We start from the raw sequence: 51,860 nt of genomic DNA on the forward strand, positions 1-51,860 counted from the left end.
CAACGTGCTCCACCAGTAGCTGCTCCAAAAGCTCTGGATGCGCGGTGCGGAACTCCGACAGGCTATGGTAGTTCACGCTGACCCCACCGCACAGCCAGCGATACGCATCATGGCTTTCGCACAGCCGTGCCAGCGCCCGGGCACTGCCGACACCCTGGCTCGTGGCAAACAACCACAACGCCAGTTGCAGGCGTGGGCTGACCGGCGCTTGACCCGGACCATGGGCACGCGCCCGAACGGTCCCTTCAAGCGCGCTCAGATCGAGCCTCTCGACATAGGCCCAGATCACGCGTGCCGGATGCTCAGCCGGCAGCAACGCCTCAAGATCGACCGCCCGCAGCTCAACTTGATCGCGGACAGGCTCGCGAAGCCGGGCGCTTCCCGGCCAGTCCCGCGCAACCGCCTCTGCTTCAGGTAGATCACCAAACAGTGTTTCGCGTGACATCCGTGCCTCCATCGACCTTGAAAGCAGGGAATCATCCGACTCACGCTTACGCAAACAGAAACCCGCCAAATCACATAGATTCACAGCCTCTGAGGTGCGAGCCTCTTCGGCGAGCCTCGAAGGATGCACGGCCCCGCTGGTGGCCGTCGATCCTTCGAGGCTCGCAAGAGCTCGCACCTCAGGATGACGGTTCTAACAGCGAGGTGGCGAGGACAATTCTTGAATCGTCCCGGCCTGCGCCGGGACGATAGTTTGATGAAGTGCGGATTAGCGCATCACGCCTTCTGCTTGGCGGCGGCCTTCTGCAGGTCCGGGGCGTTGACGGCGGGGATGGCGACGCGGCCGGGGCCGGTTTGTTGGAGCGCGGCGGCGGCCTTGTCGTTTTCCATGATCTTGGCCATCACCGCCTGGCCGGCGCGCTCGAATACCGCGCGGTTGTCGATCAGGAACTGGCGCGAGGTGCGCAGGCCGTCGATAAAGCCGTTGATCTCCGGGATCACGTAGCGCGCCACCAGGTCCCAGCTGCGGCGGGTGTTTTCCGGATTGGCCCAGTCATGCGCGAAGCCGACGATGGTGCCGACGCCGCCGGACACCTGCACCAGATTCTTGATCATCTTCACGAGATCGTCCGGCGTGCCGATGGTCGAGGCGGCGCCGTCGACGAACGCGGTCTTGTCGACCGCCTCGTCCGGCGAAGCAAACGCGGTGAGGCCCGGCCGCATCAGGGTGCCGACATTATATTCGTTGTGCCAGCGCATCAGGCCGGCGCCGGCCTCGCGCCGCGCCTGCTCGCGGGTCTCGGCGATGTGCCACGACAGCAGCACGCGCCAGTTCGAACGGCTCACCGTGGTGCCGGCCTTTTTGGCGGCGTCCTCGGCGAACTGCCACTGCTGCGGCAGCGCCATCAGGCCTTGGGTCGACATCGAGCCCAGCGAGATGATGCCGATGCCGTATTTGCCGGCGAGCGTCATGCCCGAGGGCGAGATCTGCGAGGCCACCACGAACGGCATCTCCTCCTGTAGCGGCAGGATCTGCAGCGCGGCGTCGTGCATCTGGAACCAGTCGCTCTTCGCGGTGACGCGCTCGCCGTTGAACAGGCGGCGGATCACCGCGATCGCCTCGTCCTGGCGGTCGCGCTGGGTCATCGGGTCGATGCCGAGTGTATGCGCGTCGGAGGCCAGCGCGCCCGGGCCGGAACCGAAGATGGCACGGCCGCCGGTCATGTGGTCGAGCTGCACCATACGCTGCGCGACGTTGAACGGATGGTGATAGGGCAGCGAGATCACGCCGGTGCCGAGCTTGATCCGCTTGGTGCGCTCGCCGGCGGCGGCCAAAAACATTTCCGGCGAGGCGATGGTCTCCCAGCCCGAGGAGTGATGCTCGCCGCACCAGAACTCGTCGTAACCGAGCGCGTCGAGCTGCTCGACGAAATCGAGGTCGCGGCGGAATTGTAGCATCGGATGCTCGCCAATCGGGTGATGCGGGGCGAGGAAGGCTCCGAACTTGAGGCGCGCCATAGGTCGTTCTCTCCGGATCATCGTTATTGGGGGCTTTGCGCCAACCTACGGGGTGGGCCGGGGCAAGGCAATGCTTCGAGCCTGCGGCGCCCGCATGGTTGTTGCGCAAATCGGCGGCGATTGCCGCCGTCCGGAATGTTTCCCAGCGGCTCAACGCAAGTCGCGGCACATGCCGGCCGCGGTGCTGGATGACGCAACCGTGAGCGCGCGCTTACGTCCGAGGTAATCGAGACGATGACGGGAATCTGCTGATGATGACGGCGACGGATGTTCAGGCAGGATCGCAGCGCATGCACCAGATGGTTTCGACGCGAGCGGAGACCTCCCGCCACTGGTGGGTGCTTGCGATCGTCGTCGCCGCGCAATTCATGTTCGGCGTCGATGCCTTCATCGTCAATGTCGCGATCCCGACCATCGCCGTGGAGCTTCATGCAAGCGCCGCGCAGATCGAGGCGGTGATCGCGATCTATCTGATCGCCTATGCCACGCTGGTGGTGACCGGCGGCCGGCTCGGCGACATCCATGGCACCAAGACCGTGTTCATCGCCGGCGTCGCGGGCTTTTCGCTGACCTCGCTGTGGTGCGGCCTGGCGCAATCCGGCCTCGAACTGATCCTCGCGCGGCTGGCGCAGGGCGCGACCGCGGCACTGATGGTGCCGCAGGTCCTGGCGACGCTGCATTTGTTGTTCGCCGATGGCGCGCGGGCACGCGCCTTCGGCATCTACGGCATCGTGCTGGGATTGGCGGGCGCCGCCGGCTTCCTGCTCGGCGGCGTGCTGGTAACGCTCGATCTCGCCGGCCTCGGCTGGCGCGCGGTGTTCTTCGTCAACGTTCCCTGCGGCATCGTCATCATCGCGGCTGCGCTGAAAATCATGCCGACGGCGCCGCGCCGGCCCGGCTCACGGCTGGATATTCCCGGTGCGGTCGTGCTGTTCGCGGGGCTGCTGTGCCTGATCGGCCCGCTGTTGTTCGGCCACGATCTCGGCTGGGCGGCGCCGGTGTGGCTTGCGATGGCGGCAGGCGTTGCCGTGATCGCAGCCTTCGTGCGGCTGGAGCACGTTGTGGCGCGCCGCGGCAGCATGCCGCTGATCGATCTGTCGCTGTTGTCGGATCCGGCGTTCATGCGCGGGTTGGTCGCGGTGTTTTTCTTCTTCTTTGCCAACCTGTCGTTCTATCTGATCATGACGATCTTCATGCAGAAGGGCCTGGGGATTCCGCCGCTGCAGGCCGGACTGGTGTTCGTGCCGCTGGCGCTGACCTTCGTGGTGGCGTCGCGCCACAGCGGTGTGCGCGCGAAGCACCGCGGCACCTTGGTGCTGATCGAAGGCTGCGTCTTGCAGATCGCAGGTCTCGCCGTGCTCGTTGCGACGGTCGAGACGGTGGCAGCGCCGTCGGCGTTGTTGCTCGCGCTGGTGCTGATGATCTTCGGCTACGGCCAGGGACTGGTGATGGCGCCGCTGTCGAGCGCAGTGCTCTCGAGCGTAAAGCCGGCGAGCGCCGGCGCCGGCTCCGGCATGTACGGCACTACGACGCAGATAGGCAACGCCGCCGGCGTTGCCGCGATCGGCGCGGTATTCTTTGCTGTCGAAACGTTCATGTCCGCGCGCGTGGCGCTATCGGCGGCATGCGCATTGTTTGTGCTGTCGATCACGATTTCAGCCGCATTTCTGTCATGGATGCGCCGTGCGTGAGCATGATCCGAGAAGCTGGTGACAAGCTTTTTGAAAGAATCGTTGCGCAAGCAAGAACATGCTCACGAATTAACGCCGATTCTCACATTTCAGGGGAATGACCGCATACGGTCTTTTTATTTTGCACTGCAGCAACTATCTGTTGAGGTGAATTCCCAGAAGCGCAATCACCTCAGGAGTTGCTGTTGTCACTGGTCAACAACATCGATTTTCTGCGCCGTCTTCCCAAGCTGAATGGCTTCAGCGGATTGGGAGCGTATGCGCAGGGCGCAACCGCCGCCGTTCCGACGCCGCTGGTCGAGACCAGCGAGTTCGGCTCGAACCCGGGCGCGCTGAAGATGTTTTCGTTCGTGCCGGCGCAGCTGGCGCGGTCGCCCGCGCTCGTCGTCGTGCTGCATGGCTGCGGTCAGACCGCGGCGTCCTATGATCTCGGCGCCGGCTGGTCGACGCTTGCCGAGCATTACGGCTTCGCGCTGCTGATGCCGGAGCAGCAGTCGACCAACAACGGCAACACCTGCTTCAATTGGTTCAATCCGGACGACATCGCGCGCGGCAGCGGCGAGGCCAGCTCGATCAGGCAGATGATCGGGCACATGGCGGTGACGCACAAGATCGATCTGCGGCGCATCCATGTGACCGGGCTGTCCGCCGGCGGCGCGATGGCCTCCGTCATGCTCGCGACCTATCCGGATGTGTTTGCGAGCGGCGCCATCATCGCCGGTCTGCCGTTCGGCGTTGCCAATGATCTGCGCGAGGCGCTGCAGGCGATGATGCAGGGCAGTGCGCTGTCGGCGCCCGAGCTCGGCGATCGCGTGCGCAAGGCGTCGAACTACAACGGCGACTGGCCGAAGATCTCGGTGTGGCACGGCAGCGCCGACCGCACCGTCGTTCCCGCCAATGCCGATGCGATCGTCCGGCAGTGGCTCGATCTGCACGGCCTGCCGCCGACGGCGATGTCGAAGGCGATGGTCGATGGTTATCCGCGCGAGGTCTGGTGGAATGCCGATGGTCAGACGCTGGTCGAGTCCTACACCATCACCGACATGGCGCACGGCACGCCGCTCGGGCTTGCCGGCAATGACCAGCGCTATGGCGTCGAGGGCGCGTTCCTGATCGAGGCGGGGATCTCCTCGTCCTATCACATCGCAAGCTTCTTCGGCCTGACCGATCAGGTGCGCCAGCCGCACATCGCTCCGACCGGAGTCCCGCGCGAGCGCGCCGACACCATCTCGATGACGATACCGGTGCCGGCGGCGGAGCCCGAACCCGTTGCCGGCCGGCGCAGCAGCAGGCCGCGGGCGCCGCGCAGCAACCGCGTCAATGTCAGCCGCGTCATCACGCGGGCGCTGACCGCCGCGGGGCTGATGAAGTAGCGAGCGAGCATGATCCGGAAAAGTGTGCAGCGGTTTTCCCTCGCGACAAACGCGAAGCGTTTGCGCGGAGATCATGCTCAAACAGCAAGCGGAAGCGCGATGATCATTCATCGCGCTTCAGCGCGCGGCGCGCTTACATCTCGCCGGTCAGGAACGGGTTCGTCAGCCGCTCCTGGCCGATGCTGGAGCCCGCGCCATGACCGCAGATGAAGCCGACGTCGTCGCCAAGCGGCAGCAGCTTCTGCGTGATCGACTGGATCAGCGTCTGGTGGCTGCCGCCCGGCAGGTCGGTGCGTCCGACCGAGCCGGCGAACAGCACGTCGCCGACATGGGCGAACTTCAGCTCCTTGCTGAAGAACACCACACTGCCCGGCGAATGGCCGGGGCAGTGCAGGATGTCGAAGGTGAGGTCGCCGATCGAAACCTGGTCGCCCTCGTCGAGCCAGCGGTCGGGACCGAAATTGCGCACCCCGGTCATGCCGAAACGTTCGCCGCTGGAGACGACGTTCTCGAGCAGATATTTGTCGGCGATATGCGGACCCTCGATCTTGACCTGCAGCGCGTCGCGCAACTCGGCGGCGCCGCCGACATGGTCGATATGGCCGTGGGTCAGCCAGATCTTCTCCACCGTCACGCCGGTCTGCTTGATCGCGGCCTGGATCTTCGGCACGTCGCCGCCGGGGTCGATCACGACCGCCTTCTTGGTCGGCTCGTGCCAGATGATGGTGCAGTTCTGCTCGAACAGCGTCACCGGCACGATGATCGCGCCAGCCTTCGGTTTGGTCTCGGTTTTGTCATCCATGCGGTCACCATAGGCTTTGCGGAAGTGCCGTCAACACGGGCCGGAAATGCGCTGGACCCGGCGTGTGATCCCCAAACGGGCCGTGATAAGGTCACGGCGCGCCAATTCGAGAGCATCCGGCATGCGATTGCTCTCGGCCACGACTTAAGCCCTCGCAGTCCGGAATTCCATGACCCAGGCCTCCAAATCGCCGCTCGGCGGACCCCGGACCACTGCGCGCGCCTTCTTCGTCGCGGACCGCATCAACACGTCCGGCCTGGAACGCGGCGACGTGCTGGCGACGACGCCGCTGGCGTTCCGCGTCAACGACAATGGCGTGGCGGTCCTGTTCCGCTACGGCGTCGTGGTGCTGATCGGGCTGAACGCGCTGGAGGAAGATGAATTCTTGCGCAGCCTGCAGTCGCGCATGACCGGCACCTTCACGCGGCGCGAGGAGGAGATCGCGATCATCGAGCTCGCCTCGGAAAAGGACGACCAGATACCGCCGGGCGGTCCGATCTATCTGCAGAGCCTGTCGCCGGAGCGGCTGATCCTGGTCGGCGAGGCGCTGGCGAAAAGCGTGGTGCTGGCGCGGCATGAGCGCGAGGTCGCGGCGGTGTTCGACTCCACCGAGCCGTTCGCGCGCGAGCTCGCCAAGGGCGGCCGCTTTCGCGGCGGCCGCGCCGCGATCCTGAAGCACATCGGCAACGCGCTGTCGGTGCGGCATCGCGTCTCCGGCCCGGTCGAGGTATCGGAGAAGCCCGACATTCTGTGGGACAAGCCGCATCTCGAGCGGCTCTACGCCCGGCTCGAGGACGAGTACGAGCTGAAGGAGCGCGCCGAGTCGCTGAACCGCAAGCTCGCCGTCGTCGCCGAGACCGCGCAGGTCTTGACCGACATCATCGACACCAGCCGCTCGCTGCGGCTCGAGCTGATCATCGTTTTTCTGATCCTGTTCGAGGTGCTGATCACGATCTACCAGCTCGCGACAAGGCACTGAGCCGCGGAGCCGTAGCCCGGATGCAGCCAACGGGTCGCGCGAAGGCGCGCCCGATGGCAGGCTCCGCGAAATCCGGGGCAACTGGACCCGATGGCAGGAATCCCGGATTGCGCTTGGCTTCATCTGGGCTACGCGTCATTTTCTGTCCCGAATTGCAGGTCATCCCTGAACCAACCGGCGAGATAGAGCGTTACCTCGCCCGGGCATGAGATGGGGGGACGGAATGGATCAGGGCGACAGCGACTGGTGGCGGCACGGCATCTTCTATCAGGTCTATCCGCGCTCGTTTCAGGACACCGACGGCGACGGCGTCGGCGATCTCAGGGGCATCATCGAGCGGCTGCCTTATCTGACGCGGCTCGGCGTCGACGCGATCTGGCTGTCGCCGATCTTTCCGTCGCCGATGGTCGATTTCGGCTACGACATTTCCGACTACACCGGCATCGATCCGCTGTTCGGGACGATGGAGGATTTCGACGAGCTGGTCGCGGCCGTGCACGATGCCGGCCTCAAGCTGATCCTCGATCTGGTGCCGAACCACACCTCGGATCAGCATCCCTGGTTCATCGAGGCAAAGAGCGCGCGCGATAATCCGAGGCGCGACTGGTACATCTGGCGCGATCCGGGGCCGGACGGCGGGCCGCCCAATAACTGGCTGTCGGAGTTCGGCGGCAGCGCCTGGACTTACGACGAGACGTCCGGCCAGTACTACTATCACGCCTTCCTCGCCCAGCAGCCCGATCTCAACTGGCGCAATCCCGCGGTGAGGGAAGCGATCTATGAGGTGATGCGCGTCTGGCTGCGCAAGGGCGTCGACGGCTTTCGCGTCGACGTGATCTGGCACCTGATCAAGGACGCCGATTTTCGCGACAACCCGCCGAACCCGCATTACCTCGAGGGCCGGCCGCCGCACGAAAAAATCCTCACGCAATATTCGACCGACCAGGCGGAGGTGCACGAGGTCATCACCGAGATGCGCCGCGTCACGGACGAATTCGACGACCGCGTGCTGATCGGCGAGGTCTATCTGCCGCTGCACCGGCTGGTCGCCTATTACGGCAACGATCTGCGCGGCGCGCAGATGCCGTTCAATTTCGCGCTGCTGTCGACGCTGTGGAGCGCACGCTCGGTGGAGAAGATCATCGCCGACTACGAGAAGGCGCTGCCGCCGGGCGCCTGGCCGAACTGGGTGCTCGGCAATCACGACCGGCCGCGGGTGGCGAGCCGGGTCGGCCCGGCGCAAGTGGGCGTCGCGGCGATGCTGCTGTTGACGCTGCGCGGCACGCCGACGCTGTATTACGGCGACGAACTCGGCATGCGCCAGCAGCCGATCGCGCCGGATCAGGTGCGCGACCCCTTCGAGAAAAATGTGCCCGGCCTCGGCGTCGGCCGCGACGGCTGCCGCACCCCGATGCAGTGGAGCGCCGAGCGCTACGCCGGCTTTTCGACCGCGCAGCCATGGCTGCCGCTGGCGCATGATTTTGCCAGCGACAATGTCGCGAGCCTGGAGGCGGACCCGGCGTCGATCCTGAGCTTCTACAAGGCGCTGATCGCACTGCGCCGCCAACTGCCGCAGCTGGTTCGCGGCAGCTACGAGCCGGTGGGCGCGCATGGCGACGTGCTGCTGTACCGGCGGCGCAGCGTCGACGGCGTCGCGGTGATCGCGCTGAATTTCGGCACCGCGCCTGCGACCATCACCTCCAGCGCAATCGGCTTCAGCAACGTGATCCTGCTGTCGACCTTCATGGACCGGCAAGGCGAGAAGGTCGAAGGCATGCTCGATCTGCGCGCCAATGAGGGCGTGATCCTCGGGCCGCCTCAGCATCAGGACGACGGCTAGCGTGGCAGGCGGGGCGTTTTGGTGTCGATGTCGCTGCGCTTGAGCAGATAGTCGAGCCCGCCGACGCGGTACCAGCGATAGCCGTAGCCTTCGATCAGCAGCTTGTGGCGGCCGCGATCGTCGGCGCGGCTGTGGTCCTCGGTCAAGAGGTTGACCAGAAGCTTGCCGGCCTCGCCGGGGAGGCCGACGCTGAACGCGACCTCGCGCGGCGGTTCGGCGAGATTATGGATGAACAGCACCGAGTTGTTTCGCCAGTCGTATTGGATGATCAGCATCGCCGGATCGCGGACGGTGATCACCTTGAAATCGCCCCAACCAACCTCGGGGACTTCCTTGCGCATGCGGATGATCCGCTCGGTCCAGTTCAGGAGCGAATTCGGGTCGCGCCGCTGCTTGGCGGCGTTGACGTGCTCGTAGCCATACGCGCCCTTGTCGATCACAGGCACGCAGGGCCGATCGCTTTCGGTGAAGCCGGCATGCGGCTCGGTCGACCACTGCATCGGGGTGCGTGCGCAGTTGCGTTCGGGGAGGGCGAGATCGTCGCCCATGCCGAGCTCGTCGCCGTATCGGATCACGGGCGTGCCGGGAAGCGTGCACATCAGGCTGTAGGCGAGCTCGAGGCGACGGCGGTCGCCACCAAGCATGGGCGCCAGACGCCGGCGAATGCCGCGGTCGTAGAGCTGCATGCTTTTGTCCGGACCGAACGCCTTGAACACGGTCTCGCGCTGTGCCTTGGTGAGGCGGCCGAGGTCGAGCTCATCATGGTTGCGCAGGAACAGGCCCCATTGCGCCGTCGCCGGCCGCGGCTTGGTGGCCGCCAGCGATTTCGTCAGCGGCCGCGAGTCGCCGGATGCCAGCGCGTAGAACAGATTCTGGTTGACCTGGAAGTTGAACATCATCTGCATGCGCTCGCCGTCGCGGCCGAAATAATTCATGTCGGTCTCGGGCAGCACATTGGCTTCGGCGAGGATGATCGCGTCGCCCTGCCGCCATTGCAGGAACTCGCGAAACGATCGCAGCATGTCGTATTGCTCGACCGGCTTGCGTACCTTGGCGCCCTTGGTGGAGATCACGAACGGCACCGCGTCCATGCGAAAGCCGGAGACGCCGAGCTGGATCCAGAACCCCATGATCTTGAGGATCTCGGCCTGCACGTGCGGGTTCGACGTGTTCAGGTCAGGCTGGAAATCGTAGAAGCGATGGAAGTACCAAGCGCCCGCCCGCTTGTCGCGCGTCCAGGTTGACTTCTGCACGCCGGGAAACACCATCCCCTTGTCGGCATTGGCAGGCCGCTTGTCGGACCAGACATACCAGTCGCGATGCGGCGAATCCTTCGTGCTGCGCGCCGATTGAAACCAGCCGTGCTGATCCGAGGTGTGGTTGACGACGAGGTCGATGATCACGCGCATGCCACGCTGCTTGCAGCCATGGGCGAACTCGACGAAATCACCCAGCGTGCCGTAGCGCGGATCGACGCCGTAATAGTCGGAGATATCGTAGCCATTGTCCCGGCCGGGCGAAGGCTGGAACGGCATCAGCCAGATCGTGGTGATGCCAAGTCCGTTCAGATAGTCGAGGCGCCGCAGCAGACCCCTGAAATCGCCGATGCCGTCGCCATTGGCATCCATATAGGTGCCGACGGAGAGGCAATAGATCACTCCGTTCTTGTACCAAAGGTCGTCGATCACCAGGCAACCCTCTTCGATCCGCGCCGTGCCGGCGGCCGAAGGATAAGCGGTAAGGTGGCGGCGGGTTCCTGAGGAGCGCCGACCGCAAAGCGCGGTCGACGCTTCCCGAGGAGTGGCTACCGCTTGATCTGCGCCTTCAGCGTGTCCTCGACCACGCGATCGAACGACGAGGCTTTTGGCGGCGCCTTGGCGCGGTGCTCGGCGACATATTTGTCGCGCTTGGCGACCAGGGCGGCGAGCTTCTCGTTCAGCGCCTTGCGTTGCGCGATCTGTCTGGTGATCTCGGCGGAGCGCTGCTCGGGCTGCATGGCGCGGAGGTTGTCGGGCAGCTCTTCCTCCTTGACCTTCGCCACGTCGTTACGGCCGGCGGCGACGTCGGCCACCAGGTCGCCATCGCCGGTGACGGCCTCCGACGTCGTTTTCGCGCGTTTGTTGATGAAACTCGCCATTTCCGAGGCGCGTGCCGGCGATGCGGCGGCGACGCTGGACAATTGCTGCGTCTTGGACTCGGTCCGCTTCTGCAGCGCACGCCGGCCGTAGGGGATCACCGTGCCGTTGATCTCGCGCTGCAGGATGATGATCTCCTCATCGAACGGCGTCTCGATGGTGACGATCTGGCCGCCGTCCTGCGGGATCGGGATGAACTCGCCATTGCCGTTCTGGGCAATGTCGCGCCACACCCGCTCGGTGTCCTGCGCATTGCCGGCGAGCACGGCGTTGACGATGATGTCCTGCTGCTTGGCGGTCGCCAGCGTGATCGGATATTTGGTGTCCTGCGCGTAGTCCATGTGCGGCGGCGCATCGCCGACCAGGAACACGATACGCGTGCTGTCGCGCGCGTGGGTCCATTGCATCTTGTTGACCGCGACATCGAGCGCCTCGTTGACGCTCTCCGGCCAGTCGCCGCCGCCGCGCGCCTTCAACTCGAGCAAATTGGCGTAGAGGTCCTGGATGTCGCGCGTCAGCTCGATTTTCTTCGTGACGTACTCGTCGCCGATGTCGCGATAGGCGACGAGGCCCATGCGGATGTCGGCGTCGGGATTGGAATCGACGATCGCGGACGCGATCGACCAGATCTTGCGTTTGGCGCCCTCGATCAAACCGCCCATCGAGCCGGTGGTGTCGAGCACGAAGGCGACCTCGACGACCGGCTTGGCGATCGCCTGCGACAGGCCGGCGGATAGCGGAAGGGTTGCGAGAGCGAAGGCGAGCGAGAGAAGCGTGATGCGTGACCTCATGGGTCTCCTCCAGTGGTTCCGTCCCCTCGGAACCAAAGTTCCATCGGCTTCGCGGTGGCTTGAGGCCGGAATCAAGGCGGCTTCCTCGCCAATTTGCGGCCGATTCCGGCGCTGCCGCAGATGAACGGAATCGGTTAGTCTTGGCGCATGGAATCGCCCGCCCGCCAGATCGCCCTCGTGCCTGCGCCCGACCGGCGCCAGTCGGAGACCGCGCTCGCGATCGCGCGCGGCACTGCGAGGCTTTTGAGATCGCTGGGATTTTCCTGCATCAGCGAGTTGCCGCTGCCGTCCGGCCGAAGAGCCGATCTGGTGGCGCTGAACGAGCGCGGCGAGATCTGGATCGTCGAGATCAAGTCGTCGGTGGAGGATCTGCGCACTGATCAGAAATGGCAGGACTACCGGATGCATTGCGACCGGCTGTTCTTTGCCTTCACGCAGGACCTGCCGTGCGAGATCTTCCCCGAAGACACCGGGCTGATCATCGCCGACGCCTACGGCGCGCACCTGCACTGCGAGGCGCCGGAGCACCGCCTGCCGGCCGCCACCCGCAAGGCGATGACGGTGCGCTTCGCCATGGCCGCGGCGCAGCGGATCAACCGTCTGGTCGACCCGCAAGGGCATGAGTTTTAGTCGGAAGCGCGATCGTGAGCCTCGAAGGATGCATCGGCCACCAGCCGGGCCGTTCATCCTTCGAGGCTCGCAAGAGCTCGCACCTCAGGATGACGGTGTTGGTTTGCTCAGCTTGCTCGGTGTCATCACCCGGCTTGACCGGGTGATCCAGTATTCCAGAGACGCCGGTGATAGAAGCGAGAGGCCGCGGCGTACTAGATCGCCCGGTCCATGTGCGCAATTGCGCACCGGCCGGGCGATGACAGCGGTGGGTGAGGACAAAGCTTCACACCCTCTCAGGATGACGGGAAACGAAAATGGCCGGGACGATGCCCGGCCATTCGAAATTCTGAAACGACTGCTTACCTTGGCGCGCGCTTGGCGAGGATGCGCTGCAGGGTACGGCGGTGCATGTTGAGGCGGCGCGCGGTCTCCGAGACGTTGCGGTTGCACATCTCGTAGATGCGCTGGATGTGCTCCCAGCGCACGCGGTCCGCCGACATCGGGTTGGTCGGCAGTTCGGATTTCTCGGTGCCGGTCGCGAGCAGCGCGGCGACGACGTCGTCGGCGTCCGCAGGCTTCGAGAGATAATCGACGGCGCCCATCTTCACCGCGGTGACGGCGGTGGCGATGTTGCCGTAGCCGGTCAGCACGATCGCGCGCGCATCGGGACGCTTGCGCTTCAGCGCCGAGACGACGTCGAGGCCGTTGCCGTCGCCAAGCCTGAGGTCGACGACCGCGAACGCGGGCGCGGCGCGGCCGATCTCGGCGATGCCGTCGGACACCGTGTCGCATGACTTCACCGCAAAGCCGCGCGTCTCCATTGCGCGCGACAGGCGCTCCAGGAAAGGCTTGTCGTCCTCGACGATGAGGAGCGAGCGGTCAGCAAGGTCATTCAATTCGGCGATTGCGTTCACGGTCCATTTTTTCCCAGTGGCAGATAGCCAATTATATGGTGCACCAGTGCGGCGCTGCCAAGGCAGCCGAAAGTCGCGGATGCTGCATCCGTAATGCCAGCAGTTGCGGTTAAGAATCGTTCTTAAGACGCTGCCTCGGCAGCAGGCGTTTCATCTTCGAAGCGGTCGCGCGGCCAGGCGATCTGCACAATGGCGCCGTGATCGGGGAAGATGCGATTGGTAAACGAGACCTTGGCGCCGGTGCGCTCCAGCAGTGTCCTGGCGATGAAAACACCGAGACCGAGGCCCCCGCGGGCGGATTGGGCCTCATCCGTGCCCCGGCGGCGCGACAGATACGGCTCCCCGATCCGCTTCAGCATGTCAGGCGCGATGCCCGGACCGTCGTCGGAAATCACGATCTCGACGGTTTCGGCATTCCACCATGCATTCACCTCGACGGTCTGGTGCGCGAAATCGACGGCATTTTCCAGAATGTTTCCGACGCCATAAAGGATTGCCGGGTTGCGCGCGGCGACCGGCTCGCGCGTTGCTGCGACAGCTAGCCGCACCTTGATGTTGACGCCGAAATCGCGATGCGGCGCCACCGCCTCCTCGATCAAGGTCGACAGCTTCATGGTGTCGAACGGCGCGCCGCTCGAGGACAGCTGCGCGATCTTGCTCAGGATGTCGCGGCAGCGCTGCGCCTGTTCGCGCACGGTCTTGAGGTCGGCGGCGATCGCCGGTTCATGCACCGTCTTCTCGAGCTCGCGCGAGATCAGGAAGATCGTCGACAGCGGCGTGCCGAGCTCGTGCGCCGCGGCGGCGGCAAGGCCGTCGAGCTGGGTCAGATGCTGCTCGCGCGTCAGCACCAGCTCGGTCGCGGCGAGCGCGTCGGAGAGTTGCCGCGCCTCCTCGGTGACCTGGAAGGCGTAGAGGCTGGTGACGCCGATCGCGAGCAGGATCGAAAGCCAGACACCGATCAGGTAGATCGGCGGCAGCACCAGAGGGTCGTCGGCATCCCAGGGCAACGGCAGATGGTAGAAGAACAGCGCCGAGGCGCAGGCGACCGCGAGGCAGCCGAGCCCGATCGTCAGCCGGATCGGCAGCACCGTGGCCGAGATCAATACCGGCGCCAGAAACAGGAACGAGAACGGGTTCTGCAGGCCGCCGGTGAAATACAGCAAGCCGCCGAGCTCGACGATGTTGAAGGCGAGCAGGGTCGCGGCGTAGCCCGGCTCCAGCCGCTGCATCGGGTTGAACGCGACCTGCAGCGACAGATTGAGCAGCGCCGAGAACGCCACGATGCTGACACAGGGCACGATCGGAACATCGAATTCCAGGCCCTGGGCGACGATGAAGATCGCAACGAGCTGGCCGAGCGCGGCCAGCCAGCGCAGCCGCAGGATGGTATCGAGGCGGACATAGCGGCGTGGCTGGCGGAAATCGGAGAGGACGTCGGTCATTCCAGGACTTTAGCGGTGCAGTGGGCGGCGCACAAATTCGCGACATGACGCAGCCTAACCGTGCAAGCCTTGGTCGCCTAAGCCTTGCGCTTATTGTCGCAATAGCTCAATGACGGGCCTATGCAGCAGGTCGATACAGGGCGGGAGCGGGCGGCCAACGACGCGTTCACGACCGATCAGGGTGGATCGGCCGCGATCGACGTGGCGCATCTGGTCAAGGTCTACAAGACCACCCGCGCCGTCGATGACATTTCCTTCCGCATTACGCGCGGCAGCATCACCGGCCTGCTCGGCGGCAACGGTGCCGGCAAGACCACGACGATCGCGATGATCATGGGGCTGGTGCTGCCGACGTCGGGCACCGTCCACGTGCTGGGCGCGAAAATCCCCGAGCAGCGCTATGACGTGCTCGGCCGGATGAATTTCGAAAGCCCCTATGTCGACATGCCGATGCGGCTCACGGTGCGGCAGAACCTGACCATCTTCGGGCGTCTCTACGCGGTGAAGCATTTGCGCGAGCGGATCGACCGGTTGGCCGAAGATCTCGACCTGAAGGATTTTCTCGATCGCGCCAACGGCAAGCTCTCGGCCGGGCAGAAGACCCGTGTCGCCCTGGCGAAGGCGCTGATCAACGAGCCTGACTTGTTGCTGCTGGACGAGCCGACTGCGTCGCTCGACCCTGACACTGCGGACTGGGTGCGGCAGCATCTCGAGACCTATCGCAAGACCCACAACGCGACCATCCTGCTGGCGTCCCACAACATGCTGGAGGTCGAGCGGCTCTGCGACCGCGTCATCATCATGAAGCGTGGCAAGATCGAGGACGACGACAGTCCTGAACGGATCATGGCGCGCTACAACCGCGACACTCTGGAAGAGGTGTTTCTCGACGTCGCGCGCGGCCGGGTGCGTGAGGGCGCGCCAGAGGGCACATCATGAGCGACATCGTCAGCCATCCGCATAGCGGCATCTCACTGCAGCGCATCAACGCGATGGTGCTGCGCTACTGGTATCTCCTGATGTCGTCCTGGCCGCGGCTATTGGAGCTGGTCTACTGGCCGGCGCTGCAGATCATCACCTGGGGCTTTCTGCAGAATTACATCTCGCAGGCCTCCGGCTTCTTCGCCAAGGCCGGCGGCACGCTGATCGGCGCCGTCATCCTGTGGGACATCCTGTTCCGCGGCCAGCTCGGCTTCTCGATCTCGTTTCTCGAAGAGATGTGGGCGCGCAATCTCGGCAACCTGATGATGAGCCCGCTGAAGCCGATCGAATTCCTGCTGTCGCTGATGATCATGAGCATCATCCGGCTTGCCATCGGCGTGATCCCGATGACGCTGATGGCGCTGTTCTTTTTCGGCTTCAATTTCTACGCCATCGGGCTGCCGCTGATCGCCTTCTTCTGCAATCTGATCTTCACCAGCTGGTCGGTCGGCGTGTTCGCCTCGGGCCTCGTGCTGCGCAACGGGCTGGGGGCGGAGAGCATCGTCTGGACGCTGATGTTTGCGGTGATGCCGCTCGCCTGCATCTATTACCCGGTCGAAGTGCTGCCGACCTGGCTGCAACATGTCGCCTGGACCCTGCCACCGACCTATGTGTTCGAGGGCATGCGGTCGCTGCTGATCGATCACGTCTTCCGCGCCGACCTGATGGCGTGGGCATTGGTCATCAACGCGATGCTGTTCGCTGCCTCTTTTGCGATCTTCCTTGCCCTTTTACAGAGCGCCAAGCGCAACGGCTCGCTGCTGTCAGGTGGTGAATAAATGTCACTTTCTCGTGGATTCTCGGTGTTTTAGCCCGGGTTGACCCCATATTTCGACAAGCGGCGCATTGACGCATTGTTATGCTGTCGTCAGTATGCTGCGGCGCAAAACAGGGGTCTGAAACAGCTATGCCCATCGGTGAATTTGGCGGCGTACCGCCACTGGCTAGAGAAGGCGGTCCGGCATTCACGACGCCGCTGTACTGGATGTACGAGATGGGGCATGCCTCGCTCAATCCGGCGCGCGCGGTCACCGACGCCACCAAGATCCTGTTTCAGAATCCGCTCAATCCGTGGACGCACACCCACTTCGGCAAGTCGATCGCCGCCGCCTGCGAGGTGTTCGAGCGGACCACCCGCCGCTATGGCAAGCCGGAATGGAACTTGCCGACCACCGAGGTGAACGGCATCCGCACCGCGGTCGAGGTGCGGACGATCTGGGAGAAGCCGTTCTGCCGTCTGCTGCATTTCGATCGCAAGCTGACGCGGCCGCTGCGCTCACCGCAGCCGCGGGTGCTGATCGTGGCGCCGATGTCGGGTCACTACGCGACACTGCTGCGCGGCACCGTCGAAGCCTTCCTGCCGACGCATGAGGTCTACATCACCGACTGGGCCGATGCGCGCATGGTGCCGCTCGCGGAGGGCCGTTTCGACCTCGATGACTACGTCGACTATGTGATCGAGATGCTGCATGCGCTCGGCGGCAACATGCACGTCATCGCGGTGTGCCAGCCGTCGGTGCCGGTGGTTGCGGCCGTCTCGGTGATGGAAGCCAACAACGATCCGTTCGTGCCGCTGTCGATGACGCTGATGGGCGGCCCGATCGATACGCGGCGCAATCCGACCGCGGTCAACGACCTCGCGGCCGAGCGCGGCATCGAGTGGTTCCGCAACAATGTCATCACCAAGGTGCCGTTCCCGCATCCGGGCGTGATGCGCGACGTCTATCCGGGCTTCCTGCAGCTCAACGGCTTCATCAGCATGAACCTCGATCGGCACATGGACGCGCACAAGTCGCTGTTTGCCAATCTGGTCAAGGGTGACGGCGATCTCGTCGACAAGCACCGCGAATTCTATGACGAATATCTCGCGGTGATGGACCTCACCGCGGAGTATTACCTGCAGACCGTCGATCTCGTGTTCGTCAAGCATGCGCTGCCGAAGGGCGAGATGACCCATCGCGGCAAGCCGGTCGATCCCTCAAAAATCCGCCGCGTCGCGCTGATGACGGTGGAAGGCGAGAAGGACGACATCTCCGGTCTCGGTCAGACCGAAGCGACACACGGGCTCTGCACCTCGATTCCCAACCATCGCCGCGTGCACTACGTGCAGAAGGGCGTCGGGCACTACGGTGTGTTCAACGGATCGCGGTTCCGCTCTGAAATCGTGCCGCGGATCTCCGATTTCATGGTTTCGGCGACGAATACGCGGCTTTCCCTGGTCGCGGCGGCCGAATAGGTGTCAACCCGGTCTCGATTTCGGCGGTCGCATAAGCCGTTGAGTTGACTAAAAAAATCTCGAATCCGGTGAAGCTCAAAGGGTGAATCTTTCCTCACCCTTTGGGCGTTGTTTTCAAGACCGATTCAGTCCAAAAATACCGGTTCCAACCCCAGCCAGTAGGGGTTCAGAAATCGTCAGCCCCTGTATATTGGGCAAATGATTTGTTTTTGCGCCGAGCGCTTTCCGTGGCGGCGGATATGGCAAAGTCCGGGCGAACTCCTGCTCCCCGGACTTTCAGACATGGCTACTCGCGCGCTCCTGTATCGGCGGCCTGCCGAACCCTCGACTCTTTTGGTGAGACACGGCTCCCAGTTCTTCACGATCAGGCTGCGCCGGCACCGGCGCGCGCGCCGCTACACCCTCAGAATTCATCCGACCGACCGTGAAGCGATCCTGACCATGCCGCCGCGCGGCACGATCGTGGAAGCGAAGGATTTTGCGCACCTTCATGGCGGCTGGATTGCCGCGCGCCTCGGCCGATTGCCGAAGGCTGCGCCGTTTCAGCCCGGCACAGTGGTGCCGCTGCGCGGCGTGCCGCACCGTCTGGTCCATCGTTCCGGCGAGCGCGGCACGGTGTGGACCGAGACGCGCGACAGCGGCGAGAAGATTCTCTGCGTTGCCGGCGGTGTCGAGCACATGGATCGCCGCGTGCACGACTTCCTCAAGCGCGAGGCGCGCAGGGATCTGCAGAAGGCGGCGCAGTTTTATGCCGCCGAACTCGGCGTCCGGGTGCGGCGGCTGTCGATTCGCGACCAGTCCAGCCGCTGGGGCTCCTGCACCTCGGCCGGTTCGCTGTCGTTTTCCTGGCGGTTGATCCTGGCGCCGCCTTTCGTGCTCGATTACCTCGCCGCGCATGAAGTCGCGCACCTCGTCGAGATGAACCACTCGCCGCGGTTCTGGCGGGTGGTCGACCGGATCTGCGCGTCGGTCACGCGCGCCAAGACCTGGCTCGACACCCACGGCAACGACCTGCACCGCTACGGGATTCAGGAGTAGGCGGCGCTCTTGCCTCACAACATGCTGTCATCGCCCGCGAAAGCGGGCGATCCAGTATTCCAGACGCGATTGTTTCAACACGAGAAGCCGCGGCGTACTGGATCCTCGCATTCGCGGGGATGACGGCCGAGTGCATATTAAGGGATGCGTAGCCCAGATGGAGCGCAGCGCAATCCGGGGCGGTCTCACTGACGGCGCGACTGGTTCCGGATTTCGCTCCGCTGCATCCGGGCTACAGGTTGACGGCGTGCCTACCGATTGCCCCCGAACAGCCGGTCCACCAGCCAGCCGTCCAATCCCGCCGCCGCCTCGGGCCGCGCATTCGGGTTGGCCGGATGCCCCGACGTGCGCACCGGGGGCGGCTGGCGGTAATAGCCGCCGCCGGATGGCAGCGGCGCCGGCGGTTGCGGTGCTTGCAGCTGCGGCTGCGCCTGCATCTGTGGCGGCGACGGCGGGCTGATCTGCGACGAGATCTGGATCAGGTTCGAAGGCCCCCAATTGCCCTGCGAGTTCGGGATCGCCGCCACCGGCACGCCCTGATGCGCCGATTTCATGAAGCGGCTCCACACTTCCACCGGCAGCCCGCCGCCGGTCGCCTTCTTGGTCGGCGAATTGTCGTCATTGCCGAGCCAGACCCCGGTGACGAGATGGGCGGTGTAACCGATGAACCAGGCGTCGCGGTAATCCTGGCTGGTGCCGGTCTTGCCGGCGGCGGTCCAGCCCGGGATCTCGGCCTTGCGCGCAGTGCCCGAGATCAGGGTCTCGCGCATCATGCTGTTCATCATCGAATCATAGCGCGGATCGATCACCTGGTTGGGCGGATCGTTCGGCCGATCGTAGAGCAGCTTGCCCGTGCTGGTGCGGATCTTGGTGATCACATGCGGCGAGATGCCGAACCCGCCATTGGCGAACGGCGCATAGGCGCCGACCAGCTCGATCACGGACACTTCGGAGGTGCCGAGCGCGATCGAGACGTTGGGGTCGAGCTTTGAGGAGATGCCGAGCCGGTGCGCGGTGCGCACCACGTTCTTCGGGCCGACCTCGATGCCGAGCCGCACCGCAACCGTGTTCAGCGACATCGCCAGCGCCTGGGTCAGCGTCACCGAGCCGAAATATTCGTGGGTGTAGTTCTCCGGCTTCCAGCCCTTGATGTCGAGCGGCGCGTCGCTACGGATGGTGTCGGGCGTCAGCCCGGCCTCGACCGCGGTGAGATAGACGAACGGCTTGAAAGCCGAGCCGGGCTGCCGCTTCGCGGTCACCGCGCGGTTGTACTGGCTCTCGGCATAGTTCCGGCCGCCGACCATGGCGCGCACCGCACCGTCGGGCGTCATCGCGACCAGCGCGCCCTGACTGACATTGAACTTCACGCTCTTGGCGGCGAGCTCGTCGATGATGGCGGCCTCTGCGGTGTTCTGCAGCTTCGGATCGATCGTGGTCTGCACCAAGATGTCCTGGTCGATCTGGCCGACCAGATCGTCGAGCACTTCGCTGATCCAGTCGGCGACATAGTTCACGGTGCCGGCGCCGGCCGGCTTCACGTTGATCGAGGGCTGGCCGATCGAGGCTTTGGCTTGGGCCTCGGTGATGAATTTGGCATCGGCCATCGCGGCCAGCACGATCTGGGCGCGCTGCTCGGCGCCTTCGGGGTTGCGGTTGGGCGCGAGCCGCGACGGCGACTTGACGAGGCCCGCCAGCGTCGCGGCCTCCGCTACCGTCACGTTCTTCGCCGACTTGCCGAAATAGCGCTGCGCCGCCGCCTCGACGCCATAGGCGCCGGAGCCGAAATAGACGCGGTTGAGGTAGAGCTCGAGGATCTCGTTCTTGGAATGCTTGCGCTCCAGCCAGATCGCAAGCTCGGCCTCCTGCAGCTTGCGCGCCATGGTCCGTTCCTGGGTCAGGAACAGGTTCTTCGCGAGCTGCTGCGTCAGGGTCGAGCCACCCTGCGAGACGCCGCGATGCATCAGATTGGTCACCGCCGCGCGCAGGATACCGACCGGATCGACGCCGTAATGCGAATAGAAGCGGCGGTCCTCGATCGCGATGAACGCCTTCGGCAGATAGGGCGGCAAGTCCTTGAGCGCGACATTGGCGCCGGCCATTTCACCGCGCTGTGCCAGCACGCTGCCGTCCATGCCGACGATCTGGATCGTCGGCGGCCGTTTGGGAATTTCGAGCGACTGGATCGGCGGCAGATGCGCGCCGACCCACACCACGACACCGATCACTGCGATGCCGGCCCACAGGCCGAGCACCGCGGTCCAATAGACCAGCCGGCCGATGCCAAAGCCGCGCGACTTGCCGCGGCGCTTGCTGCTCTTGCTGCTGCTCTTGGCGGGGCGCGGCTTCTCGTCGCCGGAATCGCTGCCGGACGTGTTGTTCTTGGGCTTGGATTTGACGGGCTTGTCGTCGCCGCCGCCGGGAACGCGATCGGCCGGCGACAGTCTGAGGTCGGCAAGCGCGGCCGGAAGCCCGAACAGCGGCTCCTTGCGCGCACCGCCCTTTTTCTTTCCCCACGCCATCCGCAACGCGCTCACACCAATCTCGCGGCACGCTACCGTTCCCGGTTTAAGGGGCGGTTACGCAAAGCTTAACGCGGGATTAGGAGGTTGGGCGGTGCGTGCTACATATGGATGGAACAAACACAAAAGGAGCGCGCATGGGCCATATCGATCCGACCAAGGAGGTCTTCGCACAGTTCCGGGACAGCGACCGGCCGGGCCCGATCCACATGCTCAACCTCGTCCGCCTGCGCGAATGGGCGGCCTATCCCGACGGCCGCAAGGCGAGTGGTGCGGAGGCCTATGCCGCCTATGGCCGCGAGAGCGGTCCGGTGTTCGAGCGTCTCGGCGGCCGCATCGTCTGGCAGGGCAAGTTCGAGCTGATCCTGATCGGCCCGCAGGAGGAGCGCTGGGATCACTGCTTCATCGCCGAATATCCCAGTGTCGCCGCCTTCGTCGAGATGATCCGCGATCCGGTGTATCGCGAGGCGGTCAAGCACCGTCAGGCCGCGGTGGAGGATTCGCGGCTGATCCGGCACGCCGTGCTGCCGGTGGGCAAGACTTTTGGGGAGATCCCGAAGTGACGGCGTCGGCCGTCGGCTGATACGCGTCGCGCGCTCTTTCCCCGTCATCCTGAGGTGCGAGCCTCTTCGGCGAGCCTCGAAGGATGAATCGGCCCGGCCGGGGCCGTCGACCCTTCGAGGCTCGCAAGGGCTCGCACCTCAGGGTGACGGGGATGGAGTAGTGGTATGAAAACAAAATCGGCGGCCCGGAGGCCGCCGATTGCATCTCAGACGTTGAAGACAACCACTAGCCAGCCGGGCCGGCGTCCTCGAGGATCGGGCCGAACAGCTCCCAGCGCTCGCCGTTGAAGCGCATCATCTGCAGCTGCTTGTTGACGCGGTAGTCGTTCGGCGCGGTGTTGCCCTTGATGCCGGGCAGCGCCATGTCGAGCTCGACATTCTTCAAATTGGTCGCCTGCTTCAGCACGTTGTCGCGGGTCAGATCGTCGCCGCACTGCTTCAGCACATGCACCATCAGCTGCGCGGTCGAGTAGCCGTAGGTGTTGAAGTTCGAGTTCTTGTCGCCGTCCGGATAGTACTTGGCCATGAAGTCGAAATAGCGCTTCATGCCCGGATCGTCCTTCCACTGCGGATCGGCCGGGTCCTTGCCGTAGTTGGTGCTGATCAGGCCCTTGGAATTCTCCAGGCCCGCCGGCTGCAGCACGGCGCCGACCGAGGTGGCGTTGATGTCGACGATGTGGATCGGCTTCCAGCCGAGTTCGGCGATCTTCTTGATCGCCTGTGCGGCCTGCTTCGGCGTCGAGGCCGAGAAGAACAGGTCGGCGCCGGCATCCTTGATCTTGATCACCTGCGAGTCGATCGTCGGGTCGGACACCTCATAGGAGGCTTCGGCCACGATCATCTTGGCGGCCTTGTCGCCGAGCCCGGCCTTGATGCCGTTCAGATAATCCTTGCCGAGGTCGTCGTTCTGATAGAGCACGCCGATCTTGGCGTTCGGATGCTCTTTCAGGATGTACTGGCCGTAGATCCGGCCCTCGACGAAGTAGTTCGGGTTGAAGCCGAGCGTCCACGGAAAATTCTTCGGATCGGTGAACTTCGAGGCGCCGGTTGCGGCAAACAGCTGCGGCACCTTCTTGGAGTTGAGATACTTCTGCACGGCGGCGTTCGACGGCGTGCCGACGATCTGGAAGGTCAAGAGCACCTCGTCGCTCTCGACCAGCTTGCGCACCTGCTCGACCGCCTTCGGCGGCGAATAGGCGTCGTCATACTGGATCAGATTGATCTTGCGGCCGTTCACGCCGCCCTGATCGTTGATCATCTTGAAATAGGCCGCCTGGGTCTTGCCGATCGAGGCATAGGCGGAGGCCGGTCCGGAGAAGGGGACGGTCTGGCCGACCTTGATTTCGGAATCGGTCGCGCCGGGATCGTACTTCTTCTGCGCCAGGGACGGTGACGCCGACAGCGCGATCGCCAGCGCCGTTCCCGTGACCAGGTGGAAAATCCCATTCCTCATAATGCTGCTTCCTCACGTGATTGATGGTTGGCCGATGATCTTGTCCGCAGGCCCAAACGCCCGCGGCCGCCATCGCTGGGCCGGAATACTGGAGGAACCGTTGCTGCAACGCAAGACGAGGAATGCCAAAAAGGCGAGCAATTTCAGTCAACGAAAGTAGGGGGCGATGCAAAGCGGCTGCTGCTCGGTCTGCCTCGCCCCGCTTGCGGGGAGAGGCCGGAACGCATCGTCAGATGCGTTCCGGGTGAGGGGGAGTCACCGCGAGTCAAATGCCAGCGTGTTTGCGGAAGCGGCCCCTCACCCCAGCCCTCTCCCCGTAAGAACGGGGAGAGGGAGCGGACAAGGTACGAACGGGGAGAGCGAGTAGTATCGCGCCGCGAGCTCGCCCTAGCCCGCAGGCCCGGTGTCCTCGATGATCGGGCCGAACAGCTCCCAGCGTTCGCCGTTGAACCGCATCATCTGCATCTGCTTGTTGATGCGGTAGTCGTTCCGCCCCGTCGTGATCGACATGCCGGGCAGCGCCAGACTCGGCACGAACTTCTTCAGGCTGGTCACCTGCTTCATCAGGCTCTCGCGGGTGAGGTCGTCGCCGCACTGCTTCAGCACCTGGACCAAGAGCTCGGCGGTCGCATAGCCGTAGGTGTTGACGGTGTTGAGCTTGTCACCTTCGGGATAGTACTTATCCATGAAGGCGAAATAGGCCTTGATGCCGGGATCGTCCTTCCACTGCGGATCGGCGGGATCCTTGCCGTAATTGGTCGAGATGATGCCCTTGGAGATGTCGAGGCCGGCCGGCTTCAGCGTCGCCGACACCGGGCTCGCATTGATGTCGAGGATGTGCACCGGATTCCAGGCGAGGTCGGCGACCTTGCGGATCGCCTGCGCGGCAAATTTCGGCGTCGACGCGTTGTAGAGCAGGTCGACCCCCGCTGCCTTCAGCTTGACGATCTGCGAGTCGACCGTCGGGTCGGTGAGCTCGTAGGAGGCTTCGGCGACGATCATGCTCGCGGCCTTTTCGCCGAGCCCGGTCTTCAGGCCGGCGATGTAGTCGCGGCCGAGATCGTCGTTCTGGTAGAAGATGCCGATCTTGGCGTTCGGGTGATTGGCCAAAATGTATTTGGCGTAGATGCGGCCCTCGGACTGGTAGTTCGGATTGTAGGCGATCGTCCACGGTGCATTCTGCGGATCGGAGAAGCGCGAGGCGCCGGTCGAGGCCAAGAGCTGCGGCACCTTCTTGGCATTCAGGTATTTCTGCACGGCGGCATTCGACGGCGTGCCGATGATCTGGAAGGTGAACAGCACCTCGTCGCCCTCGACCAGCTTGCGCACCTGCTCGACCGCCTTCGGCGGCGAATAGGCATCGTCATACTGGATCAGGTTCAGCTTGCGGCCGTTGATGCCGCCCTGATCGTTGATCATCTTGAAGTAGGCGGCCTGGGTCTTGCCGATGCCGGCATAGGCGGATGCGGGGCCCGAGAACGGCACGGTCTGGCCGATCTTGATCTCGGTGTCGGTGGCGCCGATGTCGTATTTCTTCTGCGCGGTCGCTGATGTAACCGACAACGCGATCGCGAGCGTCGTCGCAGCGAGCAGTTGCACGCTTCTCATGTCGTGACCTCCCTGTTGCCGATGGTCTTGTCCGCCGGGCTCAAGCCGCGGATGTCATCGTTGCAGGAATGATGGAGGAACGGTCGTGGCATTGCAAGGCAATGCCACCAGCGCGCTGTGTCGCGTCAAGCCAGCCAGAGCAGGATCAACGCGACTGCCGCGGGCGCGGCTTGCACATAGAGGATGCGCCGGCTCACGGTGGCGGCGCCATAGGCGCCGGCAACGATCACGCAGAGCAGGAAGAATGTCTTGATCTGGATTGCGAAGCCGGGATTGCCGTGCACAAGGCCCCAAATCAGCCCGGCGGCAAGAAAGCCGTTATAGAGGCCCTGATTGGCCGCGAGCACCGCCGAGTCGGTCGCCTTCTCGATCGAGTTGCGGAACGTCTTCAGCCCGAGCGGCTTGGTCCAGAGAAACATCTCCAGCACCAGGAAGTAGATGTGCAGCGCGGCCACCACCGCGACCAGGATATTGGCTAGCAAGAGCATGATGCGGTCCCCCAACAATCATGATGCGATTGGAAATAATCGCATCATGATTCCCATCTCTTTGTTTGAGCATGATCTTTTCGGAAAACCGGTCTCCACTTTTCCGGATCATGCTCTAACGGAATTCGGGTGGACGCTAGCACGCGGGCGGTGAAATGTATGTGCAGCGATACCGATTCCCGAGTGACTGATATGGCCACTGCCAGGACACCCCAGACCTTCAACCTCGATCGCCTCACGACGCCGATCGGCACGGCACTGCTGGTGACCGATGACGGCGGCGTGCTGCGCGCGCTGGATTGGGACGATTACGAAGGGCGAATGCTGGAGCTGCTGCGGCTGCATTACGGCCCGGTGACGCTGCGCGACGGCCGCGCGCCGGCGGAGATGCGCAAGGCGCTGAGCGACTATTTCAAGGGCGATCTCGATCGCCTCACTGACGTGACGTGGCGCGTCGCCGGCACGCCGTTCCAGCAGAAGGTCTGGCATGCGCTGCCGAAGATCCGGCCCGGCACCACCATGAGCTACGGCGCGCTGGCCGCGAAGCTGAAGGTGCCGAACGCGATGCGCGCGGTCGGCCACGCCAACGGCAGCAACCCGATCAGCGTCGTCGTGCCCTGCCACCGCCTGATCGGCGCCAACGGCTCGCTGGTGAAGTATGGCGGCGGCCTGGAGCGCAAGCGCTGGCTGCTGCGGCATGAAGGCGTAGAAATATAACGGGCCGCTTCATCTGCCGATGAGCCCTCGCGGCGATCAGTCGAGATCCTCGCTGGACATGGTCCGCAGATCGCGCACGATATAGAGAAATACGATGAGCGAAGGCACCCATGCGAGTATTGCTCCGACCAGCATCGCATCAACCGTCGTCATGGGAGCTCCTTTGAGTGCCGATGATCCTTGCCGTCAGGTCAGTTTCCTCGATGGGATGCGGGTGCCGGGGAAGGGATAGAGCCACTTCCAGTAGGCCTTGTTGCGCTCCAACTGCTGCTTGTAGCTCTCGCGGCACTTCACCGAGCAAAATTGCTGGAAATGCCAGCTGTGCCGGATGAGCCCGAAGGGGCGCTTGCATCCCGGATTCCCGCAACGGCAGGTCATGACGCTACCTCCGCATTGGCACGCCGAAGCCAGCGAACGAACTCCTCCTGGCCTTTGTAAAAGCAGAGGCGCCCGCAGTAGCGTTCACCTGCCGGATTTCGCAAACTGATGACCTTGGGGTCTTCGCTGTCACACTGGGCGCAGCGCGGTTCCGCACGCATGGCGACCTTCCTCCCGAGGAATTGCCATTACCAATCAAAATGTCTGATGCTGTGCTTGTCGTCGATCTACGTCGAAGGACGACGATGCGAAATCTCGCGCCATCACCGTCCGGGTTCAACTTGTCCTGATGTTTCGCGGCATCATCCTTGCGTATATCCGGTTTGAACTCATTCGCGCGCCGCGGTGCCGGGCTGCGCCAGGGCCGCATCGAGGCATTTGATCAGCTCCTCCCCGTCGAAGGGCTTGATCAGAAAGCAGATCGCTCCCGCCCTCAGGGCCCGCGCGCGATCGCTTTCGACGGAGAAGGCGGTGACGAAAATGAACGGAACGCGCCGTCCGTTGGCAATCAGGTGGCTCTGCAGATCGAGCCCGCTCATGGCCGGCATCCTGACATCCGCTATCACGCAGGACGTCTCATCCAGTTGGGGCGAGTGCAGGAATTCCTCCGCTGACGCGTAGCTCTCGACCGCGTAGCCCAGCGACCTGACGAGATTGTGGGTCGCGGTGCGAACCGACCTGTCATCGTCGATGACGGATATCATTGGCGGGTTGGACAAGGAGGTCCTTCCTGGGGACGGCCAGAGTGCCCCCTGGTCTGTGCGATTGCGCGGAAGCACAGTGCGTCGCCAATCAGGATCGGAGAATCATACTTAGGTTTGCGGCTCGCCAGATCCGGGTCCGATCCGGAGAATCTGCGCCATCCTGACCAGGTCCGGTAACGACTTTGCCGCCATTTTCCGCATGATGTGCCCGCGGTGTATCTTCACGGTGATCTCGGCCACGCCGATTTCGGCGGCGACCTGCTTGTTCATCAGCCCGGCCGTGACGAGCGTCATGATCTGACGCTCGCGGGTGGATAGGGTCGCGAAGGCTCCGCGCAGGTTTGCGAGAGTTTTGGCTTCATCACGACGATTTCTGTCGCGCTCGATCGCCGTCGTGACGGCATCCAGCATGTCCTGGTCGCGGAAGGGCTTGGTCAGGAAGTCGACAGCACCGGCCTTCATGGCCCTGACCGTCATCGGGATATCGCCATGGCCCGTCATGAAGATGATCGGAATATGAACGTCGGCCTTCGCCAGCTCCGCCTGAAAGTCCAGGCCGCTCAGCCGGGGCAGCCTGATGTCGAGGATCAGGCAGCTCGGGACATCCGGGGGCTTGTGCCGCAGAAATTCATGGGCCGACCCGAACGCCTCAGTTCGTAGCCCGACGGACCGGAAAAGATTGCTCAGCGCGTCTCGCACCGACGCGTCGTCGTCGACGACGAACACGGTCGGTTCGTCGGCGTTTGCGGGAGTGGGGGGCAATGCCGGGCGTCCGGTCATCATGCATGATCCTCTTCACGCAGAGGCAGGGTGAACTGGAATGTGGCGCCGTGGCCGGCATTTCCGGCCACGGACAGGCGGCCTCGATGGGCCTCGATGATCGAGCGGCAGATCGACAACCCCATTCCCATACCGCTGGCTTTGGTGCTGTAGAAGGCGTCGAACAGCCGCTCGGCATTCTCGGTTGCGATCCCGACGCCACAATCGGTGACCGTGACCAGGATTTGCCCGGCATCGTCATGGCGTGTCCGGATCACGAGTTCGCGCGGCCTGTCCGTGACCGGCTGCATCGCCTCGATGCCGTTGACGACCAGGTTGAGGATGACTTGCTGCAGTTGGATGCGGTCGGCGACGACCGGCGGAAGCCCCGGAGTGAGGTCCAGCTGCAGGGATATCCGGTGGCTTTGCAGTTCATGTTGCACCAGGCCGATCACCTCGTTGATGACTTCATTGACGTCGAGCGGCGCCTTCTGATCGGTCGTCTTGTTCACCAGCGCGCGGACGCGCTGGATGACCTCGCCGGCCCGGTTGCCGTCGCTGATGATCAACCGGACCGCTCCGCGCGCTTCGTTCAGATCGGGGGTCTCCCGGTTGAGCCAGCGCAGGCATGCCGCGGCATTGGTGACCACGGCGGCAAGCGGCTGGTTTACTTCATGGGCGATTGATGCGGCGAGTTCGCCGAGCGCCGTCACGCGCGTGACGTGTGCGAGGTTGGTCTGCGCTTCATGCAATTCAGCCTCGGCTCGCTTGCGGGCAGTCACGTCGGTGACCGCTCCGACAAATTCGGTGTCGCCCGAGATGCCCGTCACCGCATGTGCCCGGGCGTGGACATATTTGATCGCCCCGTCCGGCATCAGCAATCGGTAGCTGTGCTCGAAGTCCCTGAGGTCGCGCGAGGCGCGGTCGATGGTCCGTTGCACCCGGGTGCGATCATCCGGATGGACGCGTTGCAGCACCGTGCCATGCTTGATGGAGGGGACCTTGTCGAACTCGAAGATCCTGAAGGTCTCTTCCGACCAGATGATCTCGCCGCTGGCGACGTGCCAGCCAAAGCTGCCGGTATGGCTCAATCGCTGGGCTTCGGACAGGTACATTTCACTCTGTTGCAGGGCATTTTCGGCTTCCTTGCGTTCGGTGATATCCTCGCATGCGATCAGGACAATCAACTGCCCGTCCAGCCGCCGCACGGCCTTGGCATTCTCACGGACCCAAAGCCTTGAACCGTCCTTGCGGACCTTCCGGATCTCCCAGCTGTGGGTTTGGCCGATGTTGCCGAGGCATGCCGCGACGTTGCGTTGGACCGCATCCCGGTCTTCGGCGGCAAAGACCCGGAGGACGGATTGTCCGAGCAATTCGTCGACGGTGTAGCCGAGTTGCGCCGCACCGAAGCTGTTGACCGACAGGACGAGGCCCGTTGCTTCAACCATGAAGTACATGACCGGGTTGTGCTCGAACACCTCCTTCCATTGCGCTTCGCTGTTGCGTAGCGCCTCTACCGCGCGCTCTTCGCCGCTGGCCCGGCCGCGCAATGCGGCTTCCATCTGCTTTTGGGTGCGGCCCACCACACGCATCATCAGCAATGCAGCGGCGAGCGCGGCGATAAGCAGCGCCAAGGCAGCCAGATGGGCGGAAGCCGCGGGCTGCGGACCAAGCAACAGCCCGGCGCAGGTTCCCGCCAAAGCCAGCACCATGCCGCCGAGCAGCCATTGCTCGGCCGACCAGGACGTCTTGGTCGGATTGCGCATCATCGGCAGCACCAGCACTTAGCCATCATGGGCCGCGCTGCGTCGCTAGGTGACCGCTACCATCAGCGGCGACAACGTCGCCCTCCTAACAGGCTGCATATTAGCAGCTTTCTTGCCGTCGGGACGAGATCATGCGGGCCTTCGGCAATCCGCGGGGCGAGGCGTCGGATCGCGTGGAAAGCGAAACCGTCTGACGCTCAGGTTCAGGTTGCGGCCAAACCAAAGTATGTCGTCCCCATCCGAATGTAACGGCCGGATCAACCTCCGTTCAATGGCCCATTGCTTCCCGGCGACTACGCTCACTGGGTAACTCGAGAGCAGTAGAGGCGTACCGAATTCAGCAGTCGCCGATCAGAGATCTGGAGGTTGAAAATGCCGAGCGCTCCCCTGCATTTGATCCTTTGCTCCGACGATGTCGAACGCGAGGTAAGGCGTCAACCAGGCGACCGCAGCTTCCACGTGATCGACGGCGGCAAGCAAACGGCGAGCGTGCCGGCCGACAACCCCTGGATCGATCTGCTCGACGTCTTCGATCTGGGCGTGGTGCTCTGTCAGGCCAGCTACCTGGCCTTGATTGGCGCGAGCCTGGCGGCGCTGGAGCCACACTTCGACGTGTTGGATCCGCGGGCGTAGGCCGCCCCGGATTTTAGGTCCGGCAGGCTGCCGGGACCGAAGCGCTGGGCCGCTCACGCCTGACCGCGCAAGACGGGTCCGATAACAGCCTCCGTGAGAGCCCGGAATCCATTCCCCGTCTAGCCCCGGCCCTGATGGATTCCGGGCTCAGTCCCTGCGGCGCTCCGCGCTGCGGTTTGGCCTTCGCAAATTTGCAGCATTTTTTTCGAAAGATTCCGGGTTCCCTTTAGCCCGTCCTGAAGCACCTGATCGTTGGACCGGCTCGGCAGCGGCGTCGCTCGCTAGAATTGTGCGTTGGTTCGCGCAGCGACAGTTCAGGGCCGGTTGTCATGAATCAGGCACAGCAGCACAAGCCGCTTCCCGAGGACAATGTTTCCGTCACCAAGGTTGAAGCCGAGGGCGCGCGAGGATTGCAGCGCGATTTGCAGGACCGGCTGCAGCCGGCACACGACGAACCGGTCAGCGATAGCGCCCCCCATCCCGAAGCCCCTGCGGGATCCGGCCGGATGGTCCGCCGCACCCTCAAGGTGGCCATCGGCCTCGCCATCGTCGCCGTGTTCGGATGGATGCCGCTCAAGGCGATCCTGCAGACCTCGAGCGTCGAGGCGGTGGTCAACGCCAGGATCGTGACACTTCGTTCGCCGATCGACGGCACGGTGAGCGCAAAGCCGTCCAATCCTACGTATCTCAGCGCACTCAGCGAGGGTGACGCGATCCTTCACGTCGTCAACGCGCGCGGCGATCGCATCCGGCTCGATGATCTCAGGCGCCAGATGTCGCGGCTGGAGAACGAGCGCCCGAGCCTGGCCGCCAAGCTCGCCGCCGCCGAGGCCGCGCAGCAGGATCTCGCGCGCCAAGCGGGCCAGTTCCGTGACGGCCGCACCCTTCAGCTCGAGGCACGGATCGCCGAAATCCAGTCGGCGATCGAGGCTGCGGCGGCGCGGCGCGAAGAGGCGACGGCGGCGGTCGAGCGGGCTTCGTCGCTGGTCAGATCGGGCAGCGTGTCGACTGTCGAACTGGCGCGGCTGACGCGCGAGCAGGCGATCGCGCAGCAGACCGAGATTGGTGCCCGCCGCCGGCTCGACGCGGCGAAGGTCGAACTCACCGCGGTGAAGAACGGCACCTATCTCGGCGACAGCTACAATGACCGGCCGAGCTCGGTGCAGCGCGAGGAGGAGATGCGCCAGCGCGTCAGCGATTTGCGCGCCGATCTGGCCCATGCCGATGCGGAAATCGCCTGGCTGACCCACGAGATCGCGGTCGAGCAGATCCACTACATCAATCGGGCCGAGGCCGACATCAGGGCGCCGATCAATGGACGGATCTGGGAGATGATGACCTCGCCGGGCGAGGATGTCAGGGCCGGGCAGCCGCTGCTCAAGGTGCTCGATTGCAGCGGCGAGGTGGTCACCGCGAATGTCACCGAAAGCGTCTACAACCGCCTCAAGCTTGGCGATCCCGCGAGCTTCGAGCCGAATGACGGTAGCGCCGCGATCGAGGGCGTCATCGTCAATCTCACTGGTTCATCTGGCGCGCCCGCAAATCTTGCCATCAATCCCGATGCGCTGAACAAGGAGCCCTATCGGGTCACGGTCTCGATGCCGGCGCTCGACAGCACGGGCAAGGGTTGCGCCGTGGGCCGCACCGGGCGGGTGGTGTTCAACGAGGGCGCGGCAAAGTCATGATGGCGGCCCTTGCACCCGGGCTGGTCGCCTTCGGTGCCTGTCTTGCACTACTGCCGTTGCTCAAGCGCGAGAGCTCGCTGGCTCGCGCCGCGATGGCCACCATGTCGGTCGCGCTGCTGCTCCGCTATTTCGTCTGGCGCGTGACCCATACCTTGCCTCCGCCGGGGCTCCCGGCCGACGCGATCGTCGGCTATCCCTTCATGCTGGCGGAGGGCGCCTCGCTGATCGCGGTGTGCCTGTCCCTGTTGTTCCTCAGCCGGACCATCGACCGCTCGCCCGAGGTCAATGCCATCCTTCGCCGCCCGCGCGTTGCCGCGCCTGCGCCGCTCGTCGACGTTTTCATCTGCACGTACAATGAGGAGAAGGCGATCCTGGAGCGCACGATCATCGGCGCGACCGGAATCAATTACCCCAATTACCGAGTCTGGGTGCTCGACGACGGACGCCGGCTCTGGCTGCGGCGCCTCGCCGAGGAACTCGGCTGCCACTACTTGACCCGTCCCGACAACCGCCACGCCAAGGCCGGCAACATCAATCACGCGCTCCGCCATGTCGCGGACCTGAGGGACAAGCCGGAGTTCGTCTCGATTCTCGACGCCGACTTCGTGCCGATGCCGGAGTTCCTGACCCGGGCCATGAGCCTGATGCAGGACGATGGCGTCGGCGTCGTGCAGACGCCGCAGCACTTCATCAATCCGGATCCGATCCAGTCCAATCTCGCCGCGACCGACGTGTGGCCGGACGAGCAGCGGTTCTTCTTCGACATCCTGATGCCGGCCAAGGATGCCTGGGGCACAGCTTTCTGCTGCGGCACGTCATCCTTGATCCGCTCTTCCGGCCTGGAGCGGATCGGCGGCTTCCCGACGGACTCGGTGACCGAGGACTATCTCGTCACGCTGCGGCTGAAGGAACAGGGCCTGCGCACGGTCTATCTGAACGAACGCCTGACGCTCGGCCTCGCGCCCGAAGGGCTGAAGGAGTACATCACGCAGCGCGGGCGCTGGTGCCTCGGCTTCATGCAGATTTTCAGGGGCCGCAGCGGACCGTTCTCCCTGCAATCCAGGCTCGACTTCATCGACCGGCTGTCCCTCGTCGATGCCTTCATGAGCTGGGCGGCGGTCTACGGCACCAAGGCATTCGGCCTTGTCGTGCCATGGCTGTTTCTCCTGTTCGGCATCAAGGCGGTCTACGCCGATCTGCCGGAGCTCCTGAAATATTTCCTGCCGTTCTACGTCTGGCATGCCTTCACGATGGCGTGGATCTCGCGCGGCCGCTCGCTCGCCATCATGACCGACGTCTCGCAATACATCGCAATGCCCGCGGTGCTGAAGGCCGTCGCGACGGGCCTCGCCCGGCCACAGCGGCACAAGTTCAAGGTGACGGCCAAGGGCGGCGATCGTAACCGCCGCTTCATCGAATGGCCGCTGCTGCGGATCTATGGCGCCGCCCTGCTGATCACCCTGTTCGCGATCGCCTATGCGTTCATTCTGCACCTGCGCGGTGAAAGCATCGCCTATGGCGGGCTGGCGCTGGCCTGGAGCCTGTACAATTGCGTGGTGCTGGCGATCGTCTGCTTCATCTGCATCGAGCAGCCGCGGCGCCGCAAGGCGGAGCGCTTCGAACGCGACGAGCCGGTGCTGATCCAGCAAGGCGCCGCGTCGCGGCTGGTCCGCCTCGCCGACATCTCGATCACCGGCGCCCGCTTCATCGATCCCGCCCCGCCAACGATCGGGACGCCGATCAAATGCAACGTCTACGGCCAGAGCGTGGTGGCGGTCGTCGTTCGGCATACCGGCAACGGCTTCGGTGTCCGCTTCGAGGACGCGGTCGCAACGCGGGTCAACGTCGTGCGTGCGTTCTATGCCGGTGAGTATGTCAGCGCCTTTCAGGGCGTGCGCGCCGCGCCCGTCGGCAGGGCGCTGCTGATGCGGCTGTTCGGCTAGGGCAGAAGAGTGAGCTGTCACCAGAAGCGCGCAAATGCCATTGGCGCTAGCCGAAGGGCGAGCCGGCGCTTGCACGATTTCGGAATATTGGAATATTACCCCTGACTTGCCCGACGTGTCAAGGGCCTGGTCGGGCCTGGTCGAACGCCGGCCGCCGCCGGCTACTTTGCATGGGGTTGTTTTTCGACATTTTTGGCAGCGCACCCTGCCGCAGGCGGGGCGAGGTAAACCTCCTACGCCGCCGGCTTCGCCGCCTGATCCTCGCTCGCGAGCAGATGCAACAACGCGCTCTTGATCGCGGCCTGGCGGGTCGGCGCGGTGATCTGGGCGCCGAGCAAATCGGTGACGTAGAACACGTCGCGGGCGCGTTCGCCGAAGGTCGCGACATGGGCGGAGGCGATGTTGAGGTTGAGTTTTGAGATCGCCGTCGTGAGCTGGTAGAGCAGGCCGGGCCGGTCGAGGCCCGAAACCTCGATCACGGTGTAGCGGTCCGACCACTGGTTGTTGATGGTCACCTCCGGCTCGACGATGAACGGCCGCGCCTTGCTGCGCACGGCGCGCTTCGCCACCGCCTCCGGCAGACGGAGCTTGCCCTCCAGCACGTGCTCGATCATCTCGCCGATTCTTGTGGCGCGGCGGCCCTCGTCCTCGTCGCGGTCGTATTCGCGCGAGATCGAGATGGTGTCGAGCGCGCGGCCGTCGGTCGTGGTGTAGATCTGGGCGTCGACGATGTTGGCGCCGGCCGAGGCACAGGCGCCGGCGATGATCGACAGCAGCCAGGGATGGTCGGTGGCGAGAATCGTCAGCTCGGTGACGCTGCGCAACTCGTCGAAGCCGACATTGATCGCGAGCTTGTGCCCGGCCTGCTCGCTGGCGCGGATGAAGCGCGCCTGGCGGATTTTTCGCGGCAGCTCCACCTTGAGCCAGTAGGCCGGGTAGTGTCGGCCGATATAGGCGTTGAGCTCGGCTTCCGGCCATTCGGTGAAGGCGGCGCGGAATTCGGCTTGCGCCACCGCGATGCGCTGGGCGCGGTTCACTTCCGAGAAGCCGCCGGTCAGCACCGGCTCGGTCTCGTAATACAGCGTGCGGATCAGCTGCGCCTTCCAGCCGTTCCAGACACCCGGGCCGACGCCGCGGATGTCGGCTGTAGTGAGGATCGTCAGCAGCTTCATCTGCTCGACCGATTGCACCACGGCGGCAAAATTCTCGATCGTCTTGCGGTCGGACAGGTCGCGCGACTGCGCCACCGTCGACATCGTCAGATGCTCCTCGATCAACCAGGCCACCAGCTCGGTGTCGGCAGGCGAGAAGCCGAGCCGCGGGCACAGCCGGCGCGCCACCCGGGCGCCGGCGATCGAATGGTCCTCGGGCCGGCCCTTGGCGACGTCGTGCAGCAGGGTTGCGATGTACAGCACCGCGCGATGCTCGGGCCGGATCTTGCGGAACAGGTCGCTGGCGACCGTGAACTCCTCGTTGCCGCCGCGCTCGATGTCCTGCAGGAAGCCGATGCAGCGGATCAGGTGCTCGTCCACCGTGTAGTGGTGGTACATGTTGAACTGCATCATCGACACGATCTTGCCGAAGGCGCGGATGAAGTGGCCGAGCACACCGGTCTCGTTCATCCGCCGCAGCACGGTCTCGGCGTTGTCGGAGGTCAGAATCTCCATGAACAGGCGGTTGGCTTCCTCGTCCTCGCGCAGCGGCGTGTTGATCAGCTTGAGCGAGCGCGTCACCGTGCGCATTGCGTCGGGATGGAAGGCGAGGCTGTTCTTCTGCGCGAGCCGGAAGATCCTGATCAGATTGACCGGATCCTGCTTGAACACGTCGGGCGCGGCGAGGTTGATGCGGTTGTTGTCGACGATGAAGTCGTCGCTTTCAGGTACCCGCCGCCGCTTGGTCGAGGGGCGGAAGCGCGCCACCATGCGGCTCAGCACCGGCGCCGGCTTCTTCTGCTCCTCCTCGAGCTTGGCGCACAGGATCGCGGTGAGGTCACCGACGTCTTTCGCGATCAGGAAGTAGTGCTTCATGAAGCGCTCGACGTCCTGCATGCCCGGATGCGAGGTGTAGCCGAGCCGCACCGCGATCTCGCGCTGCATGTCGAACGACAGCCGCTCCTCGGCGCGGCCGGCGAAGAAGTGCAGGTTGCAGCGCACCGACCAGAGGAAATCGGCGCAGCGGCGGAAAGTGCGGTACTCCTGCGCGTCGAACACGCCGCGCACCAGCAGCTCGTCGGTCTCGCGCACGCGGTAGACGTATTTCGCGATCCAGAACAGCGTGTGCAGGTCGCGCAGCCCGCCCTTGCCGTCCTTGACGTTGGGCTCGACCAGATAGCGCGACTGGCCGGCCCGCCGGTGCCGTTCCTCGCGCTCGGCGAGCTTGGCGGTGACGAATTCGGACGCGGTGCCCTGCACCACCTCCTTGTCGAAGCGCTCGACCAGTTCGTCATAGAGCGGCTGGTCGCCGGTCAGGAACCGGGTCTCCAGGATCGCGGTGCGGATCGTCATGTCGCCGCGCGCCTGGCGGATCGATTCGTCGACCGAGCGGGTGGCGTGGCCGACCTTCAGCCCCATGTCCCAGAGGCAATAGAGGATCGCTTCGGCGACCTGCTCGCCCCAGGCGGTCTGCTTGTAGGGCAGGATGAACAACAGATCGATGTCGGACTCCGGCGCCATCAGCCCGCGGCCATAGCCGCCGGTCGCAACCACGGCCATGCGCTCGGCGCCCGAGGGGATCGGCGAATGGTAGAGATGCTTGGTCGCCGCCGCATAGAGGATGCGGATGATCTCGTCCTGCACGAAGCAGAGCCGCTCGGCGCAGCGCCGGCCATGACGATCTTTCAGCAACAGCGCCTGCGCCTTGGCGCGCGCCGCGATCAGTTCGGCCTTGAGCAGTTGCGCCATCGCGGCGCGGAACTGATCCTCGCGGCCGGCATGCTGTTCGGCGAGCGCATTGACCGCCGCGGTGATCCGCGCGGTCTCGAAACGATCATCCGCTTCAGCGCGGACCTCGGCTACGATGCTGTCCATACGTCCATCCGATATCGGACGGAGCGGTTGCTGTCACTGACCAAAGTATGAGGACAGCGGCTCCATGCTGTATCAGCGGTGCTTCGAGCAAGATCGTTCTCGCACCGTCAGACAAAGGGTAGAGATTTTCTCGTTGACCGCAAGCCTAAGTAGTTGAATTAAAAGACGGTTTCTTATTCACATCGAGGAGATCGACGCATGCAGATATTTTCCCGGCGCGCCGCTGCCGCGCTGTTCGCGGTCTCCGCCCTGTTTCCCGGCGCGGCCTTTGCCGCCGATGCGCTGAAGGAGATCCGGATCGACTGGGCGACCTACAATCCGGTGTCGCTGGTGCTCAAGCAGAAGGGCCTCTTGGAGAAGGAATTCGCCAAGGACGGCATCAGCATCGTCTGGGTGCAGTCGGCCGGCTCCAACAAGGCGCTCGAATTCCTCAATGCCGGCTCGATCGATCTCGGCTCGACCGCGGGCTCGGCCGCGCTGGTCGCCAGGATCAACGGCAATCCGATCAAATCGGTTTACGTCTATTCGCGGCCGGAATGGACTGCGCTGGTGACCGGCAAGGACTCCAAAATTGCCTCGGTCGCCGACCTCAAGGGCAAGCGCGTCGCGGTGACCCGCGGCACCGATCCGCACATCTTCCTGGTTCGCGCGCTGCTCGGCGCCGGCCTCACCGAAAAGGACATCACGCCGGTGCTCTTGCAGCACGCCGACGGCAAGACCGCGCTGATCCGCGGCGACGTCGACGCCTGGGCTGGCCTCGACCCGATGATGGCGCAGGCCGAGATCGAGGACGGCGCAAAACTGTTCTACCGCAAGGCCGATGCCAACACCTGGGGCATCCTCAATGTGCGCGAAGAGTTCCTGAAGGATCACCCGGACATCGTCCGCCGCGTGCTCGCGACTTACGAAGAGGCGCGAAAATATTCGCTGGCGAATTACGACGAGCTGAAGAAGACCTTCATTGCGGTGACCAGGCTGCCCGACGCCGTGGTCGACAAGCAGCTCAAGGAGCGCACCGAACTGACCCATAGCCGGATCGGCGCGCCGCAGCGGGAGTCCATCCTCGCCGCGGGCCTGGCGCTGCAGCAGGCCGGCGTGATCGATGCCAAGACCGACGTGAAGGCGGCGCTGGATGCGCTGATCGACGATCAGGTCCCGCTGCCGACGAACTAGTAACGCTGCACCCTCTCCCCTTGTGGGAGAGGGTGGCTTCGCGAAGCGAAGCCGGGTGAGGGGTTCTTTCCCCACGGCAAACTCTCGCAAGCGGAGCCAACCCCTCATCCGTCGCGGACTACGTCCGCGCCACCTTCTCCCACAAGGGGAGAAGGAAGAGGAATGCCAGCCCAAGCCACCTTGCAATCCCGCGCGAAGAATAGTTCTTGCTATGGCCATGACCGTTGACCTGCCCGTGCTGGAACAGACGGCCGCGCCGCGAGCAGCGTCGGCGCGATGGTCGCGCTATGCGCGGCCGGCGCTCGGGCTGGTGCTGCCGGTGGCGTGTGCGCTCGGCTGGGAACTCGTCGTTGATCTCGGCTATTCCAACGGCCGCCTGGTGCCGCCGCCCTCAAAGGTGTTCGAGACCATCGTCGAGCTCGGCAAAAGCGGCGAGCTGACGCGTCATATCCTCGCGACCTTGTGGCGGGTCGGCGCGGGATTTGCGCTCGGCGTCATCGCCGGCACCATCCTCGGCGCGATCTCCGGTTACTGGAGCTTCGCCCGCCGGCTGCTCGATCCGACCGTGCAGGCGATGCGCGCAATCCCCTCGCTGGCCTGGGTGCCGCTGTTCGTGCTCTGGCTCGGCATCTTCGAGACCTCGAAGATCGTGCTGATCGCGGTCGGGGTGTTCTTTCCGATCTATCTCGGGGTGATGGGCGCGATCCTGTCGGTCGATCGCAAGATCGTCGAGGTCGGCCGCGTCTTCCGCCTCTCCGGCCCGGCGATGATCCGCCGCATCCTGCTGCCCGCGGTGCTGCCGGCCTATGTGGTGGCGCTGCGGGTCGGCCTTGGCTTGGGGTGGATGTTCGTGGTCGCCGCCGAACTGATCGGCGCCTCGGAAGGCCTCGGCTATCTCCTGCTCGACGGCCAGCAGCTCGGCAAGCCGGCGCAGATCCTCGCCGCGATCGTGATCTTTGCCATCCTCGGCAAGCTGACCGACTGGCTGATCGAGGCCGCCGCTGCGCCGCTGCTGCGCTGGCAGGATGCATTCGGCGCGCGGGGAGGGGTCTGATGCTGGCGCTGAAAGAGGTCGGCAAGACCTATCCGAACGGCGTTCATGCGCTGGAGCGTTTCTCGGCGGAGATCCAGCTTGGCGAGATCATCGCCATCATCGGCGGTTCCGGTTGCGGCAAGTCGACGCTGCTGCGCGCCATCGCCGGGCTCGACCGCGCCACCTCGGGCGCGGTGATCCTCGACAATGCCGTGATCACCTCGCCGCATGCCAAGATCGGCATCATCTTCCAGGAGCCGCGGCTGCTGCCATGGCTCACCGTCGCCGACAATATTGGCTTCGGCCTCGCCGATCTCCCCGCCGAGGTCAGGCGCGAGCGGATCGCCGCGGCGCTGGCCCGCGTCGGTCTCGCTGATAAGGCCAATGCCTGGCCGCGCGAGCTCTCCGGCGGGCAGGCGCAGCGGGTGGCGATCGCGCGTGCGCTGGTGCCGCAGCCCGAGGTGCTGCTGCTCGACGAGCCGTTTTCGGCGCTCGATGCCTTCACCCGCCGCGACCTGCAGGATCATTTGCTCGATCTCTGGGCCGACACGCGGCCGACCCTGATCCTGGTCACCCACGATGTCGACGAGGCCGTGGTGCTGGCCGACCGGGTGCTGGTGATGCGGCCGCGGCCGGGCCGGCTGTTTCAGGAGATCACCATCAACCTGGCGCGGCCGCGCGACCGCAAATCGGAGCTGTTCGACAATTTCAAGCGCCGCGTGCTGACCGCGCTCGACCGCTCGCTGGACCGTGCGGTGCGCGACCCCGCCGACAAATCCAACGCCGGCGAGGCGATGTGGTGGTGACATCCCCCCGATAAGGTCTTACATCGGCACTAGAGCATGATCCGGAAAAGTGGAGGCCGGTTTTCCGAGGAGATCATGCTCAAACAAAAAAGATGAGATCATCATGCGATTCCTTGCAATCGTATGATGATCTCAAGAACCGCCGGGAGAAGAACCATGGACGCCGCCGAACTCCGCGCAATGCAGGCTCCGATCAAGGAGCGCTACAAGACCGATCCCTCCGCCGCCGTGATCACGCTGAAAGCCAAGGGCTCGACCGACAGCGAGAGCATCTCCTGCAAGGTCGAAACCGGCCGCGCGCTGGCGATCGCCGGCCTCCACCCCGCTACCGGCGGCTCCGGGCTCGAGCTCTGCTCCGGCGACATGCTGCTGGAGGCGCTGGTCGCCTGCGCCGGCGTCACCCTGAAATCGGTCGCCACCGCGATCGAGGTGCCGCTCAAGGTCGGCAACGTGTTCGCCGAGGGCGATCTCGATTTTCGCGGCACGCTCGGCGTCGACAAGGAGACCCCGGTCGGCTTCCGCGAAATCCGCCTCCGCTTCGAGATCGGCACCGACGCGCCGCAGGACAAGCTGGACCTGCTGCTGAAGCTGACCGAGCGTTATTGCGTGGTCTATCAGACCATCAAGAACGGCCCGAAGGTCACGGTGACGATGGCGCGGGTGTAGTCGCTTTCACCCTCCCCTGGAGAGGGAGGGGCGTCTCGCATCGCGAGATGCGAGACGGGGTGGGGTGAAAGTCTCTCCACTCGATCGGTGCCCGAATGGAGAGTTCACCCACCCCGCCTCCCATCTCGCTTCGCTCAATGTGAGCCGCCCCTCCCCCGCAAGGGGAGGGTAAGAAAAAACAAGAAATGTCCCCCGAACTCCACTTCCTCCTGCTCCTCGTGTTGCGGATGGCCGTTGCGGCGGCGTTCGTGGTCAGCGCGTCGATCATCACGGAGCGGTCGGGGCCGGTGATCGGCGCGCTGATCGCGACCTTGCCGATCTCGGCGGGACCGTCCTACACCTTCCTCGCGCTCGACCACGACGCGGCCTTCGTTGCCGAGGGCGCGCTGTCGAGCCTGCCGGTCAACGCGGCGACCATCCTGATGGGCCTGACCTATGCCGTGCTGGCGCAGCGCTTCAGCATGTGGATCAGCGCGGGCGCTGCGATCGCCTTGTGGCTGGTGCTCGCCACCATCGTGCGGCAGTTCGCGTGGTCGCTCGCCGGCGGGCTGATCCTCAACGCCGTCACCTTCGCGATCTGCATCCCGCTGCTGCGGCCTTATCGGCACGTCGCGAAAATGCCGCTGATCGCGCGGCGCTGGTACGACATCCCGCTGCGTGCCGCGCTGGTCGCGAGCCTGGTCGGCACCGTGGTCACCGCGTCGAGCTGGGTCGGCCCGCGCGTGACCGGCGTGATGGCGCTGTTCCCGATCGTGTTCTCCTCGATGATGCTGATCCTGCACCCGCGCATCGGCGGCCCCGCGACCGCCGCCGTGCTCGCGAACAGCGCCTGGGGCCTGCTCGGCTTCGGCCTCGGCGTCGCCGTGCTGCATGTCGCGGTGCTGCAATTCGGCTCCGCGATCGGGCTGAGCTGCGCGCTTGCCACCTGCATCGTGTGGAATCTGGCGCTGTGGCGGATGGGGCGGCGGAAGATCGGGAAAGCTTAACCACGTCATTGCGAGGAGCGCAGCGACGAAGCAATCCATCTCTCCGCGCATGTGGAACGATGGATTGCTTCGCTTCGCTCGCAATGACGGTGGAGAGAGGTGCGTAGCCCGGATGCAGCGCAGCGCAATCCGGGGCGGTCGCGCAACGGAGAGAGCCGCCCCGGATTTCGCGTCGCTGCATCCGGGCTACGAGGCTACTGCTTCGGCAGCTTCGCCCTCAGCGCATACAGCGCCTCCAGCGCCTCGCGCGGCGACATCTCGTCGGGATGCAGCGCCTTCACCGCCTCGATCAGCAAATCCGCCTCGCTCGGCGGCTTGTCCTCGGCGGCGGCGCGCGACGGCACCGCGAACAGCGGCAGGTCGTCGACCAGTGCGCGCGCGGTCTGGCCGCGGTCCTGGGCTTCAAGTTTCGCCAGCACCGACTTGGCGCGGGCGATCACCGCCGGCGGCAGGCCGGCGAGTTTGGCCACCTGGATGCCGTAGGAACGGTCGGCGGAGCCCGGCAGCACCTCGTGCAGGAACACGACGTCGCCCTGCCATTCCTTGACTCGCACCGTGGCGTTGAACATCCGCGGCAGTTTGGCCGAGAGCGCCGTCAGCTCGTGATAATGCGTCGCAAACAGCGTGCGGCAGCGGTTGCTCTCGTGCAGATGCTCGATCGCGGCCCAGGCGATCGACAGGCCGTCGAAGGTCGCGGTGCCGCGGCCGATCTCGTCGAGGATCACCAGCGACCGTTCGCTGGCCTGGTTGAGGATCACGGCGGTCTCGACCATCTCGACCATGAAGGTCGAGCGTCCGCGCGCGAGGTCATCGGCGGCGCCGACGCGCGAGAACAGGCGGTCGACAATGCCGAGCCGCGCCCGCGACGCCGGCACGTAAGAGCCGATCTGCGCCAGCAGCGCGATCAGCGCGTTCTGGCGCAGGAAGGTCGATTTGCCGGCCATGTTCGGGCCGGTCAGCAGCCAGAGTTGGCCGGACTTCTGGCCCGGTGCGGGAGAGAGATCGCAGGCATTGGCGATGAATTGCTGGCCGTCGCGCTTCAGTGCCTGCTCGACCACGGGGTGGCGGCCGCCCTCGATCGCAAAGCCTAGCGAACCGTCGACCTCCGGCCGCACGTAATTATCGTCGATCGCAAGCTTGGCCAGCGCGGTTGCGACGTCGAGCATCGCAAAAGCATGCGCGGCGTTGCGCAGATCGTCGCTGGCCGCGAGCGCCATCACGCTCAGCCGTTCGAAGATCTCCAGCTCGAGGTTGAGCGCGCGCTCGCCGGCGTTGGCGATCTTCGCCTCGGTCTCGCCGAGCTCGGACGTGGTGAAGCGGACTTGCCCCGCCAGCGTCTGGCGATGGATGAAGGTGGCATTCAGCGGCGGTGCGAACAGCTTGTCGCCGTGCTGCGCGGTGACCTCGACGAAATAGCCGAGCACGTTGTTGTGCCGGATTTTTAGCGTCTTGATGCCGGTGTCCTCGGCATAGCGCGCCTGCATCGCGGCGACGACGAGGCGCGAGGCATCGCGCAAGTTCCGGCTCTCGTCGAGCGCGGCCTCATAGCCCTCGCGGACGAAGCCGCCGTCGCGCTTGATCAGCGGCAATTGCTCGGAAAGCGCGCGGGAAAATTCCCGCGCCAGGTCGCGCGATGGCCGCCGCAGCGCCGCCATCACCGCGGCGATTTCCGCCGGCGGATCGTCTGTCAGCGCGAGCAGTTCCAGTGCCTGGTCGGCGGCGAGGATGCCGTCGCGCAGGCTGGCGAGGTCGCGTGGGCCGCCGCGGCCGACCGAGAGCCGCGCCAGCGCGCGCGACATGTCGGGCGCCGCCTTCAACACGGTTCTGATATCCTCGCGTGCCGCGCTGTCCGCGACGAAGGTCGAGACCGCATCGAGCCGCCGCGCGATCACCGCAACATCAGTGAGCGGCGCGGCGAGACGCTGCGCCAGCAGCCGCGAGCCGGCCGCGGTCACCGTGCAGTCGATCGCATCGAGCAGCGAGCCGCGGCGCTCGCCGGCAAGCGTGCGCGTCAGCTCGAGATTGGCGCGGGTCGCCGGGTCGATCGCCATCGTGGTGCCCGCGGCCTCGCGCGCCGGCGGCGACAGCGGCGGGCGCTTTCCGACCTGGGTGCGGTCGATATAGGTGACGGCGGCGGCCGCGGCGGTTGCCTCCAGCCGCGACATCGCGGAGAGGCCGTCCATCGTCGCAACGGCAAAATAGTCGCACAGCCGCCGCTCGGCGGTGGCGCTGTCGAACACGTCGCGGGTCAGCGGCGTCACCGACGGCAGTTCGCGCAGGGTCGGCGCGAGTTCGCTGTCGCCATAGAGCGCGTCGGCGACGATCGCCTCGTTCGGGTTAATGCGCGCCAGCGTCGCGGCGAGCTCCGCGGTCGCGCATTCCGTCACCATGAATTCCGAGGTCGAGATGTCGATCCAGGCGAGCCCGAGCCGGTCGGCGCCGGCCGAGCCGCGGGCCCGTGCGATCGCGATCAGATAATTGTTGGTGCGGGCATCGAGCAGCGTGTCTTCGGTCAGCGTGCCCGGGGTCACCAGCCGCACCACGCCGCGGCGGACCACGCTCTTGTTGCCGCGCGCCTTGGCTTCGGCGGGATTCTCGGTCTGCTCGCACACCGCGACGCGGTGGCCGGCTCCGATCAGGCGATGCAGATAGTCCTCGGAGCGCTCGACCGGCACGCCGCACATCGGGATGTCCATGCCCTGATGCTTGCCGCGTTTGGTCAGCACGATGCCGAGCGCTTTCGAGGCGATCTCGGCATCCTCGAAGAACAGCTCGTAGAAATCGCCCATCCGGTAGAACAGCAAGAGGCCCGGGTGTGCGGCTTTGATCTCGAGATACTGTTCCATCATCGGCGTGACGCGCGACGATGCTTCAGCGGGCGCGGGCTCGGGCGGAACGGGGATGGGCTGTTGAACTGTCATGAGGGGGCGGAAACTACAAAATTTCGCCGTGCGGTCCTATCCGAGAACACGGGGTTTTCCACCCTCTCCACGGCCAGCCCTTACGGGAATGCGCTGATGGCCCGCAGCGGCGTCAATTGACCTGCCGCGGCCGCGCTCCTAAAACTCCCCTCAAGTTCCAAGCCATCCAGCGCCTAAGCCACGGCATTCAGGGAGAGATTCAATGCGTGATGTCTATATTTGCGATGCCGTCCGAACCCCGATCGGCCGTTTCGGCGGCTCGCTTGCCAAGGTGCGCGCCGACGACCTTGCCGCGGCCCCGATCAAGGCGCTGATGGCCAAGCATGCCGGTCTCGACTGGTCGCAGGTGGATGAGGTCTATTTCGGCTGCGCCAACCAGGCCGGCGAGGACAACCGCAACGTCGCGCGCATGGCGCTTCTGCTCGCCGGCATGCCCGATACGGTTCCCGGGCAGACCCTGAACCGGCTCTGCGCGTCCGGCCTCGACGCGGTCGGCGCCGCGGGCCGCGCCATCCGCGCCGGCGAGATCGATTTCGCGATCGCCGGCGGCGTCGAATCGATGACGCGGGCGCCGTTCGTGATGGGCAAGGCGCCGGAAGCCTTCGCGCGCTCGGCCGACATTTTCGACACCACGATCGGCTGGCGCTTCATCAACCCGCTGATGAAGGCGCAGTACGGCGTCGATGCGATGCCGGAGACTGGCGAGAACGTCGCCGAGGAATTCCAGGTCTCGCGCGCCGATCAGGACGCGATGGCGATCCGCTCGCAGCAGCGCGCCGGCGCTGCGATCGCTTCGGGCTATTTCGCCGAGGAGATCGTCCCGATCCAGGTGCCCGGCGGCAAGGCCGGTCCGATCACTGTCGACAAGGACGAGCATCCCCGCCCCGAGACCACGCTCGAAGGCCTGGCGAAGCTGAAGCCGATCGTGCGCAATCCGGGCACCGTGACCGCCGGTAACGCATCCGGCGTCAACGACGGCGCCGCCGCGATGATCCTCGCCTCCGAGCTAGCCGTGAAGAAACACGGCCTGACTCCTCGCGCGAAGATTCTCGGCCTTGCGTCGGCCGCGGTGCCGCCGCGCATCATGGGCATCGGCCCGGTGCCGGCGACGAAGAAGCTGGTCGAGCGGCTCGGCATCAAGGTGTCGGACTTCGATCTGATCGAGCTCAATGAGGCCTTCGCCTCGCAGGGCATCGCCTGCCTGCGCCAGCTCGGCGTCAAGGAAGATGCCGATTTCGTCAATCCGCATGGCGGCGCGATTGCGCTCGGCCATCCGCTCGGCATGAGCGGCGCGCGGCTTGTCTTGACCGCCGTGCACGGCATGGAGAAGCGGGGCGGAAAGCTTGCTCTGGCAACTATGTGCGTCGGCGTCGGCCAGGGCGTTGCCGTTGCGATCGAAAAGATGAACTAATCCAATGGCTTGGAAGGGCTGAAAACAGCCCTTCCCCATATTGGTTATGTCCGATAATGATCAGCGGACGGCTCATTAAGATGGGCCGCGGAGGACTACGCCATGACCTTACTGTATCCGCTGCAATCGCTTGCGGCGCATCCGGCGCGGCTGTCGCCGGACTATCGCTCCACCGTGAAGCGTTCGCCCTCGAGGCCGTTGATCCCAATCCGCCACACGCTCTCCGAGCTCACCGGCCCCGTCTATGGACATGAGACCGTGCGCGAGCACGACAACGACCTCACTATTCAGGCCAAGGGCGAGCCGCTCGGCGAGCGCATCATCGTGCACGGCCACGTCCTCGACGAGGACGGCCGCGGCGTGCCGAACACGCTGGTCGAGCTGTGGCAGGCCAATGCCTGCGGCCGCTACGTCCATGTCGTCGACCAGCATCCGGCGCCGCTCGATCCCAACTTTACCGGCGCCGGCCGCACCCAGAGCGATGCCAGCGGCTACTACAAGTTCATCACCATCAAGCCCGGCGCCTACCCGTGGGGCAATCACCACAACGCCTGGCGGCCCGCGCACATCCACTTCTCGGTCTTCGGCCATTCCTTCGTGTCGCGCCTGGTGACGCAGATGTATTTCCCCGGCGACCCGCTGTTTCCGTTCGACCCGATCTTCAACTCGGTGACCGACGAGAAGGCGCGGATGCGGATGGTGTCGTCGTTCGATCTCGAGAACACCAAGCCGGAATGGGCGCTGTGCTACCGCTTCGATATCGTGCTGCGCGGGCAGAGCGCCACGCCGATGGAGACCAAGTAACGTGTCGAACCAGCGTCCTGATGGAGTGACCCCATCGCAAACCGTCGGTCCCTATTTCAAATACGGCCTGACCCCGAACGGCGAATACGAGTGGAACGACGCCTTCACCAACAATTTGCTGACGCCGGACGTCTCCGGCGATCGCATCCGCGTCGAGGGCAAGGTTTTTGATGGCGACGGCGCGGTGGTCGTGGACTGCATGCTGGAGATCTGGCAGGCCGACGGACAGGGCCGCTTCTCCGACCCGCAGGACAAGCGGGCGCTGCCGAATTCATCGTTCAAGGGCTTTGGCCGCTGCGGCACCGACAAGACCGGCGGCTACGCGTTCGACACCATCAAGCCCGGCTCGGTGCCCGATCCCGACGGCAACCCGCAGGCGCCGCACATCCTGCTCGCGGTATTCGCGCGCGGCATGCTGCTGCATCTCTACACCCGGATCTATTTCGACGACGAGGCCGGCAATGCCGGCGATCCGGTGTTGGCGCAGGTGCCGGCCGATCGCCGCGCGACACTGATCGCCACGCGCCAGACGGGCAACGCCTACACCTTCGACGTCCATTTGCAGGGCGACCGCGAGACGGTGTTCTTCGACGTCTGATCCCGGAGGGTGAGGAATGACGCGCAACCGCTTCCTCGCCGGCCTGCTTGGATATCCGATCGCGCATTCGGCCGCGCCGGCGATGCATGAGCAGGCCGCCGCGGCGCTTGGCGCCCACTGCCACTACCAGCTCATCGAAGTGCCCGGAGCCGGGCGCGACGATCTTCGCGCCATGCTCGAGGGTATCAGGCGGCTCGGCTTTGTCGGCGTCAATGTCACCTTCCCCTACAAGGAGGCGGTGGTCGATCTGCTCGATGACCTCGTGCCGGACGCACGCGCGATCGGTGCGGTCAACACCATCGTCGTCGACGGTTCGCGGCTGATCGGGCACAACACCGACGCGTCAGGCTTTGCTCGCGCGATCCAGCCGCTGCTCGCCACCACGCCGCGCGGCGCGATCGCGCTGATCGGGGCCGGCGGTGTCGGCAAAGCAATTGCCTTCGCGCTTGCCGGGCTCGGTATCGGCGAGCTCCGCATCTTCGACTCCGATCCCGCCAGGGCCGCGCAGCTCGCCGACCGCTTGCAAGGCGCCATCGCGGTTCGCAGCGCCGCGAGCGTCGAAGCCGTGGTCGACGGCGCGGCCGGCCTCGTCAATGCAACTCCCGTCGGCATGCTGCCGAACCGCGACACGCCGGTGCCTGATACGTTGCTGCATCCGGCGATGTGGGTCGCCGATGCCGTCTATTCGCCGCTATGGACGCCGCTGCTTTCAGCGGCGAAGGCAAAGGGCGCCGAGGTGATGACCGGGCGCGATCTCGCGATCGGCGCCGCGGCGGATGCGTTCGCGCTGTTCACGGGGATGACGCCGTCCGTTGCCGCGATGGGAAATGCGTTCGACGCGGTGATGGCGGCACGCTACGCTGCTTCCGCCTGAGGGCGCGGAGACATTTCAATGACAACAATCAGGATCGGTCTGGCCGGCTGCGGCTTCGTGTCGGAGCTGCACATGTATGCCTATCGGCGCGTCTACGGCGTCGACGTGGAGGTGAGGGCGGTCGCGGCGCGCGGCGATCATGTGCTCGACTTCGCGCGCAAGCACCAAATCCCGAATGCCTATCGCAGCTTCGCCGAACTCGTCGCCGACCGTGAGCTCGACGTCATCGATATCTGCACGCCGCCCAATCTGCACGCCGCAATGATCGTGCAGGCGATGCAGAGCGGCAAGCACGTGATCTGCGAAAAGCCGTTCACCGGCTATTTCGGCCGCGACGGCGACATGGCGCCGATCGGCAAGACCGTGCCGAAGGCGCTGATGTATCAGCGTGTGATGGAGGAAATGGAGGCGACGCGTGCCGCGATCGCGCGGACCGGAAAGCTGTTCATGTATGCCGAGGACTGGATCTACGCGCCGGCGGTGACCAAGACCGCCGAGATCATCCGCGCCACGGGGGACAAGATCCTGTTCATGAAGGGTGAAGAGAGCCATTCCGGCTCGCACGCCGCGCACGCCGCGGAGTGGGCGATGACCGGCGGCGGCTCGCTGATCCGGATGGGCTGCCATCCGCTGTCGGCGGTGCTCTATCTCAAGCAGGTCGAGGCCCGCGCCCGCGGCGAGACCATCACGGTTGCCAGCGTCACCTGCGACGTCGGCAACGTCACGGCCGGCCTCAAGGCCGAGGAGCGCAGCTTCATCAAGGCCAATCCGGTCGACGTCGAGGATTGGGGCACGCTGACCGCGACCTTCTCCGACGGCACCAAGGCGACGGTGTTTTCCGGCGACATGATCATGGGCGGCGTGCGCAACCTGATCGAGACCTATACCAGCGGCGGCTCGCTGTTCGCCAACATCACGCCGAACACGCATCTCACCAGCTACCAGACCTCCGAGGAGAAGCTCGCCTCGGTCTACGTCACCGAAAAGGTCGACCGCAAAACCGGCTGGCAGTTCGTCTGCCTCGAGGAGGAATGGACCCGTGGCTATCTGCAGGAGATCCAGGACTTCATGGAATGCGTCGCAACCGGCCGCGCGCCGCTCGCCGATCTCGCGCTGGCGTATGAGACGACGAAGGTGAACTACGCCGGCTATTGGGCCGCGGATGAGGGGAGAAGGGTGGTGCTGTAGCCTCTTCCCTTCTCCCCTTGTGGGAGAAGGTGGCGCGCAGCGCCGGATGAGGGGTTGCCGCCGCGTACTCACATCGCGAGAGGGTCACTCGCGGAGAGAGACCCCTCACCCGGCTTCGATGCGAGGCATCGAAGCCACCCTCTCCCACAAGGGGAGAGGGTGCACCGCCACCGCGGTCGCTGAATGCTTTGTCTACGCCGCGTAGATCGGCTGCTTCCTTCACCTCGCCCCGCTTGCGGGGAGAGGTCGGATTGCATCGTCAGATGCAATCCGGGTGAGGGGGTACAGGTCTCACAACGATCTCGCGCGGAGAGATGCCCCTCACCCCAACCCTCTCCCCGCATCCGCCTTCGCCCGAAGGCGGGCTTCGGCGGACAAGAGAGCGGGGCGAGGGAGCGCACCTGCAGTGCGGCGACGCAATGCTACGCCCCGTACACCGATCCCTTCGGCAGCGGGAACACCGGGTCCTGGGTCCGGATGTTGGTCGGCCAGACCACGGAGATGCGCTGGCCGGCGTTCTGCATCACGACCGGGGTCGAGCGTTCGTTCTGGCCGGAGAGCGGGGTGCCGGGCCGGAAGAATTTCACGCCATAGCCCTGAATGGTGCCGCCCGGTGCGATGTCGACGTCGAGCGCCGCCTTGCGGATCGCTTCGGGATCGAAGCCGCCATACTTCTCCTTGGCGACCGGCAGCACATTGTTGAGCAGGATCCAGGTCTGGTTGAAGCCCATCGAGCAGTGCGGCGGCACCTCGGTGGCATTGGTCTTTTCGCGGTAGCGCGCGACCATGACCTTGGTGAGATCGCCGACCCCCGGCGCGAGCTTGGCGGGATCGAGCAGCTGCGCCGGCACCGGATCGATGTTGCAGAAATTGTCGATGTCGGTGCCGAAGCTCTCGCGCAGCTTGTCGAGCTGGCTGTAGCCGGCGCCGGCACCGAACAGCATCTTGAACTTCAGCCCGCTCTCGCGCGCCTGGCGCAGGAACAGCGTGATGTCGGGATTGTAGCCGGCATGCGAGATCACGTCGGGCTTGGCGCGCTTCAGCTTGGTCACCAGCACCGAGAGGTCGGGCGCCGAGGCCGAATAGCCCTCCTTGAGCACGACTTGCAGGCCTTCCTGCTTCGCAAAGGCCTCGTCGGCCGCCGCGACGCCGACGCCATAGGGGCCGTCCTCGTGGATCAGCGCAACCTTGACGTCCTTCGGGTCCATGCCGAGCTTGGCCTTGGCATGCTCGGCGATGAAGCTGGCAAAGGCCTGGCCGTACTGGTCGGAATGGATCTGCGCGCGGAAGACGTATTGCAGGTTCTTGTCCTTGAACACCGCGGTCGAGACCGCGGTCGTGATCCAGAGGATGCGCTTCTGCTGTTCGACCTTGGCGGCGAGCGGGACCGCGTGCGAGCTCGCATACACGCCGTTGAGGATGTCGACCTTCTCTTGATCGATCAGGCGGTTGGCCTCGTTGATGGCAACGTCCGGCTTGCTCTGGGAATCGACGTTGACGGAGGCGATCTTGTACTTGCCGCCGACGCCGCCCTTCTCATTGACGAGATCGATCGCGATCTGGGTGCCGATCGAGCAGGCGACCGAGCCGCCCGCGGCAAACGGCCCGGTGAGATCGTAGATCACGCCGATCCTGACCGTTTCGGCCTGGGCCTGCGCGCGTGTCCAATCGAAGCTGAAAGCAGCGGCGGCAGCCGCGGATGTCCTGAGCAGCGTCCTGCGTGACGTCGGCATCGCATCCTCCCTGAAGCCGTCATTTGTGACGGGTTTTGCTTTTTTCGGGAGTATTGGGAGCGGCCGGGCGAAAGTCAACGCAGCGGGTGGGCGCCCCGGCTCGCTCCTTGGTAGGGGGCCGCGTCCTCACTCTATCCCCGTCACCCTGAGAGCTTGTGACCCTAACAGGGGTGACCGCGCCATTTGGCCCAGTAGAGCGATGGCGATCAGGGCGCAACCCTCAAGGTCGCTGGTGTTTGGTTATGCTGCTTGGGCCAGGAGCCTGTGTCCGGCGAGGACGTTGTTGGCGAGGGCGAACCAGCGCAGCACGGTGAGCACTTTTTCGCGACCCCGAACCGTGAACTGGCGCAGGCCCCAGTTGCGGAAGCGGGCGTTGATGCATTCGCCCGGCGCCCGGCGTTTGTAGACGCTCTTGCCGTGCAGGCTTTTCATCCGTCTGCGCCAGGCGGCCATGCCGGGGCCGTCCTCGGGGCGTGGTGCATAGGGATCGCTCCCATGCTTGCTGTTGGCCGGCGGGCCATAGACCTTGATCCCCTGGCTAGCAGCCCATTCGATGTCTTCGTGCTTGTTGAACCCGCCGTCGACAAGGTAACGCTTCGCGTGACCATAAAGGCCCGCAAGCCGTTCCT

42 protein-coding genes and 1 pseudogene are annotated in these 51,860 nt (G+C 64.8%); 24 read left to right on the plus strand and 19 right to left on the minus strand.

Features of this window, described 5'->3' with window-relative positions:
• Both CI41S_RS42720 and CI41S_RS42725 read right to left on the minus strand, forming a co-directional pair.
• A partial coding sequence (locus CI41S_RS42720) for a transposase (protein ID WP_244626876.1) occupies positions 1-445 on the minus strand: 445 nt, incomplete at its 3' end.
• 275 nt (positions 446-720) lie between these two features.
• Positions 721-1,962: an LLM class flavin-dependent oxidoreductase gene (locus tag CI41S_RS42725; protein ID WP_139487482.1), complete on the minus strand. Its 1,242-nt coding sequence runs from the start codon at positions 1,960-1,962 to the stop codon at positions 721-723.
• 290 nt (positions 1,963-2,252) lie between these two features.
• Between CI41S_RS42725 and CI41S_RS42730 the strand changes: the two genes are divergently transcribed.
• Together CI41S_RS42730 and CI41S_RS42735 are read left to right on the plus strand one after the other, a co-directional pair.
• A complete protein-coding gene (locus tag CI41S_RS42730) occupies positions 2,253-3,653 on the plus strand; it encodes an MFS transporter (protein WP_139864926.1) in 1,401 nt (466 codons plus the stop codon).
• 185 nt (positions 3,654-3,838) lie between these two features.
• Positions 3,839-5,026, plus strand: coding sequence for an extracellular catalytic domain type 1 short-chain-length polyhydroxyalkanoate depolymerase (locus tag CI41S_RS42735; RefSeq protein ID WP_172628417.1), 1,188 nt, complete (start codon positions 3,839-3,841; stop codon positions 5,024-5,026).
• 133 nt (positions 5,027-5,159) lie between these two features.
• Here CI41S_RS42735 and CI41S_RS42740 read toward each other — a convergent pair whose 3' ends face one another.
• Entirely contained in the window at positions 5,160-5,828 is a 669-nt protein-coding gene (locus CI41S_RS42740; protein WP_139487479.1) for an MBL fold metallo-hydrolase, read from the minus strand.
• A 169-nt stretch (positions 5,829-5,997) separates the two neighbouring features.
• Between CI41S_RS42740 and CI41S_RS42745 the strand changes: the two genes are divergently transcribed.
• Positions 5,998-6,807 (plus strand): RMD1 family protein, encoded by an 810-nt coding sequence (locus CI41S_RS42745; protein WP_139487478.1) that lies wholly within the window; start codon positions 5,998-6,000, stop codon positions 6,805-6,807.
• Positions 6,808-7,030: 223 nt separating this feature from the next.
• Entirely contained in the window at positions 7,031-8,647 is a 1,617-nt protein-coding gene (locus CI41S_RS42750) for an alpha-amylase family glycosyl hydrolase (RefSeq protein WP_139864928.1), read from the plus strand.
• Here the strand turns inward: CI41S_RS42750 and CI41S_RS42755 are convergent.
• On the minus strand, positions 8,644-10,335 hold the full coding sequence (locus CI41S_RS42755; RefSeq protein WP_139864929.1) for an alpha-amylase family protein: 1,692 nt from the start codon (positions 10,333-10,335) through the stop codon (positions 8,644-8,646). The genes CI41S_RS42750 and CI41S_RS42755 overlap by 4 nt on opposite strands.
• Positions 10,336-10,451: 116 nt before the next feature.
• Positions 10,452-11,573: a vWA domain-containing protein gene (locus CI41S_RS42760; RefSeq protein ID WP_139864930.1), complete on the minus strand. Its 1,122-nt coding sequence runs from the start codon at positions 11,571-11,573 to the stop codon at positions 10,452-10,454.
• Between the two features lie 147 nt (positions 11,574-11,720).
• On the opposite strand from CI41S_RS42760, the gene CI41S_RS42765 reads away from it, so the two are divergent.
• Positions 11,721-12,203 (plus strand): MmcB family DNA repair protein, encoded by a 483-nt coding sequence (locus CI41S_RS42765; RefSeq protein ID WP_139864931.1) that lies wholly within the window; start codon positions 11,721-11,723, stop codon positions 12,201-12,203.
• Between the two features lie 341 nt (positions 12,204-12,544).
• On the opposite strand, the gene CI41S_RS42770 is transcribed toward CI41S_RS42765, so the two are convergent.
• A complete protein-coding gene (locus CI41S_RS42770; RefSeq protein WP_139487473.1) occupies positions 12,545-13,099 on the minus strand; it encodes an ActR/PrrA/RegA family redox response regulator transcription factor in 555 nt (184 codons plus the stop codon).
• Positions 13,100-13,221: 122 nt separating this feature from the next.
• The gene (locus CI41S_RS42775; protein ID WP_139864932.1) at positions 13,222-14,541 is read right to left on the minus strand and encodes an ActS/PrrB/RegB family redox-sensitive histidine kinase; all 1,320 of its coding nucleotides are present in this window, start codon (positions 14,539-14,541) and stop codon (positions 13,222-13,224) included.
• Between the two features lie 120 nt (positions 14,542-14,661).
• On the opposite strand from CI41S_RS42775, the gene CI41S_RS42780 reads away from it, so the two are divergent.
• The 4 genes from CI41S_RS42780 to CI41S_RS42795 all read left to right on the plus strand — a co-directional run bounded on the left by CI41S_RS42780 (position 14,662) and on the right by CI41S_RS42795 (position 18,796).
• Positions 14,662-15,480, plus strand: coding sequence for an ABC transporter ATP-binding protein (locus CI41S_RS42780; RefSeq protein ID WP_139864933.1), 819 nt, complete (start codon positions 14,662-14,664; stop codon positions 15,478-15,480).
• Entirely contained in the window at positions 15,477-16,301 is an 825-nt protein-coding gene (locus CI41S_RS42785; RefSeq protein WP_139864934.1) for an ABC transporter permease, read from the plus strand. Before CI41S_RS42780 ends, CI41S_RS42785 begins: the two co-directional genes overlap by 4 nt.
• A 128-nt stretch (positions 16,302-16,429) precedes the next feature.
• Positions 16,430-17,758, plus strand: a complete 1,329-nt coding sequence (locus tag CI41S_RS42790) for a polyhydroxyalkanoate depolymerase (RefSeq protein WP_139864937.1) — start codon at positions 16,430-16,432, stop codon at positions 17,756-17,758.
• A gap of 198 nt (positions 17,759-17,956) precedes the next feature.
• Positions 17,957-18,796, plus strand: a complete 840-nt coding sequence (locus CI41S_RS42795; RefSeq protein WP_139864939.1) for a M48 family metallopeptidase — start codon at positions 17,957-17,959, stop codon at positions 18,794-18,796.
• Between the two features lie 251 nt (positions 18,797-19,047).
• Here CI41S_RS42795 and CI41S_RS42805 read toward each other — a convergent pair whose 3' ends face one another.
• Complete coding sequence (locus CI41S_RS42805; protein ID WP_139864941.1) at positions 19,048-21,315, minus strand: transglycosylase domain-containing protein; 2,268 nt, start codon at positions 21,313-21,315, stop codon at positions 19,048-19,050.
• Between the two features lie 137 nt (positions 21,316-21,452).
• Between CI41S_RS42805 and CI41S_RS42810 the strand changes: the two genes are divergently transcribed.
• Positions 21,453-21,878, plus strand: coding sequence for a DUF1330 domain-containing protein (locus tag CI41S_RS42810; RefSeq protein WP_139864943.1), 426 nt, complete (start codon positions 21,453-21,455; stop codon positions 21,876-21,878).
• A 226-nt stretch (positions 21,879-22,104) separates the two neighbouring features.
• On the opposite strand, the gene CI41S_RS42815 is transcribed toward CI41S_RS42810, so the two are convergent.
• The 3 genes from CI41S_RS42815 to CI41S_RS42825 form a co-directional block, all read right to left on the minus strand.
• A complete protein-coding gene (locus CI41S_RS42815; protein WP_139487465.1) occupies positions 22,105-23,331 on the minus strand; it encodes an ABC transporter substrate-binding protein in 1,227 nt (408 codons plus the stop codon).
• 387 nt (positions 23,332-23,718) lie between these two features.
• Positions 23,719-24,939: an ABC transporter substrate-binding protein gene (locus CI41S_RS42820; protein WP_139864945.1), complete on the minus strand. Its 1,221-nt coding sequence runs from the start codon at positions 24,937-24,939 to the stop codon at positions 23,719-23,721.
• 125 nt (positions 24,940-25,064) lie between these two features.
• Positions 25,065-25,427 carry a DUF1304 domain-containing protein gene (locus CI41S_RS42825; protein WP_139864947.1) on the minus strand — a complete coding sequence of 121 codons (363 nt, stop codon included), beginning with the start codon at positions 25,425-25,427 and terminating at the stop codon, positions 25,065-25,067.
• Positions 25,428-25,619: 192 nt separating this feature from the next.
• On the opposite strand from CI41S_RS42825, the gene CI41S_RS42830 reads away from it, so the two are divergent.
• Positions 25,620-26,144 (plus strand): methylated-DNA--[protein]-cysteine S-methyltransferase, encoded by a 525-nt coding sequence (locus tag CI41S_RS42830; RefSeq protein WP_139487462.1) that lies wholly within the window; start codon positions 25,620-25,622, stop codon positions 26,142-26,144.
• A gap of 186 nt (positions 26,145-26,330) precedes the next feature.
• On the opposite strand, the gene CI41S_RS42835 is transcribed toward CI41S_RS42830, so the two are convergent.
• The 4 genes from CI41S_RS42835 to CI41S_RS42850 all read right to left on the minus strand — a co-directional run bounded on the left by CI41S_RS42835 (position 26,331) and on the right by CI41S_RS42850 (position 29,769).
• Positions 26,331-26,522: a hypothetical protein gene (locus CI41S_RS42835; RefSeq protein WP_139864950.1), complete on the minus strand. Its 192-nt coding sequence runs from the start codon at positions 26,520-26,522 to the stop codon at positions 26,331-26,333.
• 329 nt (positions 26,523-26,851) lie between these two features.
• Entirely contained in the window at positions 26,852-27,226 is a 375-nt protein-coding gene (locus CI41S_RS42840; RefSeq protein WP_139864981.1) for a response regulator transcription factor, read from the minus strand.
• Positions 27,227-27,334: 108 nt separating this feature from the next.
• Positions 27,335-28,009 (minus strand): response regulator transcription factor, encoded by a 675-nt coding sequence (locus CI41S_RS42845; protein ID WP_139864952.1) that lies wholly within the window; start codon positions 28,007-28,009, stop codon positions 27,335-27,337.
• Positions 28,006-29,769, minus strand: coding sequence for a PAS domain-containing sensor histidine kinase (locus CI41S_RS42850; RefSeq protein ID WP_244626877.1), 1,764 nt, complete (start codon positions 29,767-29,769; stop codon positions 28,006-28,008). Before CI41S_RS42850 ends, CI41S_RS42845 begins: the two co-directional genes overlap by 4 nt.
• Positions 29,770-30,123: 354 nt before the next feature.
• On the opposite strand from CI41S_RS42850, the gene CI41S_RS42855 reads away from it, so the two are divergent.
• From CI41S_RS42855 to CI41S_RS42865, 3 genes are all read left to right on the plus strand, one after another.
• On the plus strand, positions 30,124-30,384 hold the full coding sequence (locus CI41S_RS42855; protein WP_139864954.1) for a hypothetical protein: 261 nt from the start codon (positions 30,124-30,126) through the stop codon (positions 30,382-30,384).
• Positions 30,385-30,713: 329 nt separating this feature from the next.
• Positions 30,714-32,069: an HlyD family secretion protein gene (locus CI41S_RS42860; protein ID WP_139864956.1), complete on the plus strand. Its 1,356-nt coding sequence runs from the start codon at positions 30,714-30,716 to the stop codon at positions 32,067-32,069.
• Complete coding sequence (locus tag CI41S_RS42865) at positions 32,066-34,012, plus strand: glycosyltransferase (RefSeq protein WP_139864958.1); 1,947 nt, start codon at positions 32,066-32,068, stop codon at positions 34,010-34,012. Before CI41S_RS42860 ends, CI41S_RS42865 begins: the two co-directional genes overlap by 4 nt.
• A gap of 233 nt (positions 34,013-34,245) precedes the next feature.
• Here CI41S_RS42865 and CI41S_RS42870 read toward each other — a convergent pair whose 3' ends face one another.
• On the minus strand, positions 34,246-37,038 hold the full coding sequence (locus CI41S_RS42870; RefSeq protein WP_139864960.1) for a [protein-PII] uridylyltransferase: 2,793 nt from the start codon (positions 37,036-37,038) through the stop codon (positions 34,246-34,248).
• A gap of 198 nt (positions 37,039-37,236) precedes the next feature.
• Here CI41S_RS42870 and CI41S_RS42875 point away from each other — a divergent pair, with 198 nt between their 5' ends.
• The 5 genes from CI41S_RS42875 to CI41S_RS42895 all read left to right on the plus strand — a co-directional run bounded on the left by CI41S_RS42875 (position 37,237) and on the right by CI41S_RS42895 (position 41,702).
• Positions 37,237-38,211, plus strand: coding sequence for an aliphatic sulfonate ABC transporter substrate-binding protein (locus tag CI41S_RS42875; RefSeq protein WP_139864962.1), 975 nt, complete (start codon positions 37,237-37,239; stop codon positions 38,209-38,211).
• A gap of 217 nt (positions 38,212-38,428) precedes the next feature.
• On the plus strand, positions 38,429-39,265 hold the full coding sequence (locus tag CI41S_RS42880; RefSeq protein WP_139864982.1) for an ABC transporter permease: 837 nt from the start codon (positions 38,429-38,431) through the stop codon (positions 39,263-39,265).
• Complete coding sequence (locus CI41S_RS42885; RefSeq protein WP_139864964.1) at positions 39,265-40,050, plus strand: ABC transporter ATP-binding protein; 786 nt, start codon at positions 39,265-39,267, stop codon at positions 40,048-40,050. The genes CI41S_RS42880 and CI41S_RS42885 overlap by 1 nt, the downstream gene beginning before the upstream one ends.
• Before the next feature lie 156 nt (positions 40,051-40,206).
• Positions 40,207-40,716 (plus strand): OsmC family protein, encoded by a 510-nt coding sequence (locus CI41S_RS42890; protein ID WP_139864966.1) that lies wholly within the window; start codon positions 40,207-40,209, stop codon positions 40,714-40,716.
• A gap of 185 nt (positions 40,717-40,901) precedes the next feature.
• Positions 40,902-41,702: a hypothetical protein gene (locus CI41S_RS42895; RefSeq protein ID WP_139864968.1), complete on the plus strand. Its 801-nt coding sequence runs from the start codon at positions 40,902-40,904 to the stop codon at positions 41,700-41,702.
• A gap of 194 nt (positions 41,703-41,896) precedes the next feature.
• On the opposite strand, the gene mutS is transcribed toward CI41S_RS42895, so the two are convergent.
• Positions 41,897-44,623 (minus strand): DNA mismatch repair protein MutS, encoded by a 2,727-nt coding sequence (gene mutS, locus CI41S_RS42900; RefSeq protein ID WP_139864970.1) that lies wholly within the window; start codon positions 44,621-44,623, stop codon positions 41,897-41,899.
• A gap of 202 nt (positions 44,624-44,825) precedes the next feature.
• Here mutS and pcaF point away from each other — a divergent pair, with 202 nt between their 5' ends.
• The 5 genes from pcaF (at position 44,826) to CI41S_RS42925 (ending at position 49,498) form a co-directional block, all read left to right on the plus strand.
• Complete coding sequence (gene pcaF / locus CI41S_RS42905) at positions 44,826-46,034, plus strand: 3-oxoadipyl-CoA thiolase (RefSeq protein ID WP_139864972.1); 1,209 nt, start codon at positions 44,826-44,828, stop codon at positions 46,032-46,034.
• A gap of 102 nt (positions 46,035-46,136) precedes the next feature.
• Positions 46,137-46,838, plus strand: a complete 702-nt coding sequence (pcaH, locus tag CI41S_RS42910) for a protocatechuate 3,4-dioxygenase subunit beta (protein ID WP_139864974.1) — start codon at positions 46,137-46,139, stop codon at positions 46,836-46,838.
• Between the two features lies 1 nt (position 46,839).
• On the plus strand, positions 46,840-47,436 hold the full coding sequence (gene pcaG / locus CI41S_RS42915) for a protocatechuate 3,4-dioxygenase subunit alpha (protein WP_139864976.1): 597 nt from the start codon (positions 46,840-46,842) through the stop codon (positions 47,434-47,436).
• A 16-nt stretch (positions 47,437-47,452) separates the two neighbouring features.
• Positions 47,453-48,310, plus strand: a complete 858-nt coding sequence (locus CI41S_RS42920; protein ID WP_139864978.1) for a shikimate dehydrogenase — start codon at positions 47,453-47,455, stop codon at positions 48,308-48,310.
• 18 nt (positions 48,311-48,328) lie between these two features.
• Complete coding sequence (locus CI41S_RS42925) at positions 48,329-49,498, plus strand: Gfo/Idh/MocA family protein (protein ID WP_139864979.1); 1,170 nt, start codon at positions 48,329-48,331, stop codon at positions 49,496-49,498.
• A 422-nt stretch (positions 49,499-49,920) separates the two neighbouring features.
• On the opposite strand, the gene CI41S_RS42930 is transcribed toward CI41S_RS42925, so the two are convergent.
• A complete protein-coding gene (locus CI41S_RS42930) occupies positions 49,921-51,231 on the minus strand; it encodes an ABC transporter substrate-binding protein (RefSeq protein ID WP_139864980.1) in 1,311 nt (436 codons plus the stop codon).
• Between the two features lie 240 nt (positions 51,232-51,471).
• Positions 51,472-51,860 (minus strand): annotated as a pseudogene (locus CI41S_RS42935) (IS5/IS1182 family transposase); the annotation flags it as partial.

Origin of the sequence: Bradyrhizobium ivorense, assembly GCF_900696085.1 — a bacterium.
Lineage (GTDB): Bacteria > Pseudomonadota > Alphaproteobacteria > Rhizobiales > Xanthobacteraceae > Bradyrhizobium > Bradyrhizobium ivorense.

What these genes read in the sequence shown, in the direction of transcription:
- CI41S_RS42855 (WP_139864954.1), top strand. Translation starts at nt 30,124, where the DNA reads ATGCCGAGCGCTCCCCTGCATTTGATCCTTTGCTCCGACGATGTCGAA.
- CI41S_RS42760 (WP_139864930.1), bottom strand. Translation starts at nt 11,573, where the DNA reads ATGAGGTCACGCATCACGCTTCTCTCGCTCGCCTTCGCTCTCGCAACC.
- CI41S_RS42730 (WP_139864926.1), top strand. Translation starts at nt 2,253, where the DNA reads ATGCACCAGATGGTTTCGACGCGAGCGGAGACCTCCCGCCACTGGTGG.
- CI41S_RS42785 (WP_139864934.1), top strand. Translation starts at nt 15,477, where the DNA reads ATGAGCGACATCGTCAGCCATCCGCATAGCGGCATCTCACTGCAGCGC.
- CI41S_RS42830 (WP_139487462.1), top strand. Translation starts at nt 25,620, where the DNA reads ATGGCCACTGCCAGGACACCCCAGACCTTCAACCTCGATCGCCTCACG.
- CI41S_RS42925 (WP_139864979.1), top strand. Translation starts at nt 48,329, where the DNA reads ATGACAACAATCAGGATCGGTCTGGCCGGCTGCGGCTTCGTGTCGGAG.
- CI41S_RS42795 (WP_139864939.1), top strand. Translation starts at nt 17,957, where the DNA reads ATGATTTGTTTTTGCGCCGAGCGCTTTCCGTGGCGGCGGATATGGCAA.
- CI41S_RS42920 (WP_139864978.1), top strand. Translation starts at nt 47,453, where the DNA reads ATGACGCGCAACCGCTTCCTCGCCGGCCTGCTTGGATATCCGATCGCG.
- CI41S_RS42725 (WP_139487482.1), bottom strand. Translation starts at nt 1,962, where the DNA reads ATGGCGCGCCTCAAGTTCGGAGCCTTCCTCGCCCCGCATCACCCGATT.
- CI41S_RS42895 (WP_139864968.1), top strand. Translation starts at nt 40,902, where the DNA reads ATGTCCCCCGAACTCCACTTCCTCCTGCTCCTCGTGTTGCGGATGGCC.
- CI41S_RS42740 (WP_139487479.1), bottom strand. Translation starts at nt 5,828, where the DNA reads ATGGATGACAAAACCGAGACCAAACCGAAGGCTGGCGCGATCATCGTG.
- CI41S_RS42805 (WP_139864941.1), bottom strand. Translation starts at nt 21,315, where the DNA reads ATGGCGTGGGGAAAGAAAAAGGGCGGTGCGCGCAAGGAGCCGCTGTTC.
- CI41S_RS42810 (WP_139864943.1), top strand. Translation starts at nt 21,453, where the DNA reads ATGGGCCATATCGATCCGACCAAGGAGGTCTTCGCACAGTTCCGGGAC.
- CI41S_RS42865 (WP_139864958.1), top strand. Translation starts at nt 32,066, where the DNA reads ATGATGGCGGCCCTTGCACCCGGGCTGGTCGCCTTCGGTGCCTGTCTT.
- CI41S_RS42825 (WP_139864947.1), bottom strand. Translation starts at nt 25,427, where the DNA reads ATGCTCTTGCTAGCCAATATCCTGGTCGCGGTGGTGGCCGCGCTGCAC.
- CI41S_RS42815 (WP_139487465.1), bottom strand. Translation starts at nt 23,331, where the DNA reads ATGAGGAATGGGATTTTCCACCTGGTCACGGGAACGGCGCTGGCGATC.
- CI41S_RS42780 (WP_139864933.1), top strand. Translation starts at nt 14,662, where the DNA reads ATGCAGCAGGTCGATACAGGGCGGGAGCGGGCGGCCAACGACGCGTTC.
- mutS (WP_139864970.1), bottom strand. Translation starts at nt 44,623, where the DNA reads ATGACAGTTCAACAGCCCATCCCCGTTCCGCCCGAGCCCGCGCCCGCT.
- CI41S_RS42765 (WP_139864931.1), top strand. Translation starts at nt 11,721, where the DNA reads ATGGAATCGCCCGCCCGCCAGATCGCCCTCGTGCCTGCGCCCGACCGG.
- CI41S_RS42860 (WP_139864956.1), top strand. Translation starts at nt 30,714, where the DNA reads ATGAATCAGGCACAGCAGCACAAGCCGCTTCCCGAGGACAATGTTTCC.
- CI41S_RS42890 (WP_139864966.1), top strand. Translation starts at nt 40,207, where the DNA reads ATGGACGCCGCCGAACTCCGCGCAATGCAGGCTCCGATCAAGGAGCGC.
- CI41S_RS42845 (WP_139864952.1), bottom strand. Translation starts at nt 28,009, where the DNA reads ATGATGACCGGACGCCCGGCATTGCCCCCCACTCCCGCAAACGCCGAC.
- CI41S_RS42775 (WP_139864932.1), bottom strand. Translation starts at nt 14,541, where the DNA reads ATGACCGACGTCCTCTCCGATTTCCGCCAGCCACGCCGCTATGTCCGC.
- CI41S_RS42840 (WP_139864981.1), bottom strand. Translation starts at nt 27,226, where the DNA reads ATGATATCCGTCATCGACGATGACAGGTCGGTTCGCACCGCGACCCAC.
- CI41S_RS42875 (WP_139864962.1), top strand. Translation starts at nt 37,237, where the DNA reads ATGCAGATATTTTCCCGGCGCGCCGCTGCCGCGCTGTTCGCGGTCTCC.
- pcaF (WP_139864972.1), top strand. Translation starts at nt 44,826, where the DNA reads ATGCGTGATGTCTATATTTGCGATGCCGTCCGAACCCCGATCGGCCGT.
- CI41S_RS42880 (WP_139864982.1), top strand. Translation starts at nt 38,429, where the DNA reads ATGACCGTTGACCTGCCCGTGCTGGAACAGACGGCCGCGCCGCGAGCA.
- CI41S_RS42835 (WP_139864950.1), bottom strand. Translation starts at nt 26,522, where the DNA reads ATGACCTGCCGTTGCGGGAATCCGGGATGCAAGCGCCCCTTCGGGCTC.
- CI41S_RS42750 (WP_139864928.1), top strand. Translation starts at nt 7,031, where the DNA reads ATGGATCAGGGCGACAGCGACTGGTGGCGGCACGGCATCTTCTATCAG.
- CI41S_RS42790 (WP_139864937.1), top strand. Translation starts at nt 16,430, where the DNA reads ATGCCCATCGGTGAATTTGGCGGCGTACCGCCACTGGCTAGAGAAGGC.
- CI41S_RS42930 (WP_139864980.1), bottom strand. Translation starts at nt 51,231, where the DNA reads ATGCCGACGTCACGCAGGACGCTGCTCAGGACATCCGCGGCTGCCGCC.
- CI41S_RS42820 (WP_139864945.1), bottom strand. Translation starts at nt 24,939, where the DNA reads ATGAGAAGCGTGCAACTGCTCGCTGCGACGACGCTCGCGATCGCGTTG.
- CI41S_RS42870 (WP_139864960.1), bottom strand. Translation starts at nt 37,038, where the DNA reads ATGGACAGCATCGTAGCCGAGGTCCGCGCTGAAGCGGATGATCGTTTC.
- CI41S_RS42885 (WP_139864964.1), top strand. Translation starts at nt 39,265, where the DNA reads ATGCTGGCGCTGAAAGAGGTCGGCAAGACCTATCCGAACGGCGTTCAT.
- CI41S_RS42745 (WP_139487478.1), top strand. Translation starts at nt 5,998, where the DNA reads ATGACCCAGGCCTCCAAATCGCCGCTCGGCGGACCCCGGACCACTGCG.
- pcaH (WP_139864974.1), top strand. Translation starts at nt 46,137, where the DNA reads ATGACCTTACTGTATCCGCTGCAATCGCTTGCGGCGCATCCGGCGCGG.